General features: G+C 70.5%; 43 protein-coding genes and 1 pseudogene (1 of these 44 running past the window's edge). 26 read left to right on the top strand and 18 right to left on the bottom strand.

Features of this window, described 5'->3' with window-relative positions; translation table 11 throughout:
- The 3 genes from IE226_RS37200 to IE226_RS37190 all read left to right on the top strand — a co-directional run.
- On the top strand, positions 1-124 hold the final stretch of the coding sequence (locus IE226_RS37200; RefSeq protein WP_190085925.1) for a ScbR family autoregulator-binding transcription factor. It extends 467 nt beyond the left edge of the window; 124 of the gene's 591 nt are visible here — the last part of the coding sequence; its start codon lies beyond the left edge, outside the window; the stop codon is at positions 122-124.
- Positions 125-442: 318 nt separating this feature from the next.
- Positions 443-1,306 carry an AfsR/SARP family transcriptional regulator gene (locus IE226_RS37195; protein ID WP_190085940.1) on the top strand — a complete coding sequence of 288 codons (864 nt, stop codon included), beginning with the start codon at positions 443-445 and terminating at the stop codon, positions 1,304-1,306.
- 262 nt (positions 1,307-1,568) lie between these two features.
- Positions 1,569-3,110 (top strand): hypothetical protein, encoded by a 1,542-nt coding sequence (locus IE226_RS37190; protein ID WP_190085924.1) that lies wholly within the window; start codon positions 1,569-1,571, stop codon positions 3,108-3,110.
- 36 nt (positions 3,111-3,146) lie between these two features.
- On the opposite strand, the gene IE226_RS37185 is transcribed toward IE226_RS37190, so the two are convergent.
- Positions 3,147-4,073, bottom strand: a complete 927-nt coding sequence (locus IE226_RS37185; protein ID WP_190085923.1) for an AfsR/SARP family transcriptional regulator — start codon at positions 4,071-4,073, stop codon at positions 3,147-3,149.
- On the bottom strand, positions 4,070-4,855 hold the full coding sequence (locus IE226_RS37180; RefSeq protein WP_190085922.1) for a thioesterase II family protein: 786 nt from the start codon (positions 4,853-4,855) through the stop codon (positions 4,070-4,072). Before IE226_RS37180 ends, IE226_RS37185 begins: the two co-directional genes overlap by 4 nt.
- A gap of 319 nt (positions 4,856-5,174) precedes the next feature.
- Here IE226_RS37180 and IE226_RS37175 point away from each other — a divergent pair, with 319 nt between their 5' ends.
- Together IE226_RS37175 and IE226_RS37170 are read left to right on the top strand one after the other, a co-directional pair.
- Positions 5,175-5,996, top strand: coding sequence for an AfsR/SARP family transcriptional regulator (locus IE226_RS37175; RefSeq protein WP_190085921.1), 822 nt, complete (start codon positions 5,175-5,177; stop codon positions 5,994-5,996).
- Positions 5,997-6,113: 117 nt separating this feature from the next.
- Entirely contained in the window at positions 6,114-6,995 is an 882-nt protein-coding gene (locus IE226_RS37170; protein WP_190085920.1) for a TIGR03621 family F420-dependent LLM class oxidoreductase, read from the top strand.
- Between the two features lie 85 nt (positions 6,996-7,080).
- On the opposite strand, the gene IE226_RS37165 is transcribed toward IE226_RS37170, so the two are convergent.
- Positions 7,081-8,163 (bottom strand): aromatase/cyclase, encoded by a 1,083-nt coding sequence (locus IE226_RS37165; protein WP_308429585.1) that lies wholly within the window; start codon positions 8,161-8,163, stop codon positions 7,081-7,083.
- Positions 8,164-8,436: 273 nt separating this feature from the next.
- On the opposite strand from IE226_RS37165, the gene IE226_RS37160 reads away from it, so the two are divergent.
- The 3 genes from IE226_RS37160 (at position 8,437) to IE226_RS37150 (ending at position 11,469) form a co-directional block, all read left to right on the top strand.
- Entirely contained in the window at positions 8,437-10,497 is a 2,061-nt protein-coding gene (locus IE226_RS37160; RefSeq protein ID WP_190085919.1) for a condensation domain-containing protein, read from the top strand.
- Between the two features lie 84 nt (positions 10,498-10,581).
- Complete coding sequence (locus tag IE226_RS37155; RefSeq protein ID WP_190085918.1) at positions 10,582-10,929, top strand: hypothetical protein; 348 nt, start codon at positions 10,582-10,584, stop codon at positions 10,927-10,929.
- A 102-nt stretch (positions 10,930-11,031) separates the two neighbouring features.
- A complete protein-coding gene (locus tag IE226_RS37150; protein WP_190085917.1) occupies positions 11,032-11,469 on the top strand; it encodes a DUF6234 family protein in 438 nt (145 codons plus the stop codon).
- 96 nt (positions 11,470-11,565) lie between these two features.
- Here IE226_RS37150 and IE226_RS45475 read toward each other — a convergent pair whose 3' ends face one another.
- Both IE226_RS45475 and IE226_RS37140 read right to left on the bottom strand, forming a co-directional pair.
- Complete coding sequence (locus IE226_RS45475; protein ID WP_444546091.1) at positions 11,566-11,832, bottom strand: DUF7848 domain-containing protein; 267 nt, start codon at positions 11,830-11,832, stop codon at positions 11,566-11,568.
- Positions 11,829-12,161: a hypothetical protein gene (locus tag IE226_RS37140; RefSeq protein ID WP_190085915.1), complete on the bottom strand. Its 333-nt coding sequence runs from the start codon at positions 12,159-12,161 to the stop codon at positions 11,829-11,831. Before IE226_RS37140 ends, IE226_RS45475 begins: the two co-directional genes overlap by 4 nt.
- Positions 12,162-12,478: 317 nt before the next feature.
- Here IE226_RS37140 and IE226_RS37135 point away from each other — a divergent pair, with 317 nt between their 5' ends.
- On the top strand, positions 12,479-13,813 hold the full coding sequence (locus tag IE226_RS37135) for an NsdA family TPR-like regulatory protein (protein ID WP_190085914.1): 1,335 nt from the start codon (positions 12,479-12,481) through the stop codon (positions 13,811-13,813).
- Positions 13,814-13,816: 3 nt separating this feature from the next.
- Here the strand turns inward: IE226_RS37135 and cutA are convergent, their stop codons facing one another.
- A complete protein-coding gene (gene cutA, locus IE226_RS37130; protein ID WP_190085913.1) occupies positions 13,817-14,149 on the bottom strand; it encodes a divalent-cation tolerance protein CutA in 333 nt (110 codons plus the stop codon).
- A gap of 65 nt (positions 14,150-14,214) precedes the next feature.
- Positions 14,215-14,673, bottom strand: a complete 459-nt coding sequence (locus tag IE226_RS37125) for a carboxymuconolactone decarboxylase family protein (protein ID WP_190085912.1) — start codon at positions 14,671-14,673, stop codon at positions 14,215-14,217.
- An 86-nt stretch (positions 14,674-14,759) separates the two neighbouring features.
- On the opposite strand from IE226_RS37125, the gene IE226_RS37120 reads away from it, so the two are divergent.
- A complete protein-coding gene (locus IE226_RS37120; RefSeq protein ID WP_190085911.1) occupies positions 14,760-15,644 on the top strand; it encodes a sigma-70 family RNA polymerase sigma factor in 885 nt (294 codons plus the stop codon).
- Positions 15,645-15,665: 21 nt separating this feature from the next.
- Here the strand turns inward: IE226_RS37120 and IE226_RS37115 are convergent, their stop codons facing one another.
- On the bottom strand, positions 15,666-16,424 hold the full coding sequence (locus IE226_RS37115) for an SDR family oxidoreductase (protein WP_190085910.1): 759 nt from the start codon (positions 16,422-16,424) through the stop codon (positions 15,666-15,668).
- Between the two features lie 171 nt (positions 16,425-16,595).
- Here IE226_RS37115 and IE226_RS37110 point away from each other — a divergent pair, with 171 nt between their 5' ends.
- On the top strand, positions 16,596-17,168 hold the full coding sequence (locus IE226_RS37110; protein ID WP_190085909.1) for a TetR/AcrR family transcriptional regulator: 573 nt from the start codon (positions 16,596-16,598) through the stop codon (positions 17,166-17,168).
- Positions 17,169-17,544: 376 nt separating this feature from the next.
- Positions 17,545-18,423, top strand: a complete 879-nt coding sequence (locus tag IE226_RS37105) for an AfsR/SARP family transcriptional regulator (RefSeq protein ID WP_190085908.1) — start codon at positions 17,545-17,547, stop codon at positions 18,421-18,423.
- 56 nt (positions 18,424-18,479) lie between these two features.
- Here the strand turns inward: IE226_RS37105 and argB are convergent, their stop codons facing one another.
- Positions 18,480-19,394: an acetylglutamate kinase gene (argB, locus tag IE226_RS37100; protein ID WP_229871778.1), complete on the bottom strand. Its 915-nt coding sequence runs from the start codon at positions 19,392-19,394 to the stop codon at positions 18,480-18,482.
- Between the two features lie 174 nt (positions 19,395-19,568).
- On the opposite strand from argB, the gene IE226_RS37095 reads away from it, so the two are divergent.
- Positions 19,569-19,790, top strand: coding sequence for an MbtH family protein (locus IE226_RS37095; RefSeq protein ID WP_190085906.1), 222 nt, complete (start codon positions 19,569-19,571; stop codon positions 19,788-19,790).
- A gap of 10 nt (positions 19,791-19,800) precedes the next feature.
- Here IE226_RS37095 and IE226_RS37090 read toward each other — a convergent pair whose 3' ends face one another.
- Entirely contained in the window at positions 19,801-21,177 is a 1,377-nt protein-coding gene (locus IE226_RS37090) for a lysine N(6)-hydroxylase/L-ornithine N(5)-oxygenase family protein (protein WP_190085905.1), read from the bottom strand.
- Between the two features lie 203 nt (positions 21,178-21,380).
- Between IE226_RS37090 and IE226_RS37085 the strand changes: the two genes are divergently transcribed.
- Positions 21,381-22,025, top strand: coding sequence for an FMN-binding negative transcriptional regulator (locus IE226_RS37085; protein ID WP_190085904.1), 645 nt, complete (start codon positions 21,381-21,383; stop codon positions 22,023-22,025).
- A 60-nt stretch (positions 22,026-22,085) separates the two neighbouring features.
- Here the strand turns inward: IE226_RS37085 and IE226_RS37080 are convergent, their stop codons facing one another.
- The 5 genes from IE226_RS37080 to IE226_RS37060 all read right to left on the bottom strand — a co-directional run bounded on the left by IE226_RS37080 (position 22,086) and on the right by IE226_RS37060 (position 27,549).
- Positions 22,086-23,309, bottom strand: coding sequence for an acetylornithine transaminase (locus IE226_RS37080; protein ID WP_190085903.1), 1,224 nt, complete (start codon positions 23,307-23,309; stop codon positions 22,086-22,088).
- Positions 23,310-23,355: 46 nt separating this feature from the next.
- Positions 23,356-24,507: a bifunctional glutamate N-acetyltransferase/amino-acid acetyltransferase ArgJ gene (argJ, locus tag IE226_RS37075; protein WP_190085902.1), complete on the bottom strand. Its 1,152-nt coding sequence runs from the start codon at positions 24,505-24,507 to the stop codon at positions 23,356-23,358.
- A complete protein-coding gene (gene argC / locus IE226_RS37070; protein WP_190085901.1) occupies positions 24,504-25,532 on the bottom strand; it encodes an N-acetyl-gamma-glutamyl-phosphate reductase in 1,029 nt (342 codons plus the stop codon). The genes argJ and argC overlap by 4 nt, the downstream gene beginning before the upstream one ends.
- Positions 25,533-25,561: 29 nt before the next feature.
- Positions 25,562-26,740: a serine hydrolase domain-containing protein gene (locus IE226_RS37065; RefSeq protein WP_190085900.1), complete on the bottom strand. Its 1,179-nt coding sequence runs from the start codon at positions 26,738-26,740 to the stop codon at positions 25,562-25,564.
- A gap of 71 nt (positions 26,741-26,811) precedes the next feature.
- Positions 26,812-27,549, bottom strand: coding sequence for a thioesterase II family protein (locus IE226_RS37060; RefSeq protein WP_190085899.1), 738 nt, complete (start codon positions 27,547-27,549; stop codon positions 26,812-26,814).
- A gap of 542 nt (positions 27,550-28,091) precedes the next feature.
- Here IE226_RS37060 and IE226_RS37055 point away from each other — a divergent pair.
- The 11 genes from IE226_RS37055 to IE226_RS37005 all read left to right on the top strand — a co-directional run bounded on the left by IE226_RS37055 (position 28,092) and on the right by IE226_RS37005 (position 54,337).
- Positions 28,092-28,739 (top strand): GNAT family N-acetyltransferase, encoded by a 648-nt coding sequence (locus tag IE226_RS37055; RefSeq protein ID WP_190085898.1) that lies wholly within the window; start codon positions 28,092-28,094, stop codon positions 28,737-28,739.
- A gap of 229 nt (positions 28,740-28,968) precedes the next feature.
- Positions 28,969-29,184 carry an MbtH family protein gene (locus IE226_RS37050; protein WP_190085897.1) on the top strand — a complete coding sequence of 72 codons (216 nt, stop codon included), beginning with the start codon at positions 28,969-28,971 and terminating at the stop codon, positions 29,182-29,184.
- 83 nt (positions 29,185-29,267) lie between these two features.
- On the top strand, positions 29,268-29,978 hold the full coding sequence (locus tag IE226_RS37045; protein ID WP_229871777.1) for an LmbU family transcriptional regulator: 711 nt from the start codon (positions 29,268-29,270) through the stop codon (positions 29,976-29,978).
- 30 nt (positions 29,979-30,008) lie between these two features.
- Complete coding sequence (locus IE226_RS37040) at positions 30,009-31,595, top strand: amino acid adenylation domain-containing protein (protein ID WP_190085896.1); 1,587 nt, start codon at positions 30,009-30,011, stop codon at positions 31,593-31,595.
- Between the two features lie 34 nt (positions 31,596-31,629).
- Positions 31,630-31,863: an acyl carrier protein gene (locus tag IE226_RS37035; RefSeq protein WP_190085895.1), complete on the top strand. Its 234-nt coding sequence runs from the start codon at positions 31,630-31,632 to the stop codon at positions 31,861-31,863.
- A 150-nt stretch (positions 31,864-32,013) separates the two neighbouring features.
- Positions 32,014-33,195, top strand: a complete 1,182-nt coding sequence (locus tag IE226_RS37030) for an NAD(P)/FAD-dependent oxidoreductase (RefSeq protein ID WP_190085894.1) — start codon at positions 32,014-32,016, stop codon at positions 33,193-33,195.
- 46 nt (positions 33,196-33,241) lie between these two features.
- On the top strand, positions 33,242-41,023 hold the full coding sequence (locus IE226_RS37025; protein ID WP_190085893.1) for a non-ribosomal peptide synthetase: 7,782 nt from the start codon (positions 33,242-33,244) through the stop codon (positions 41,021-41,023).
- Between the two features lie 5 nt (positions 41,024-41,028).
- Positions 41,029-48,744 carry a non-ribosomal peptide synthetase gene (locus tag IE226_RS37020; protein ID WP_190085892.1) on the top strand — a complete coding sequence of 2,572 codons (7,716 nt, stop codon included), beginning with the start codon at positions 41,029-41,031 and terminating at the stop codon, positions 48,742-48,744.
- Between the two features lie 4 nt (positions 48,745-48,748).
- Entirely contained in the window at positions 48,749-52,561 is a 3,813-nt protein-coding gene (locus IE226_RS37015) for a non-ribosomal peptide synthetase (protein ID WP_190085891.1), read from the top strand.
- A gap of 64 nt (positions 52,562-52,625) precedes the next feature.
- A complete protein-coding gene (locus tag IE226_RS37010) occupies positions 52,626-53,381 on the top strand; it encodes a thioesterase II family protein (protein ID WP_190085890.1) in 756 nt (251 codons plus the stop codon).
- Positions 53,378-54,337, top strand: a complete 960-nt coding sequence (locus IE226_RS37005) for an ATP-binding cassette domain-containing protein (protein ID WP_190085889.1) — start codon at positions 53,378-53,380, stop codon at positions 54,335-54,337. Before IE226_RS37010 ends, IE226_RS37005 begins: the two co-directional genes overlap by 4 nt.
- Here IE226_RS37005 and IE226_RS37000 read toward each other — a convergent pair.
- On the bottom strand, positions 54,307-54,867 hold the full coding sequence (locus IE226_RS37000) for a GtrA family protein (protein WP_229871776.1): 561 nt from the start codon (positions 54,865-54,867) through the stop codon (positions 54,307-54,309). The genes IE226_RS37005 and IE226_RS37000 overlap by 31 nt on opposite strands.
- 390 nt (positions 54,868-55,257) lie before the next feature.
- Between IE226_RS37000 and IE226_RS36995 the strand changes: the two genes are divergently transcribed.
- A complete protein-coding gene (locus IE226_RS36995; protein WP_190085888.1) occupies positions 55,258-56,484 on the top strand; it encodes a cytochrome P450 in 1,227 nt (408 codons plus the stop codon).
- Positions 56,485-56,591: 107 nt separating this feature from the next.
- Here IE226_RS36995 and IE226_RS36990 read toward each other — a convergent pair whose 3' ends face one another.
- Both IE226_RS36990 and IE226_RS36985 read right to left on the bottom strand, forming a co-directional pair.
- Positions 56,592-57,368 carry an ABC transporter permease gene (locus IE226_RS36990; protein ID WP_190085887.1) on the bottom strand — a complete coding sequence of 259 codons (777 nt, stop codon included), beginning with the start codon at positions 57,366-57,368 and terminating at the stop codon, positions 56,592-56,594.
- Positions 57,365-57,671 (bottom strand): annotated as a pseudogene (locus IE226_RS36985) (ABC transporter); the annotation flags it as partial. The gene IE226_RS36990 and the pseudogene IE226_RS36985, both read right to left, overlap by 4 nt.

Raw genomic sequence — 57,671 nt, 5'->3', positions numbered from 1 at the left:
CATCGTCGCGGCCACCGTGGGCTTCGAGGTGCTCGGCGGCAGGGACCGCGGGTGGCTGTCGGGGCAGCGGATCGACGCGTTCTGGGAGCTGGTGCTGCCGCAGCTGACAGGGGAAGCGGTCTGAAACGCGGCTCATAAACAGACTCTGTCGGCTGTTTTTTATCGCCTTCCAGGGCTACTGAGCCCCTTGAAGGCTGTCGGACGGCGGCCGTCGGCCCGCTACACGCTCCCTCTCGTAACCCTCTCGTAAGCCTGTGACGAGGGGGTTTTCGTGATCCATGGCAAATCCCGCAGGGCTTTAGGCGCGCTCGAGGAACGGGTGGGAGGTTGTGGAAACAGCATGGGCGGTCTGGTATTGACAAACCGGACTGCTGGTTTTTTACTGATTGAGCACGGGATCAACACGGGATGCAGGCCACTCACGAACAGGGGATTTGGCGTGATGGATATTGATGTTCTGGGTCCGTTGGGTGTGCGGGTGGGCGGGGTTGCTGTGATGCCTACGGCGCCGAAGCCGCGGAAGGTGCTGGCGTTGCTGGCTCTGCATGTTGATCGTGTGGTGCCGGTGGGTTTGCTGGTGGAGGAGTTGTGGGGGGAGCGTCCGCCGCGGTCGGCGCGGACGACGTTGCAGACCTACATCCTGCAGTTGCGTGAGTTGATCGGTGCGGCGCTGGAGCAGGGCGCGGGCAGTGCGGGAGAGCAGGGCGCGGCCGGGGGTGTGTCGGCGAAGGATGTGCTGGTGACGGCGCCCGGCGGCTATGTCCTGAAGGGCGGTGGCGGCTTGAGTGATGTGGTGGAGTTCGAGCGGCTTGCGGGGATGGGTTATCGGGCGATGGACGGTGAGGACTTCGCGGGGGCGGCCCGGTTGTTGCGGGAGGCTCTTGCGTTGTGGAGTGGTTCGGCGCTGGCGGATGTGCGGGCGGGTGTGCAGTTGGAGATGGAGGTGCGCCGCCTGGAGGAGACGCGGTTGTGTGCGCTGTATCAGCGCATCGAGGCGGATCTGCGTCTTGGCCGGCACCGTGAGTTGCTGGGTGAGCTGACGGTGCTGGTGAGCCGGTATCGCACGCACGAGAATCTGCACGGGCAGTTCATGCTGGCCCTTTACCGTTCGGGCCGCCGGGGCGAAGCGCTGAGCGTGTACCAGCGGCTGCGCCAGGCCCTCGTACGCGACCTGGGCCTTGAGCCCTCACCCGAACTGCGTCGCCTCCAGCAGGCCATCCTCAAGACCTCCGAACCGACCCCCCACGGCGCACGGAACGAAGCCGTGAACGCCGGCGCACGGGATCGACTCGCCCGAGTCGGCTGATGGCCGCGTCCCGCGACCCCGGCACACCGACGATCGACGCCCCGTCCACCCCCGTAAGGCCTGAGGCCGCTGCGGGTGGGCGGGGCGTTTTGCGGCGCGGGGGGCCGCGGGGGCGTCCCTCACGCAAGGGACGTCACCTCACACCCCGGAGCTGAGTGGCCGTCAGCCCTGGGAGCAGTCCCGGGAGCAGCCCCGGCAGTCGCCGGTATCGATCCGTGCCGTGGTGTTCACCGTTCCGTCGCGCGGTGCCGGGGTGTGCGTCATGTCCGTGGCCGGAATATCGGGCGTGATCGAGAACCCCGTTCCGCTGCCGCGGGAGGCCGCGCCCGCAGAGGTGGCCGCCTGGAATTCCGCGGACGCCGGGCGATGGCTCAAGGCCCGGCCCGCCGTGTGGGCGCATCCGCTGCCCGCCGTCGCGGCCCTGGTCTGCGCGCTTGTGGTGGCGACGGATGCCCCGCGCCTGCAGTCGTATCTCTGCGGCACGTCCGATTCGTGCGAACCCCGGTGGTGGGTCACCGCGCACCTCGGGATCGCGGGTGTGCTCGTCTTCCGGTGGCTCTGGCGACTTCCGCTCCTGGCTGCCGCCGCTCTGCCGCTGGTCGCCCTCGGTGTCGCGGTGCAGTCGCAGATCCCCGTGGAGTCCCGCGCCGCCGTGGTCCTGGCGGCGGGGTACGCGTTGGCGGGTTGTCTGCACCGCCTGCGGGTCGCACGCGGGCAGCGGGCGCTTGCCTTAGCCGCGGCCGGTCCCGTACGGATGGCGTTGCCGGGGGACGTCGACACCTCCGGGCGCGGTGGGTCGAACCTCGGTTGTGGCGTGCCCGTCTTCGGGTTCGCGCTGGTCGCTCTCGCGCTGTCGGCCGTGAGCAGCGATTGGCTGATGGGCGCGGACGAGTGGCAGTACGTCGCGGTCCTCACCCTGGTGGTGGGGTTGAACTGGGGCGGATCAGGTCTGGCCGGGTGGCACGGCCTCGCGGCCCTGCGCCGGTCGCCGTCGCCCGTGCTGCGGGTACTCCTGCGTGCCGGGGGCGGATCGGACGACCGGCGCACGGATGTCTTCGCGGCGGATGACGCCGCGGGCGGGACGCCGGTCTTCAGCTGCCGCACCACTCTGCCCACGGACGGCACGTTGCGTGAGGCGCTGCTGTACGGAGCCCCCTGCGCCGGGGGCGAGCTGGTTCTCGTGACGGGCGGGGCGTCCGGGCACACCCTGAAGCCCGTACGGCCCCAGTACCGTGCGGAGCCGGCCGCCGAGACGCGGGAGGCCGGGGCGACGCCGCTTCGGTGGCGGGCCGGGGCCGGGGTGCGTGCCATGGTGCTGGGCTACCTGGCGGTGCTGCCGCTCCTGGCCATCGGCCTTCGGCTGTACGAGGCGGAATCGCGGTACGTCCATGGCCTCGCCCTGCTCGTGGCGGTGTCGATCATGCCCCTCGTCACCTTGCTGAACTGGGAGGTCGTGGCCGACCGTGACGGGCTCAGGGTCACCGGTACCTTCTCGGCGCACCAGGTGCCGTGGGACAGGTTCCGCGGTGTCAGCATCGAGACCCACGGCTTCCGGGTCCGCTACGCCACCGACCGTGTCGCGGACGTCTACGGTGTCCTGCCCGCGCGCTGGCTCGCCGAGCTGCTGCCCCGGCGGCCCCGGGCCCGTGCCGCGGTGGACGCCATCCGCGCGTTGGCGGCCGACCCGGCGCTCCGTCCCGCCGGGACGGCGGCCCGCGTCTCCGCGCCGCGCGCGCGGGCGGCCGGGACCGCGGCCGCCGTCTACTGTCTGGCGCTGATCGTCGTCCTGCTGCTCTCGGCCTGAACCCGGCGCCGGGGGACACGAGCGGCGAAGGCCGCTCTAACGGCCCCCGGCCTCCTCGTCCTGCACCCTGCGCAGTAAGTCCTCCTGGTCCCGCACCAGTTGCTCGATCCGGGTGCGCAGCTGCGAAACCTCCGCCGCCAGGTCCGGATGGCGCGGGCGCGGCTTCGCGAGGGCGGGCGACTGGTTGAGGACCGCCTCCATACGGGCGCGCAGCGCGGGACCCGGCTCCACGCCCAGGACCGTGATGAGGTTGCGGCGGGCACGTTCGTAGACGCCCAGGGCCTCCGCCTGCCGGCCGCCCCGGTACAGGGCCACCATCAGCAGATCGTAGAAGCGCTCGCGCAGCGGATGGTCGGCGGTGAGGCGCTCCAGGCCGGAGACCACCTCGGCATATCTGCCGCAGCTCAGGCTCGCCTCGTACAGCGCTTCCAGCGTGATCAGGCGCTGCTCGTCGAGGCGGTCCGCCTCGGCCGAGCAGATGGGGCCGCGACGGCAGTCCTGGAGGGCCGGGCCCTGCCACAACGACAGGGCGCGGCCCAGGAGTTCCGTCGCGTACTGCGGGTCCTCGGGCACCGCGGCCCTGCCCTGCCCGGACAGCAGCGCGAAGCGCGCCACGTCGGTCGAGGCGTGGCCCGGCGTCAGCAGATACCCGGAGGGCAGGGTGCTGATCCACTCGTGGCCCGGCGCGGGCAGCAGCCTGCGCAGGCGGGCGACGTGGGCCTGGAGCGCGTTCGGCGCGTTGGCCGGGGGCCGGTCGCCCCACAGCTCCTCCACCAGGCGGTCCACGGAGACGAGTTCGCCCGCGTGGATGATGAAAGTGGCAAGAAGCGCCCGCTGCTTGGGCCCCGGCGGCACGATGCCCGCCCCGGTCTCCCCGTCGTGCACGACCACCGGGCCGAGCAGCCGGAACTCGGTCGCCCCGCCGCGCACCCGCTCCGGCGCGGCGAGGTCGAGGACAGTCATAGCGTGACCGCGGAGGGCGCCCGGGCCAGGAGCAGGGCTTGTCGTATGTCGTCCTTGATCCGCCCGGCGACCGCGGGCAGCTGGTCCTGGAAGTAGAAGTGGCCGCCCTCGAACAGGTGCTGGCCCAGGAAGTGCTCGGAAACGGCGGACCAGCCGTCCATACGGTGCGGGGGCGCCACCTCGTCCCGGGTGCCGCCGAACACCGAGAGGGGCACCGGCAGCGGCGCGGCGAGGGGCGTCGTGCGCCAGGTCTCGCTGATGCGCAGGTCCGCGCGGACGGTCGGCGCGATGAGGTCCCACAGCTCCGGGTGGGCCAGGACCGAGGACGGCGTACCGCCCATCGCCGAGAGCTCCTCGCGCAGGTCGGCGTCGGACAGCAGGTGCCGGCGCATGCCGTCGCCCTCGGGACGCACCGTGCCGTGCGCGGACACGCCGAGCCAGACGGGCGGCGTGCGGCCCATGTCGAGGAGCCGGCGGGTGAGTTCGTACGCGATCAGTCCGCCCATGCTGTGCCCGAAGAACGCGAAGCTGCCCGTGAGACCGGCGTCCAGCTCCTCCAGGTAGTGGTCGAGCAGCGCGCCCGCGTCCGAGAGCGGGGGACGCTTGTCGCGTGGTCCGCGGCCCGGTGCGTCGGGTATCCGCACGTCCCAGGCGGCCGGGAAGCCGGCCGGCCAGTCGCGGTACGACAGCTGTGAACCACCGGAGTGGTGGAACACGAACAGGCGCAGCTCCAGCTCTTCCGCCTGCGGCTCTTTCGCCCTCAGCACTTCCGCCTTCAGCATGGCGACTCCATCGACGAGACACTCCGGCCTCCGGCCCGATGACCAGCGGTCCGGATCGGGGCAGGGAGTTCGCACGGTAGCCGCGTCCCGGCCCGTGCCGCCGCTCGCACGAGTGAGCTTTGAACCGCTCTGCACCCATTCTCAAGTCTTGTGGCCTACGCCCGGACTACCGCCCATAGAGACCTGCTTGAGAGCGGGTCCAGCAATGGGGGAGTCATGGGGGCAGCGGCCGGAAGCGGGTCTAACGTGCCAAGGACCAAGGCCGCCAATCGATGGGTCAACGGCACGGCCACCACTCGATGGGGTACGGGAGGAAACCGTGGAGATTCAGGTCCTGGGACCACTGAACGCGGCCGTCAACGGTGTCTCGATAGTGCCCACGGCGAGCAAGCCGCGTCAGCTCCTTGCCCTGTTCGCGTTCTATCCGGGCCGCATCGTGCCGGTGGCCACGCTCATGGAGGAGCTGTGGGGCACCGAGATGCCGCAGAGCGCCATGACGACACTGCAGACCTACGTGCTGCAGCTGCGCCGCCGCCTCGGCACCGCCATGGGGCCCGACGCACCCGGCAACGCCAAGGAGATACTCGCCACCCGGCACGGCGGCTATGTGCTGCAGATGTCGGCCGACTCGGTCGACCTGCACCGCTACGAGCAGCTCGTCACGGCCGGCCGGCGCGCCTTCGAGGAGGGCGAGGACGGCCAGGCGTCCACGCTCCTGCGCAACGCCCTCGACATGTGGAACGGGCCCGCCCTCGTCGACGTACGAGCCGGTTCGATCCTCTCCATCGAGATCATGCGGCTCAACGAGTCCCGCCTGGTCACCGTGGAGCGGCGCATCGACGCCGATCTGCGGCTCGGCCGGCACGGTGAACTCATCGCCGAGCTTACGGACCTGATAGCCCGTCACCCGCAGCACGAGGGGCTGCACTCGCAGGCGATGGTGGCCTTGTACCGTTCCGGGCGGCAGGCGACGGCCCTCGACGTGTACCGCAGACTGCGCGCGCGTCTCATCGACGAGCTCGGCGTGGAGCCCTCGCCGCAGCTTCAGCGCGTGCACCAGATGATGCTCACCGTCGACCCCGCGCTCGACGTGGTGGCCGGCGATCGGCGCACCTCGACCTTCGACCTCTACGCCGCCTGACATCCCCCAAAGCGGCGCCTCCAACGGCCCGTTGACGTGGGCCGCCCCCGGGATAAAGTCACCGCGGCGGCTTGGCCGTCGCATGTCATTGGGGCAGGCAGGCAAGGGGGGAAAGGCATGACCAGGCCGTTTCGATTCGGCGTGAACATGATGAAGCCGACGGGTGGAGCGGAGTGGCGGGACAAGTGCCGCCGCGCCGAGCAACTCGGTTACGACGTCATCCTGGTCCCCGACCACCTGGGCATGGTCGCCCCCTTCCCGGCGATGGTCGCCGCGGCCGCCGCCACCGAGCGGCCCCGCATCGGCACCTTCGTCCTCAACACGGGTTTCTGGAACCCGGCGCTCCTCGCGCGTGAGGTGGCCACCACCGACGCGCTCACCGGCGGCCGCCTCGAAGTCGGCCTCGGCACCGGTTACGCGGAGGCCGAACACCAGCGGGCGCAGCTGGAGTTCCTGTCACCCGGCGGGCGCATCCGGGCCCTGCGGCACACGGCGGAAGAACTGGACCGGCTGCTCACCGACCCGGCGCACACGCCGCAGGCCGAGCAGCGGCCGCGGCCGCCGCTGCTGATCGGCGGCAACGGCGACCGGCTGCTGCGCCTGATGGCCGAGCACGCCGACATCGCGGCCTTCACCGCGACCGCGGGATACGAGAACGGAATCCTGAAGGCCCTCACGCCCGGCCAGCTCGACGAGCGCGTGGCCGCCTACGAAGGCTTCGCCGCGCACCGGGACGTGCCCGCCGAGCGGAACCTCCTCGTGCACTTCGTGGAGGTCACCGACGACCGGCACGCGACGGCCCGCCGACTGCCCAAGATCGACCCCGGCATGTCGCAGGAAGACCGGCTGACCCTGCCGGTGATGCTCTTCGGCACCGTCAAGCAGATCGCCGAGCAGCTGCGCGAGCAGCGCGAGCGGTTCGGCATCTCCTACGTCGTGGTCCTGGACGGCGCGATGGACGTCTTCGGCCCGGTGGTCGAGGAGCTTTCCGGCACCTGAGTTCCGGGAGCCTTTACGGCATCACGGCATCACGGCATCACGGCATCACGGCATTACGGCGTCACGGCACTGCGGCATTACGGCATTACGGCAGGGGGCTCGTGGCCGCGGCCGGCCGCCGCGGCAGTGTCCGTACCGACGACTCCGCGTGCTGCCCGGCCAGTTCGAGGATCGCCAGCGACGTACGCCCGATGGCCTGGCGCACCCGGCGGCGGGCCAGCTCCAGGACGGACGGTGATGCCGGGCCCGAGGCGGGTTTCGCCGTGGCGGCGAGCTTCCCCCGGGCCCGGGCGGCGGCCTTCTCCGACGCCAGGAGAGCGGCCTGCACCGCGCCCTCGTCGAGCAGCACCGTGTGCTGGGCGATCACCCGCACCCCGTACTCGTCGGGCAGCACCGACCACTCCCCGGTGTGCGCGGCCACCGGCGCGGACGGCAGTGTCTGCTTGAAGACGATCCGCCCGGCGTGCGGGAAACACAGCCGGACCGAACCCTCCGTACGCACCGCCGCGTCGGGCCCGTCGGGCAGCCGCACGTCGTAGTCCAGGATCTGCACGCCGGGCGAGGACTCGGTCAGCCGGAGGCGCGGCATGTGCGGCAGGAGTGCGGGCCAGTCCGCGGCCCGGTACAGGAAGTCGTAGAGCAGCTCTCCGGGCCCGTTCACCCGCACCGACTCCTCGAAGGACAGCACCAGGTCGTCGAGACCGGCCCGGCTCTCGGCGATCCGGCGCAGGCTCTCCAGCTCCGCCCGGGCGTTGTCCCCGGTGACCAGCCCCTCCCCGGCCGCGTCGTCGTCCCGGCCGCCCGCCACGGTGAACTCGTGCCGCACCGTCACCACGCTGCGTCCGCCCGCGCCCTCCTCGACGGTCCACTCGCCGCTCATCGTCTCGACCGGCGTCCCGTGTCCGAGCCGCACGAACTCGATGCGCCGCTCGTGCGGGTGCTGCACCCGCACCAGGATCGAGGACCTGATCCGGCCGCCCGCGCTCTCCCATACGCGCAGGCGCTCGCGGACGCCGTCGAAGTCGAGTTGCTCGACGTGCAGGACGTGCGGGCTGTACAGCGGCCGGCGCGCGGTGTCCGCGAGCAGGGCGAAGACCGCTCCGGCCGGCGCGGCCACCTCGACCGAGTGTCGCAGGCGGTGCACACGCTCACCAGACATCCCAGACATCGCAGTCTCCTTGGGCATTCGAGGACGGATCGGCTGGCCTCCACCGTCGGCGGGACAGCTCGAAAAGTATTCGAGGACCGCTTGAGGAACGCCTCAGAGACGGTCCTGGCCGGATTCGGAACCCCTGGAGCGGCCGGTATTTTCACGGTCGGGCGGAGGGTCGAGCGTCGTGTCAGGACCGTGTCAGTGGTTTGTCACTGGCCCTCTGCATGCTGGGACAGCGCCTCTTGAGGAGGGGGGAGGGGGCTTTGTCGGCGCGTGCCCCGACTGCCGATGACCACTAGCCGCTTCGCACGTCTGCCGCAGGGTGAGCCGATCACCGTCGTCGTGGAGCTCGGCCCCAGCGCGCTTCCCGTACTCGAACTCCACGGGCCGGTCGAGAGCATCCACATCGAGGCCGCGCTCGACAGCATCGCCACCTGCCATCCGCATGCGCCCGCCTGGACGGCCGACCTCGAGAGCCGGGGACCCGGCCAGCACACGCTGCGCTTCACCGACGGCGCGCACGACGAGCAGTCCGAGTTCCCCCTGGGGGCCCTCGCCGACCTGCTCACCCACGCGGGGCGCGGCTCCTTCATGAGCCGCTGCCTGCCCGCGACGCCGCTGCAGCGCGACCTTCTCGCGGACGCCGACACCCACCCCGATCCGGGCCGCCAGGTCGAACAGGCGGCCTGGGACTGGCACGGGCCCCTGGACGCGGGGCGGTTCACGGCCGCCTGGCACTCGGTGTTCGCCCACGAATCCGTGCTGCGCACCACCTTCGACGACCAGCCGGAGCCCGGCCTCGTCGTGCACGACCACGCCGAACCGGAGGTCGTACGACTCCCGCACGGCACCGCCGAGTGGCACTCCCTCGTCGAGGCCGACCGGCGCCGCGGCATCGACCCGCGCCGCCCGGCCCCGCTGCGCGTCACGCTGCTCGGCGGCGGACCGGCGGGTTCCGCCACCGGGGCGCCCGCCCGTGTGCTGCTCACCTACCACCACGCGCTGCTCGACAGCTGGTCCGTACGGCTCCTGGTCCGCGAGTTCTACCGTGCCTATCTCGCCGGCGGCGAACTGCCCGGCGGGGAGCGGCGGCCCGACATGACCGACTACGTGACCTGGCTCGGCCAGCAGGACACCGCGGCCGCCGAGGACTTCTTCACCAGCACCGACACCGGCGACCTCCTGGCCGTGCCGCCGCTCTTCACCGACACCGGCAGCCGCGCCGAGGGCCGCTCCAGGCTCCGCCTGACCAAGGAGGAGACGGCGGCGCTCGCCAACTGGGCCGCCACCTGGGGCGGCGGCGAGTCCATCGCACTGCAGGCCGTGTGGGCGCTGCTGCTGTACCGCGCGGGGCGGGCCGAGGGGCCCTCGCAGGTGCGGTTCGCCACCACCGCCGCGGGCCGGAGCATCCTCTTCGAGGGGGTGGAGCGCACTCCCGGCGCCCTGGCCGGACCGCTGCCGCAGAGCGTGCTCGTCGACCCCGCGGCCACGGTGCCCCAGCTGATCACCGACCTGCGTGACCGCTGCCTCAACCAGGCCGCGTACGAATGGGTTTCGGCGAGCCAGATCCACTCCTGGACCGGCGGCCCGCGCCCGCCCGCCGACACCCTGCTCACGTTCGAGGCACCGCCGCGCGTGCTGCCCGAGCTCGAAGCCGGACTCGCCGCGGCCGGCATCCAGGTGGAGCCGCCGCAGACCCTCGGCGCCCGCACCGCGTACCCGGTCATGCTGACCGCCCACCACGACAGGAGCGGCAGCCTGGTCCTCACCGCCTCCTACGACCAGGTGCGGCTCTCGGAGATCACCGAACTGCTCGCCCACGCCGCGCTGTTGCTGCGCGAACTCCCGCGCGGCTCCGGGCAGCACACCACCCTCGGCGAGGTCCTCGGCCTGCTGACCCACATGGGCGGCGCCGCGGTCGGCCCGGTCGAGGCCGAACCCGAGGAGTCCGGCGGGCCGCTGCCGACCGTGCTGCGCCACCCGGCCCGCGCCGATGCGGGCGCCGTCGGCCTGTTGCAGGCGCCGGGCATCACCCGCGCCTTCTACGACCAGCTCGCCCACGCCTACCCGGGGCCCGAGGAGCTGCTGCTGCTCGCCCCCGTCCCGGCGGGCGGCAGCCGGGCCGATGTCGCCGCACGCGCCGTGTACGACGCGCTCGGCTCCCGTGTCCGGTCGCACGGTGGCCTCGCCTTCGCCGGCTTCTCCGGTGACGGCGCCGCCGCCTGCGCCATCGCCCGCCTCGCGGCGGCGGACGGCCACCGGCCGCTCGCCGTCGTCCTTGACGCGAGCGGGACGGGCCCGGACGACCTGGCCCGCAGGCTGGCGTCGGCCGTCGCGAGCCGGACCTGACCGGACGTACAAGCAAGGCACGAGCAGGAGCACGTATACACGTATCCAGGTCACGTTCGAGCGCGAGACGCCGAGGAGGCAGCCATGCCGAACTGCGAACCGAAGCCGGTACCGCCGCACGCGCACCAGGACGACCACGCGCACAAGGACGACATAGCCTCCCGTGCCTGGGCGGAGGCGCTCGCGATGGCCTGCGGGGACGCGGACCACGCCCACCGCCCGCCGGGCGAACTCCTCGCCGCGTCACTCAGAGCGCACCGCACACTGTCGCGGGGCCTCGGCCAGAGCGTGCCGCTCACGGCCCTCGGCCCGAACGGCGGTGTCCTGGGGCTCGCCGCCTTCGTCGCGGTGTACGCCGCCCAGTCGAACCCCGCTGCACCTGAACTCGAAGTTCCGTACGACGAACGGGACTTGGAGCGCCGCGCCGCCTAGCGTTGTCGGTGCACATCCACCTCCTGTCCGCGCCCGTCTGACGTCCTCCCCGACCAGGCGGGCGCGTCGACGTGGAGGGGAAGCCTCCGGCAGGGTAGGGCCATGACACAGGCGCTCCCGGAACCCCGCCCGCACCGAAGACGGCTTCGCTCGACCAGAACACCTACACGCAAGGACGTCGGTACGGCCCTTGTCCTCCTGGTGATCGAGTCGGTCGTCTACGTGGCGGGAAGCATCGGCCACGGCCTGCAGATATGGGCCGCGGCGGACGACCGCGCGACCATCGACGCCGCCCGGCTCGAGAGCATCGCGTGGACGCAGTACCTCCTCATCGCCGCACTCGTCCTCACCGCACTCGCACTCCTGGCCCGCGCACGCTGGACGGCTCTGCTGCAACTCCTGACCGCCGCAACCCTCGCGGCGCTGCTCGCACTCTCCCAACACGACTACGCCCAAACCCACCCCCGCCCCGCCCCCACCCCCAGCGAGGGTTACGTGCCCTGCTACAGCGGCGGCAGCAACGATTGTCCCGGCGGGTGAGCCGCGTGTCGGTCGACAGGCGACCCGGCCCTCCGCGGGCGGCGGGGCCGAACGGGCGGGACCGGCGGAGTGAGAGCACGCCGGTCCCGCCCTGCTCTACATCAGCAAGCCCGCCTCGCCCACCGAAGGATCAGTGATCGCGGCGTTGAAGAGCTGGAACGCCGACAGCTCATAACCGGTATGGCGCGTCAGGCCCGCGTGCTTGAGACACCACATCTGCGCCTCATCCGGATCGGCCGTGTCCACCGAGCGATCACTGCAGGTGAGGCATTTGCCGACATGGCGCGCATCTATGGCGGGTATGGCCGTAAGCGTCCACAGGATCTGCCTGTACCTCCCCGGCGGCGGGCCTCCCTCACTCATCCGTTCGCCTCCGCCGAAGACGAGCGGCCGTCCCCGTCCCCGTCGGGGTGATCGAGTGCGGACAGGCGGTCTCCCCTGCTCTCTGCGATCCTTCGCACATCGCGGAGGGACTCCGTCAACCGCATTGCCATGAAGCGGAGTTCCTCGTGCGTCGCCTTGGGATTCGTGAGCGTCTCCGCCGCATGCCCGAGCAGATCACCCGCCATACCCAGTTGGACGCTCTCGATGCTGTCGGCCGTCCGCGCCACGAAGCCTGCGCCTTCTCCGACGAGGAAACAGGGCTTGCCGTCCGGCGTCGACCACGGCAACAGCCGTGTCCGGTCCGTCATGCCGCCGCCCCGGTTGTGGGTCGGTAAACGCATTGGCCGACGGCCCGGGCCAGGACGGGCCGGGGAATAGGTTCCGCGGCAGGAAACAGGAGTCGTAGCAACGATTCGAAAGTACGGGCGGTACAGTCCGGCATGTCGACCTGCTTTCTCAGGTGGGCCTGCCCTCGGACCGGTCGCGCGGTCGCGGGGTCCGTGCGCCTCAACCTTTGTGCAGAGCAACGCTGTTGCCGTCCCGCCCGCGGGTACCCCCATGATGGGTAGGCTGCCTGCCCGGCCGTTACGACAGACTGTCACCAGCAGGCGCGACGAGGCACCTCATGACTGTTTACGAACCACCGACAGCGTTACCGCATGATCTCCTGAATCACGCGGGTATGAGCGCTGCGATCGCGGCCCACGATTTCGGTGAGGTGTTCCGTCTCGCTCGGAGCGAGGCCGGAATCAGCTATTCGAAGATCGCAGCCGAATGCGCCATCAAACCGGAGCGTGTCGGGGCCCTGGCGCGCGGTCTCGGCAGCGTCACCACCTTCGAGAAGATCGCGCACATCGCCGATGCTCTGCGCATTCCCGGAGCCTCTCTGGGCCTTGCTCCCCGGGAGTGGGAGAACCCCGATACCCCGCGTAGTGAACTACCCCTGCCCGCACATGCCACCGCCACCCACAAAGACGGAGAAAAAGTGCGGCGTAGGGAGTTCATCAAGGCAACGGCTACGACCAGCCTGGCGGTCGGTATACCCGACCTCACGCGGCCCGTCACAGGCCGCCGAGTCGGGGAGGAGTTCCCGCAGCGGCTACGCGAGCGCACGGCACGGCTTCGGCGCCTCGATGACGTATTGGGCGGCGGGGACACCTACCGTGTCTACCTCGGCGAGTACCAGGCCACGAAGGCCGTTCTACGTGACTGCACATACACGGAGAAGACCGGAAAGGCATTGCTTTCCGTACTCGCCGAGCAGGCGCAGCAGGCGGGGTGGGCAGCATTCGACGGGGGCAGGCACCACGACGCGACGAGCTTGTACGAGGACAGTCATACAGCCGCGGTCGATGCCGAGGACACTGCCCTTGCGGGCAACGCACTCGCCTTCCTCGCCTACCAAGCCATGAACGGAGACCAGGCAGCCGGGATACAGATCGCTGCCCGTTCATGTGCGACGGCCGGGCGTCATGCCGCCTCGGGAGTCCGCGCGCTGCTGCAAGAGCGCCTCGCATGGGCCTACGCCGTGGCAGGGCTCCCCGCCGAGACCGAACGCGCCCTCAGCGCTGCGGAATCAGCACTCGACGAGATCAACGGCGCCCCACAACCCGACTGGGTCACATGGGTCGACCGCAATGAGCTGCAGATCATGAGCGGCCGGTGCTGGACGGAGCTACGGCGCCCGTTGCGTGCCGTCCCCTTGCTGGAATCAGCGCTCGCGCGGTACGCGGACACTCACGCGCGGGACAAGAGCCTGTACCTGTCCTGGCTCGCCGACTCCTACCTGACCGCAGGAGAGGTCGAGCAGTCAGCCGGCGCCGTCAGCCGCGCCCTGGACCTGTCCACCGGGGTGGCATCCGTTCGCCCGCGGCAGCGTCTCGCTCCCGTTCTGGCACGCCTCAGCTTGCACAGACAACTACCCGAGGTCGCCGACGTGCTGGAGAAGGCGAGGGCCTGACGCTTATTCGGCAGGGTTCCGGCCCGTGGTCGAGGCTACCCACCGCAGGTAGGCATCCGATCCGGCGACAATCGGAACAGCCGAGACCTCCGGATTCTTCCAGGGGTGATGCGCCAACAAGTGCGCTTCCAACTCGGCATACCGGTCAGCATGCGTCTTCAGCAGAAGCTGCCACTCCTCTCCGGTCCCGAACTCCCCTGCATGCCAGAAGACCGAGACCACCGGACCCACGATCTGCGCCCCAGCGGCGAGCCGGTCCGTTACCACCGACCGCGCCAGTTCGACCGCCTGATCACGGGTCTCGGTTGCCGTCGACACCTGCACGAAGTCAGCCATGGGGCGGAGCCTAGCTTCCGGACAAAGCGTGGCCGACTTCGGCAAGCAGCAGATCAGCTCAGGCTTCAGCCCCAGGTGCGGCCCGCCGGCTCCTTCACCGTGCGGTTGAGGCGGTTGAAGAAGTTCGTCAGGGCTATTTCCAGGTTGAGCGCGCCGATTTCCTCCTCCGTGAAATGGGCGTTCGCCTCCTCCCAGATTTCGTCCGTCACGCCCTCCGCGCCGTCCTGGAGCCGGGTCGCGCCCTCGGCCAGGGCGAGAGCCGCGCGTTCCGCGTCGGTGTAGAACGGTGCCTCGCGCCACGCCGCCACGTTGTGCAGCCGCTCGTCGGTTTCGCCGGCCTTTCTGCCTCCGGCGACTGCGGCGTAGACGCACGCCGAGCAGCTGTTGATCTGGCTGGCGCGCAGGTGGACCAGTGTGAGCAGCTTCGGGTCCACGCCTCCGGCGGCGATCGCCTTGTGCAGGTGCTGGATCGCGGTCCACAGGTCGGGGTTGTTCGTGTTCTTGTTCTTGAGGCGGTTCTCCATGGGGAGTGCTCTCCTTGGTCGGGGTTACGTTCCGGGGCTGTTGCCCGTCACCCCTATGACGGAGCAGCTCGGAGAGAGGTAACAACATGCCCGAAGCCCACCCCACGGACCCGATCGCCGACGCCTTCCAGTCCCACCGCGACCGGCTCCGCGGTGTCGCCTACCGCGTGCTCGGGTCGCATGCCGACGCGGAAGACGTGGTGCAGGAGGCGTGGCTGCGGCTCTCCCGTCAGGACGCCGGCACCATCGACAATCTGGGCGGCTGGCTGACCACCGTGGTCGGCCGTATCAGCCTTGATGTCCTGCGGTCGGGCCGGACCCGTCCCGAAGTCGCCCTCGACGACCGGCTCCCCGAGTTCACCGTGACGCTCGACGACGCCCCCGCGCCCGAAGAGCTCGTGGCACTCGGGGACTCCGTCGGCCTCGCGCTCCTCACCGTCCTGGACTCGCTGCGCCCTGACGAACGACTCGCGTTCGTGCTGCACGACGTCTTCGCCGTACCCCACGGGGAGATAGGCACGATCCTCGGCAAGTCCGCCGACGCGACCAAGATGCTCACCAGCCGCGCGCGTAAGAAAGTCAGGCAGACGCAGGGTGATCAGCGGTCGGTGAGGGATGGGCGACAGCAGCGCGCGGTCGTCCGCGCTTTTCTGGCCGCCGCGGGCCAGGGGCAGTTCGAGCAGCTGCTTCAGGTGCTCCATCCGGAGGTGAAGTTCACCGTCCATGCCCCGGACGGGCCGTTCGTCACCATCGGGGCCACCGAGGTGGCCTCTCGCGCGCGGATCGCCGGGCAGGCCGCGCGAGGGCATGCCGTCTCCGTCAACGGTCGTCCCGGCGTCATCTCCTGGAACGAGGACGGCAGGCCGCTCTCCCTTCTTGTCTTCGGTGTCACGGACGGGCTCATCGTCGAGATGTCCGCCTTCGTCGATCCGGCCGCACTCGCGCTCATGGACCTGCCGGACCCGGTGTGACCGTGTGACCGGAGGCCGGCCTCAGTCCTGCATCGTGGGGCGTACGACGATTTCGCCGACGTCGACGCCCTCGGGCTGCTCGATGGCGTAACCGATCGCGGAGGCGACGGCGGCGGGCGGCATGGCGATCTCGTCGCGCCTGCGGGTCAGCGCCGCCGCGGCCTCCGGGCTGCCGCCCTTGCCGACGCCCTCGGTGTTGGTGAAGCCGGGGGAGATGAGCGTGACACGCAGGTCGGGGCCCGATTCCTGGCGCAGCCCCTCGGTGATCACCTTCACCGCGGTCTTGGTGGCCGCGTAGACCGCCTGGGGGGACTTGACGACGTACGCCGCGGTGGAGCCGACGTTGACGAACTGTCCGGAGCGCTGGCCGCGGAAGACCGGCAGTGCCGCCGCGATTCCGTTGAGCAGGCCGGTGATGTGGGTGGAGACCATGGCGTCCCAGTCGTCCTGGCGCAGGTCGTCGAACGGCGAGACGGCCATCGTGCCCGCGTTGGACACGAGGACGTCGAGCCGGCCGAAGCGGTCGATCGCCGTGTCCGTGAGGTGTTTGAGGTCCGCGCGGCGCGTGACGTCGACGACGACGCCTATGGCGGTGCCGCCGTCCGCCGTGATCCTGTCCACGACGCCGCTCAGCCGGTCCTTCCGCCGGGCCCCGAGCACGAGCCGGGCGCCCTTCGCCGCGAGATAGAGCGCCGTCGCCTCCCCGATGCCGCTGCTGGCGCCCGTGATCGCAATGACCTTGTTCTCGATGCCTGCCGCCGTGCCAGTCGTGCCAGTCATACCTGTCGTGCCTGCCGTGCCTGCCGTGCCTGTCATGTGTGCTGTCCTCTGCCTTTGCCGGCGTTTGCGCAGGCCACGTCGTGACCTACAGTGGAAGTGGGGGCGTCCCCACTTCAGTCAGCCTAAGTGGGGGCGCCCCCACTTAGCAACCGAGAGGAGCGTCGAGACCTGATGAGCGGCAGTGCACCGCGTCCGTTGCGAGCCGACGCGCGGCGTAATCGGGACAAGATCCTGGCGGCGGCCGTGCGCGTCTTCGCCGAAGAGGGCCTTGACGCCCATCTGGAGCGCATCGCGAAAGCGGCGGGCGTCGGCAGCGCGACGTTGTACCGCAACTTCCCCACCCGCGAGGCTCTGGTCGAAGCCGTCTACCGCAACGAGGTGGTCGAGCTCTGCGACGCCGTACCCGGCCTGCTCGAAGAGCGGCAACCCCTCGAAGCGCTGCGTGCGTGGACGCGTCTCTTCCTGGATTACGTCACCGCCAAGTACGGCATGATCGAGGCCCTGCGGGCCATCGCGGCATCCGGCGGCAATCCGTACGGACACAGCCGCGACATGATCCTGGCCGCCGTCACCGATCTCATGGACGCGTGCGTCGCCGCCGGGGAGGTGCGCGCCGACATCGGTGCGGCGGACGTGAGCGCCGCGCTCGAAGGCATCGCCCTCACCTCGGGCGGGCCCGACAAGCGGGAGCAGGCCGAGCGGTTGGTCGACCTGACTCTGGACGGCCTTCGGTGCAAACCGTGATGCCGGTTTCTGGCGGCGTTGGGGCGGGTCGATCTCGGGGTGGGGATCGCTCGTAGGGGAGGGTGGCGGGCGGTGAATCGTAAACGGGGTGGGTGGTCTGTCGAGTTCCTCGATAAAGTTCGCCTGATTTGTGGGGTTTTGAGGGCGCTTACACCCTCGTTGAAGGCTCCTGAATCTCTCTAGGAGCGCTTGAGGTCGGCATGGCAGTCTTTCAAAACAGGGAGTCTGGTTTGGTTCTCGCGGAACCTCGTGCACCTTGTGTGCCTCGGGTACCTCGGTAACTCGTGATCTTGCCGAACCTGCCTTCCCGTAACTCTCGGCACTCGGACCGACCGCCGTCGTCGTTCGAGCACTCACGAACAGGGGATTTGGCGTGATGGATATTGATGTTCTGGGTCCGTTGGGTGTGCGGGTGGGCGGGGTTGCTGTGATGCCTACGGCGCCGAAGCCGCGGAAGGTGCTGGCGTTGCTGGCTCTGCATGTTGATCGTGTGGTGCCGGTGGGTTTGCTGGTGGAGGAGTTGTGGGGGGAGCGTCCGCCGCGGTCGGCGCGGACGACGTTGCAGACCTACATCCTGCAGTTGCGTGAGTTGATCGGTGCGGCGCTGGAGCAGGGCGCGGGCAGTGCGGGAGAGCAGGGCGCGGCCGGGGGTGTGTCGGCGAAGGATGTGCTGGTGACGGCGCCCGGCGGCTATGTCCTGAAGGGCGGTGGCGGCTTGAGTGATGTGGTGGAGTTCGAGCGGCTTGCGGGGATGGGTTATCGGGCGATGGACGGTGAGGACTTCGCGGGGGCGGCCCGGTTGTTGCGGGAGGCTCTTGCGTTGTGGAGTGGTTCGGCGCTGGCGGATGTGCGGGCGGGTGTGCAGTTGGAGATGGAGGTGCGCCGCCTGGAGGAGACGCGGTTGTGTGCGCTGTATCAGCGCATCGAGGCGGATCTGCGTCTTGGCCGGCACCGTGAGTTGCTGGGTGAGCTGACGGTGCTGGTGAGCCGGTATCGCACGCACGAGAATCTGCACGGGCAGTTCATGCTGGCCCTTTACCGTTCGGGCCGCCGGGGCGAAGCGCTGAGCGTGTACCAGCGGCTGCGCCAGGCCCTCGTACGCGACCTGGGCCTTGAGCCCTCGTCCGAGATCCAGCGGTTGCAGCAGGCCATCCTCAAGACCTCCGGGCCCACCGTCCAGATCCCCACCCCTCAGGCCCCCGCGACCTACGTATCCACCGCGGCGAACGCCCGGCTGGTCTCCGCCGCCGCCTGATCCTTCCTCTCTCTTATCTCCTTTCTCTTCTCGCTCATCCGCGTCCCGCGTGACCCCTACGCGATAGGCATGACCTCGCTCTCATCCGGGTCCGGCACTATCACCGTGCCGACCCCGTCGTCGGTGAACATCTCCAGGAGGACCGAGTGCGGGACACGTCCGTCGATCACCCGGGCCGCGCCTACGCCGCCCCGCACGGCGTCCAGGCAGCCCGTCATCTTCGGCACCATGCCGTCGCTCAACTCCGGCAGCAGCTTCTCCAGTTCGCAGGCCGTGAGCCGGGGGATCACCTCCTGGCTGTGCGGCCAGCCCGCGCACAGGCCCGCGACGTCCGTCATCATGACGAGCGTCTCGGCACGCAGGGCCGTCGCGAGCGCCGCAGCCACGGTGTCGGCGTTGACGTTGTAGACCAGGCCGTCCTCGGCGCTGCGGGCCAGCGGCGAGACCACCGGGATACGGCCGTCCGCGAGCAGGCTGTGCAGCGCACCGGTGTCGACGCCGGTGATCTCACCGACCCTGCCGACGTCCACCGGCTCCCCGTCGATCCACGGCACGAACCGCTTTGCCGTAAGGGTGTTGGCGTCCTCGCCGGTCATGCCGACGGCGAGCGGGCTGTAGCGGTTGATGAGTCCGACCAGGTCGCGCTGCACCTGGCCGGCGAGGACCATGCGCACCACGTCCATCGACTCGGGCGAGGTGACGCGGAGGCCGCCCTTGAACTCGCGCTTCAGGCCGCGCCGTTCGAGCTCGGCGTTGATCTGCGGGCCGCCTCCGTGCACCACCACGGGCCGCAGCCCGGCCTGGCGCAGGAAGACGATGTCGCGGGCGAAGGCCGCCGTCAGGTCGTCGTTGACCATGGCGTGTCCGCCCAGTTTGATGACTACCGTCCGGCCTTGGTGGCGGGCCAACCAGGGCAGGGCGTCTGTGACGGCCTCGGCCTTGGCAAGAGCCGAACGCACGTTGTCGGGCACCGTACTACTCCTTTTGTGAAGGGAACTCCGGGAACTTCCGGAACTCCGGCCCCGGGCAAGGGCCCGATAGCCAGTGCACATGCGCTTGAGTTCCGGACGAGAACACTTTGCTGTGCTGCCGGATGCCGGGAAAATGAATACCAGTCGACCGACGGCTCGTATGGGAGTGGAATGATGAGCAGCAATCCGTTCGACGACGCTGACGGCCGTTTCTACGTCGTGGTGAACGAAGAGCAGCAGCATTCGCTGTGGCCCTCGTTCTCCGAGGTTCCCGCCGGCTGGCGCATCGTGTTCGGCGAGGAGAGCCGCGACAAGTGCCTTGCGTACGTGGACGAGCACTGGACCGATCTGAGGCCGCAGAGCCTTCGGGACGCGATGGGTGCCGAAGCCGCTTGAGGCGGCGCGGTCAGGGAGTGGCGCCCACGGACCCCACGGAGCCCATGGAGCCCACGGACCTCACGGAAGAGGCGCGTCCCAGCTCCCGCTCGGTGCGGCGCAGCACGATCGAGTCGGCGATCTCACCGCCGCGTATCGCGATGTTCGACAGCAGGGCCGAGGTCAGGCCGTGGCTGTGCTCGGTGCCGCCCTGGAGGTAGACACCGCAGTTCAATTCGGCCTCGGAGATCAGGCGGTAGTCGCGTTCCACCCGGTGCTTGCCCGCCGCGTCGCGCTGGAACAGCTGGTCGAAGTCGCCGAGCAGGCGGGCCGGGTCCACGCCGTCGTAGCCGGTGGCGAAGACCAGGGCGTCGACGGCCAGCTCCTCCGTTTTGTTGTCGAGCAGCGAGCGCAGGACGACCTGTGTTCCGCTCCCTTCCTGCTTGACCTCGTCGACCCGGGAGAGGTTGCGGAAGTGCAGCCGCTGGACGCCGCGCACCTGCTCGTCGTACGAGCGCTGGTGCAGGGCCCGGATGACGTCGGAGTCGACCACCCCGTAGTTGGTGTTGCGGTGGTAGCGCCAGAACGCGTCGCGTGCCCGGTCGGTGCCGAAGTAGTAGTCGTCGACCGAGTCGGGGTCGAAGACCTGGTTGGCGAAGGGCGTGTCGTCGGCGACGGAGTAGCCGTACGACGGGATGACCGCGGAGACCTGCGCGTTCGGCAGCGTGTCGTAGAAGAAGCGGGTGATCTCGGCCGCGCTCTGTCCCGCGCCGACCACCATCACATTCTTGAGGTCCTGCGGGTCCCGCGCGTTGAACTTGGCCAGGAACTCCGAGCTGTGCCAGACCCGTTCGTCGGATGTCACGCCCTCGGGCAGGCGCGCCACCAGGCCCGTCGAGATGACGACGTTGCGTGTCGTGACCACGCTGGTGGCGCCGTCGCTGCCGCGCACCTCGATCTCCAGGAGCTCGGGTGCCCCGGACCCGTTCTCGGCGACGGGCCTGATCGAGGTGACCTCGGTGCCGTAGCTGACCCGGTCGCTGAGGCCGGCGGCCGCCCACTCCAGGTACTGGTGGAACTCCTGCCGGGTCGGGAAGAAGTCCTGGTTGTTGACGAACTGCACGAGCCGGTTCGAGGCGTGCAGATACGAGATGAAGCTGAACCGGGACATCGGGTCCCGATAGGTCGCCAGGTCCTTGAGGAACGAGATCTGCATGGTCGTCGACGGCAGCAGCATGTTCCGGTGCCAGCCGAACGTGGGCTGCCGCTCGAAGAAGTGGGACTTGACCGGATTCTGCGGAGTGCTCGCCCCGTGCTCCTCCAAGGCGATCGCGAGCGACAGGTTGGACGGGCCGAACCCGATGCCGACCACGTCGTAGATCTCTGCGCTGCTACCCGTAATACCCATTGAAGTTTCTCCCGCTTGCGTCTGGAAAACTCGGCTGTTGGTCCGAGAGACCGTTCTGCAGTGTTGCTCCGGAGTCTGTCCAAGACCGCTCAAAGGCAACTCGAATACGGCATGAGGGCCGTTCGAGAGCTTCTCTAGGTTTCGTCCAGGGCGGCGGAAGTATGGTCGGCGCGGATTTTCCGACTGCCGAAAGGTGCTTCAGGATGTTCGTGCCGAGCTTCTACCGAGAATCGGACAGTTCGTGGATGGTGGACCTGATCCGCGGTAATCCACTGGCCCTTGCGGTGGCCAACGGCTGCCCCAAGAACGGCCCGTTCGCCACCCATCTGCCCGTCATCTTCGACCCCGAGACGTCCGCCGACTGGACCGGCGAACTGCCGGGCGCCACGCTCCTCGGACACATGAACCGGGCCAACCCGCACTGGGCGGCCCTGGAGACGGGCGGCGTGCTGCTGCTCACGTTCACCGGCCCGCATTCCTATGTGTCGCCCACGGTGTACGAGGTGACTCCGGCCGCCCCGACCTGGAACTTCACGGCGGTGCATGTGCGGGGCGTGGTGGAGAAGATCGACGAGATGGAGGAGACGCTGGAGGTCGTGCAGTCCACCGTGCGCGCCTTCGAGGGCGCGTTCGGCGACGGCTGGGACATGACCGAGTCCCTCGGCTACTTCCGCAAGATCGCCCCTGCCGTAGGTGCCTTCCGGTTCAAGGTGACCGGCGCCGAGGGCATGTTCAAGCTCAGCCAGGAGCAGCCGGGCGAGGTGCGCGACCGGGTACGGAAGTCCTTCGGGGAGAGCGCCTGCACGTACAAGCGCGAGACGGCCGGCCTGATGAGCCGGCTGCCGTGACGTGCCGGTGGCCTCCGCTCCGGAGGGAGGGACGAACCCGCAGGGAGGGGCGCACACGATTCAGACCGCGGTGAGGACCTCGTCGGACACTTCGGACAGAGCCGCTCCGAAGCCGTCGAGGAAGATGTCGACCTCCCGGTCCGACACGGTCAGCGGCGGGGCGAGCCGGATGACGTCCGGTGCCACCGCGTTCACCAGAAGGCCGTGGTCCTGGGCCGCCTGCTGCACACGCGCGGCGGCCTTCGCGCCGAGCACGACGCCCAACAGAAGCCCCGCGCCCCGGACTTCACGAACCAGCGGGTGCGCGAGGGCCTCCAGGCCGGCTCGCAGCCGCCCGCCCGCCCGGGTGACGTGTTCGAGGATGCCGGCCCGCTCGATGGTGTCCAGTACGGCGAGGGCGCCCGCGCACACCACCGGGTTTCCGCTGAAGGTGGAGCCGTGGGTGCCGGGCGTGAGCAGCTCGGCCGCCGCGCCGAACGCGAGTGTCGCGCCGATGGGCAGGCCGCCGCCGAGGCCCTTGGCCAGGGTGACGACGTCCGCCTCGACGTCTTCGGCCTGCGCGGCGAACCAGCGGCCGGTGCGCCCGATGCCGGTCTGGATCTCGTCGAGGACCAGGAGGGTGCCGGTCGCCGCGGTGATCTCGCGGGCGGCCCTGAGGTAGCCGGGCGGCGGCACGATCACGCCGTTCTCACCCTGCACCGGCTCAAGGATGAGCAGCGCGGTCTTCGGGGTGACGGCGGCGCGCAGGGCCGCCACGTCTCCGTACGGTACGTGGCTGACGTCGCCCGGCAGCGGGTGGAAGGGGCGCTGCTTGTCGGGCTGGCCGGTGAGGGCGAGCGCCCCCATGGTGCGGCCGTGGAAGCCGCCGGTGGTGGCCACCATGTGGGTGCGGCCGGTGAGTCTGCCGATCTTGAGGGCCGCCTCGTTGGCCTCGGCCCCCGAGTTGGAGAAGTAGACCCGGCCCGCGCGCCCGGCGATCCGCAGCAGGCGCTCGGCGAGGTGCACGGTCGGTTCGGCGATGAACAGGTTCGACACATGGCCGAGCGAGCCGATCTGCTCGGCGACGGCCCGTACGACCGCGGGGTGGGCGTGGCCGAGCGAGTTGACCGCGATGCCGCCGACGAAGTCGAGGTACTCGGTGCCCTCCGCGTCCCAGACCCGGGTGCCCCGGCCGCGGACGAGCGGCAGCCGCGGGGTGCCGAAGTTGTCCATCATGACGCCCTGCCAGCGGTGGGCCAGCGCCGTGTTGCCCGCCCCGATGATGTCCGCGCCGTCGTCGCTCATCCTGTCTCCTTCGTGGGGTGACCCCGCACGCCGGCGGGGGCAGTGATCAAGAGGCGTACGCGCTGTTTTCGTGGACGTACTCGGCGGTGAGGTCGTTGGCCCAGATGACGGCGGAGTCCGGGCCCGCGGCGAGGTCCGCGGTGATCCGGACCTCGCGCCCCGCCATGTCCACCAGCGAGCGGTCCTCGCCCACCGCGCCGTTCTTGCAGACCCACACGTCGTTGATGGCGACGTTGAGCTCGTCCGGGTGGAAGGCGGCGCGGGTGGTGCCGATGGCGGACAGGACGCGGCCCCAGTTGGGGTCCTCGCCGTGCAGGGCGCACTTGAGGAGGTTGTTGCGGGCGATGGAGCGGCCGACCTCGACGGCGTCGTCCTCGCTCGCGGCGCCCGTGACCTCGATGCGGATCTCCTTGCTGGCGCCCTCGGCGTCCGCGATGAGCTGCCGGGCCAGATCGGCGCAGACCTCGCGCACGACGTCCGCGAACTCGGCGTGTTCCGGGCTGACTTGAGAGGCACCGGAGGCCAGCAGGAGCACCGTGTCGTTGGTGGACATGCAGCCGTCGGAGTCGACGCGGTCGAAGGTCAGGCGGGTGGCGTCGCGCAGCGCCGTGTCGAGGACGCCGGAGTCGAGCGCGGCGTCCGTGGTGAGCACGACGAGCATCGTGGCGAGGCCCGGCGCGAGCATGCCGGCGCCCTTGGCCATGCCGCCTACGGTCCAGCCGTCCCGCGTGGCCACGGCCGTCTTGTGCACGGAGTCAGTGGTCTTGATGGCGACGGCGGCCCGCTCGCCGCCGTCCGCGGACAGCTGCGCCGCGGCCTCGGCGACGCCCGGAAGCAGCTGGTCCATCGGCAGGGTCACGCCGATCAGGCCGGTCGAGGCGACGGCGATCTCGTCGGAGGACAGGCCGAGGACTTCGGCGGCCTTCTCGGCGGTGGCGTGTGTGTCCTGGAAGCCGCGAGGGCCGGTGCAGGCGTTGGCGCCACCGGAGTTGAGGACCACCGCCGAGACCACGCCGCCCTTGACGACCTGCTCGGACCAGCGCACGGGCGCCGCCTTGACCCGGTTGGAGGTGAAGACGCCGGCCGCGTCCTGACGCGGCCCGGTGTTGACGACGAGCGCCAGGTCCGGGTTGCCGTTCTGCTTGATCCCGGCGGCGATGCCCGCCGCCGTGAAGCCTCGTGCTGCGGTGACGCTCACGGTGCGACTCCGATCGTGGAAAGCCCGAGCTCCTCGGGGAGGCCGAGGGCGATGTTCATGCTCTGGAGGGCGCCGCCCGCGGTGCCCTTGGTGAGGTTGTCGATGGCGCTGATGGCGATGATCCGGCCGACCGCCGGGTCGAGGACGACCTGGACCTGCGCGGCGTTCGACCCGTACACGGCGGCGGTGCTCGGCCACTGCCCCTCGGGCAGCAGTGTCACGAACGGTTCGTCGCCGAGCGCCTTCTCGTACGCGGCCCGTACGTCGTCGGCGCCGACCCCCGGTCGCGCCGCGGCGGAGCAGGTGGCGAGGATGCCGCGCGGCATGGGCGCCAGGGTCGGAGTGAAGGAGACGGCGACCGATCGGCCGGCCACGGCGCCGAGGTGCTGGCTCATCTCCGGGGTGTGCCGGTGGCCGCCGCCCACTCCGTAGGGCCGCATGGAGCCCATGACCTCGCTGCCGAGCAGGTTCGCCTTGGGTGCCTTGCCCGCGCCGGACGTGCCGGACGCCGCGACGACGACCGCCTCGGGTTCGGCGAGCCCCGCCGCGTACGCGGGGAAGAGGGCGAGCAGGACCGCGGTCGGGTAGCAGCCCGGCACCGCGACACGCCTGCTGCCCGCCAACGCGGCGCGGACTCCCGGCAGTTCGGGCAGGCCGTAGGGCCAGGTGCCCGCGTGCGGGGAGCCGTAGAACGACTCCCAGGCGGTCGCGTCCGAGAGCCGGAAGTCCGCGCCGCAGTCGACGACGAGCGTCTCGTCGCCCAGCTCCGCGGCGACGGCGGCCGACTGGCCGTGCGGCAGCGCGAGGAAGACGACGTCGTGCCCCCGCAGGGCGTCGGCGGTGGTGGGCCGCACCTCGCGTCCGGCCAGCGGAGCCAGGTGCGGTTGCAGCGCGCCCAGCCGCTGTCCCGCGCTGGAGTGCCCGGTCAGGGCACCGATCTCTACTTCGGGGTGGGCCAGAAGCAGGCGCAGTAGCTCGCCGCCCGCATACCCGCTCGCCCCCGCCACGGCTGCTAGCACTGTCATGAACCCTCCCGTTTGGCAGACATGTCGCCTCAGCGTGAGCCGGCGGACGCCTCGCAGAACTCGGCGTCCAGGATGGTCAGGAGGGTCTCCCCTCCCCAGCTGCTGTTGAAGTTGAACGTGAGCTGGTGACCGCCGTCGTCGGTGAAGGCGGACACGGTGATCGACCCCGTGGCGAGCCCGTCGTGGTACCAGATGGTGGTGCCGCAGCTCAGCGTGAGCTGCTCGATGCCCAGACCGTAGGTCGCGCCGGGATAGTCGGTGTTGACGGTCGTCTTCATCTCCTTCAGCTGCTGCGCCGGCAGCAGCTTGCCGCCCATCAGGGCCGCGTACAGCCGGTTCAGGTCGGCCGCGCTGGAGATGATGTCGCCGCTGCCCCAGGCCTGGGAGCCGTTCACCGCGGTGACGTCGTCGATGCGGTCGGGCTGCGCGGCGAAGAGCTTGGCGTAGGCGCGACCGCTCGGCTGGGGCACGGTGGTGCCGGTGCCGGGGTTGGACGTCGACTTCAGGCCCAGGGGCGTGATGATGCGCGCCCGCACCTCGTCCTCGTACTTCTTGCCGCCGACCTTCTCGACGATCAGCGCGGCCAGGACGTCGTTGGTGTGCGAGAACCAGTGCTTGGCGCCGGGCGCGAACGACGGCGCGTGGGAGAGGGCCGTCTTCAGACGCTGCTGGGGCGTCAGGGTGTCGTACCGGTGCTTGAGGAAGCCGTCGCCCACGGTGTACGTCTCGGCGAACTGCGGGTCGACGGTGTAGTCGTACAGGCCGCTGGTGTGGTTGAGGAGTTGGCGCACGGTGATCGCGCTGCCGTCGTTGCCGTTGCCCGTGACCAGGCCGGGCAGGTGCTTGTCCACGGTGTCGTCGAGGCTGAGCTTCCCCTCGGCCTCCATCTGCAGGAGGACCGTCGCCACGAAGGTGTTGGTGAGGTTGCCGGCACGGAACCGGTCGCTCAGGCCGCGTGCCGCACCCGTCTTCAGGTTGCCCTTGCCCGCTGCCGCCTTCCAGATTCCGGCGGAGTCGCGTGCCTCGGCGGTGATGCCGGGGACACCGGCCTTGACCGCCGCCTCGATCGCGCCGCGCGTCGCCTGGTGGTCGCCCGCGGCGGCGGCCGTGTCCTGTGCCGCCCCGGCGGGGCCCGTGAACAGGGTGCTCGTGAGAGCGACCGCCGCCAGCACGACCGCGCCGGCCGCCGGCCTCTTCCGTATCGTCATCGTCATCCTCATTGCCGTTCCTGGGTGTCGTCCGTACGTGATGCGAGAGGCGTCGGGGGAGATGCGCCTCGTCAGGGGGAGTGCGCCGCGCCTGCCGCGTCGAGCGCCGTGGCCGCGTCCCGTTCGATGTGCCGCAGCAGCGGACCGGGATCGTCCTGGAAGTAGAAGTGACCGCCGTCAAAGGCCCGCAGGCCCAGGTAGTGCTCGCAGTGCTCCTGCCAGCCGGCCATCAGCGCCGGTGCGGCGGAGTGGTCCTCGCGGCCCGCGAAGGCGGAGAGCGCCACGGGCAGGGGAGCGGCGTCCGCGGCCGGGCGCCAGTTCGCCACCAGGCGGAGGTCGCCCCGGATGACCGGATAGAACCGGTCCCACAGGCCCGAGTCGTCGATGACCCCTTCGGGCATGCCGCCGAGGCGCCGCAGCCGGGCCCGCAGCTCGTCGTCGGACAGCTCGCGGGGCGGGTCCGCCGATTGCGGTGCGGGCCGTGCGGAGAGGCCCACCCATACCGGCAGCGGCAGGCCGCGCTCGACGGCGAGGCGGGTCATCTCGTACGCCAGAAGGGCGCCCATGCTGTGCCCGAACAGGGCGTAGGGGACGTTAAGTTCGTGCTCGACGCGGCGCAGCAGGAAGTCGGCGAGCCGGCCGGCGTCCGTGATCTGCGGTTCGTCGAGGAGGAAGCCGTGGCCCGGCGCGTCGAGCAGCCGCACGTCCCATGTGCCGGGCAGCCGGGCCGGCCAGTGACGGTAGAGCAGGTGCGAGCCCCCGGCGTGGTGCAGCACGAACAAGCGCAGGGCAGGTCGTGTGCTGTCCATCGCTCCCCCTCGGATCGGACCACGCGTCCCCGGACCATAGAACGGCGGCCGGCTCGCGGAGCGCGGGCCCGAGAAGGGCTCCGGCGCGGGTATGGCGTCTCTCGAGCGTTCCTCAGGCGGCCGGGGGCCGGGCGCAGGTGAGGGCGTCGGACGCCCGTCGGCTCCAGCAAGGCTCGACGAGGGCTCGATCGATCCTGGATACCTTCGGCGCAGAGTTGGTTACCGGCAACACGAGGAGCCAAGCCCGTACGCGGACCGCGGCCCGCCCATAAGGCCAGGGCCCCGCACCACCGCTCGAACCCGAGCGGACAGCTGACGGGCCGATCGGCTGCCGTGCGTTCCCATCCGGAACGCGGGGCGGCCGATCTCCTTTTCGTACGGCGGGACATCGCCCGCCCGATTCCGTACGTCGAGAGAACAGCGGTCCGGCATCAGGCCGGACCGCTCTGTAGCGAGCCTTGAGCCCCTTGCGACACCGTGTCCCCACCGGCAGATCTGCGCCCAGCCCCCAGCACAGCGAAGCCCGGCGAAGGGACGAACCGGTGAACGACCACACGCAAGAGCGCGCCCGTGCGCACCCCCACAGCCGCATCGGCCTCATGGAGCGCGCCGGCACCCCGCCGGAGCCCCGCGCGCTGACCGCCGGCGACTATCTGCTGCGTCCCCCGAGCGTGGACGAGTACCGCGAGGTCCTCGCGCTCGGGGTCGACCCGGACGTCCGGCTGTGGAACCCCCGCTGCCAGATCACCGACGAGGCCTCGGCCCTCAGGGACTGCATCGCCGGGGCCGACTGGTCCGACGGCAGCCACACCACCTTCTCGATCATCCACCGGGACAGCGGACGCTACGCGGGCAACATCGCCCTGCACAGCATCGACCGCGCCAACTCGCAGGCCAACGTGGGCTATCGCATCGCTCCCTGGACACGCGGACAGGGTGTGGCCACCACCGCCGTGCGCAGCCTCGTCGGCTGGGCCTTCGGCGATCTGGGGCTCACCCGCCTCGTCCTGACCCACGGCCTGGAGAACATCGCCTCCTGCCGAGTGGCCCAGAAGGCGGGCTTCGCCCTCGAAGGCACCAGGACCATGGCCAAGCGGTTCGGAGACGCACAGCTGCACGACGAGCACCTGCACGCTCTCGGGGCCCGCCCCGGCGATCTCGCGCTCCTGCCCGGCGATCTCGCGCTCTAGCCAAGCGATACAGAACCGCTCGAACTCCGCTCTGCGGCGCTTGTTGCGCCGACGGCCGGTTCCTTACGGTGACGTGGCAATGCCGCGGTCGCCATCGACGCCGGGCTCTCCCCCCGACGGGACTCCCGGGTGTTCTGCCGACCGGCCGACGCTGATCAGCATCCGGCCCGGCGATCTTCATTCCCGAGTCAATCCATGACGTTCCCATGACGCTTAAGGACGGTGCCCGTTGAGCACGAACCCTTTCGATGACGAGGACGGCCGCTTCTACGTCGTGATCAACGACGAGGAGCAGCACTCCCTGTGGCCGGTGTTCTCCGAGGTTCCCGCCGGCTGGCGCACGGTCTTCGGCGAGGCCTCCAGGGCCGAGTGCCTGGAGTACGTCGAGCAGAACTGGACCGACCTGCGCCCCAAGAGCCTGCGCGAGGCCATGGCCGCGGACTGACCGCGGCCCGGACGCAGTCGAGTGATCGGTAATACGCCCAGGAAGACACGCTGAGTGGGGAGTTGAAGGTTGTGACGGGCGCTGTGAGAACCGCGAACAGGTACAAGACGAAGCCGGCGGACACCAGCGATGACCTGGCGCAGCGCGACGTGGTCCTGTCCTTCCTGGGCGGGCAGGCCAAGGTGGCGAAGACGGGCATGACCTTCCCGCAGAACCTGTCCGAGCAGTCCTGGGAGCGCATCGGGACCAACCTGCGCGAGCTGGTGAACTCCTCCGCCTGGTGGCTCGGCGACTGGCTGCTCTACGGGGAGGCCACCTACGGGTGGCGGCGGTACAAGGAGGCCATAGAGCGCACGGGGCTCGACTACCAGACCCTGCGCAACTACGCGTGGGTGGCCCGGCGGTTCGAGCAGCAGCGCAGGCGCGACAGCCTCAGCTTCGCCCACCACGCCGAAGTCACCCGTCTCTCGCCGCCGGAGCAGGACTACTGGCTGCGCAAGGCCGAGCAGCAGAAGTGGTCGCGCAACGAACTGCGCAGGGCGGTCCGCGCCAGCCTCGCCGTGCAGAGCGACACGGCGGAGGTCTCCGCGGACAGCGGCGACGAGGAGCGGGAAGTGCCGCGCATCGACACATCGGCGGCCGCCGAACGGCGCCAGCAGAAGGCCACCACGCTCACCATCGAGCTGTCCGCGGGACAACTGGACTACTACTCGAAGGCCGCCGCCGCGCACGGTCTTTCCGTCGACCAGTGGGTGACCCGGGTGCTCGAGACCGCCGATCGGCAGACCGCGTAGACACCTTCCACATCGCATCGGAGTCAGTTGATGATCCTTCAGGGAAAGCGCGTCGCCCTGCCGCCGGCGCCCGTTGTCCACAAGCGGTTCGAGGCGAACGTGGCGGCCGCTCCCGACGCCGTCGCGGTCGTCTGGGCGGGCAGCCAGGTCACGTACGCGGAGCTGGACGTCAGGGCCAACCGGTTCGCGCGGTTCCTCGCCGCGCGCGGACACGGCCGGGGTGCCAAGGTCGGCGTCTGCCTCGACTACTCGATCGACCTGCTCGTCGCCATCCTCGGCACGCTCAAGGCAGGCGCGGCCTACGTACCCTTCGACCCCGCATACCCGGCGGAGCGGCTCCAGCTGCTGCTCGGCCAGGTCCCCGACCTCGCGCTGATCGTTGCATCGCCCGCGACCGCCGGGATGGTCGAGACGGCGAGCGTCGACGTCATCGACCTGGAGCAGCTCTCCGACCAGCTGGCGGCGCTCCCGGCGACCGCCCCCGAGGTCTCCGTCACCGGGGACGACGTGTGCTACGCGGTCTTCACGTCCGGTTCGACCGGCACGCCGAAGCTGACCGCGGTGCGGCACGAGGGCTGGTTCAACCTGATGAACTGGCTCACGCTCGAATACGGCCTGCACAGCGGGTCGAACAACCTCGTGGTCAGCGCGTTCGGCTTCGACCTCTCCCAGCGCGCCCTGATGACACCGCTGTTCTGCGGCGCCACGCAGCACCTGATGGCGAGCCGCAACTTCGACGCCATGCTGGCCTACCGCATGCTCAAGGAGCACGACATCCGCGTCGTGCACTGCGCCTCCAGCACGCTCTATCTCCTGGTGGACTGGGAGACGGCGCGCGGCGGCGACGCCCTCACCAAGCTCGACTACGTGCTGTTCGGCGGCGAGGCGCTCAAGGTGGAGCGGCTGACCAACTGGGCTCGCCGCGCGGGCAATACGTGCACCCTCCTGCACCAGTACGGCGTCGCCGAGTGCACCGACGTGGCGACCTCCTACGACCTGGCCGGTTACCGTCCCGGCGAGCACGACGTCGCACCGGTCGGCAGGCCCGCCTACAACACCGACATCCACCTCCTCGACGAGGAGCTGCGCGAGGTCGGCGCGGGGGAGTACGGCGAGATCTGCATCTCCGGGGCCAGCGTCGGCGCCGGCTACCTCAACGGCAGCGGACCCGAGAACGCGAAGTTCACCACGATCGACGTCGACGGCGAGCCGCGCAGGCTGTACCGCACGGGCGATCGCGGCCACGTCAGCGAGGCCGGCGAACTCGTCGTCGCCGGACGGATGGACGCGCAGGTGAAGGTGCGCGGCATGCGCATCGACCCCACCGACATCGAGCGCGCGCTCGGCAGGCTGGCCGGCGTCCGGGAGGCCGCCGTGGTGGTCACCTACACCGATGCCGGCGAGGCCGAGCTGGCCGCGTTCGTCGTCCCCTCGGGCGACGACCTCACCGAGGACGACCTGCGCACCCGGCTCCTGCGGACCCTGCCGCGGAACATGGTGCCCGCCAGGTTCATGAATATCCTGCGAATTCCGCTCAGCCCGCACGGGAAAGTGGACCGCGCAGCCCTCGTCGAAACATGCCGGAAGCAGTATGCCGAAAGCGGCGCGGCGGCATAGCCGTCGGGCCTTGCTGACAATCGAGAGGACTGTGATGATTGCCGACAGCGTGCGCGCTATTTGGTGCCGGGAATTGCAGCGCGACGACATATCGGTCGACGATGATTTCTTCACCCTCGGCGGCCAGTCCCTGATCATGGTCAAGATCCAGGGTGCCTTCATCGAGGAGCTGGACGTCGAGGTCCCGATGGACCAGATGTTCCTCAACCCGACCGTGGCCTCGATCTCCGAGTACATCGAATCGCTGGGTGCGGTGACCGCTCCGTAGCAGCAAATCTGTCGGGTGCTGTGGGTGTCCCGCCGGCGGGACACCCACAGGTCCCATGTGTATTTATCCCGCGAGTTCGCACGGCTAGCATTTTCTTTATGCCCGGCTGCGGCCGTTGGAATCCAAAAACCACTCGGTTGGAGAGGTGCCATGTACGACGTAATTGTCATAGGTGCCCGTTGTGCGGGTTCGCCGACGGCCATGCTCTTCGCGCAGCAGGGATATCGCGTCCTGCTCCTGGAGAAAGCGCGCTTTCCGCAGGACACGCTGTCGTCGCACTACATCCACATGCAGGGCGTGGCACTGCTCAACCGGTGGGGGCTGCTCGACAAGGTCCGCGACTCGGGCGCCACACCGATCACCGTCGAGAGCTACGAGGGCCCCGGCGTCCGCATCGAGGGCTTCTCCCTGCCGATGGACGGCCTGACGACCACGTACGCGCCGCGGCGCTTCGTGCTCGACCCGATCCTCGCGGAAGGTGCCGTGGCGGCCGGCGTCGAGTTCCAGGAGGGCTGCGCGGTCAACGACCTGATCGTTGAGGACGACCGGGTCGTCGGGGTGCGCTACACGACCCCCGGCGGCGCCGAGGCGACCGAGCGGGCCCGACTGATCGTCGGCGCGGACGGCATGCGCTCGCTTGTGGCCCGCAAGGTCGGTGCGCCGAAGGTCATCGAGCACGCGCGCTCGACCTGCGTCTACTACAGCTACTGGTCCGGCGTCCCCTCGATCTTCGAGCTGTACGAGCGGCCGGGCAGCTGGGTCGCCGCCGTACCGACCAACGACGACCTCAAGCTGATCATGACCTACTTCCCGCAGGACGACTACAACGAGGTCCGCAAGGGCGTGGAGCCCGCCTACCTCGACGCCGTCCGCACCACCGCCCCCGACCTGTGGGAGCGGATGCAGGGCGGCAAGCGCGAGGAGCAGATGTACGGCACGGGCCACCAGGAGAACTTCTTCCGCAAGGCGTACGGGCCCGGCTGGGTCCTGGTCGGCGACGCGGTCAACCACAAGGACTCCATCACCGCCCGCGGCATCACCGAGGCCTTCGTCCAGGCGCAGTCCCTCACCGACCGCATCGGGGAGCGGCTGCACGACGATGCCGCGCTCAAGACGGCCCTGCGGCGCTACGAGAACGACCTCGGCGACGAGGCCCTCAGCCAGTACCAGGGCGCCCTCAACGTGGCCGAGCTCAAGCCCGAGGGGCGCACCGACATGCTGCGCAAACTGGTCGGCCACCAGGAGCACATCGACCGGTACTTCTCGACGCTGTCCGGGGCGTGCTCCATCGACGACTTCTACAACGAAGAACTCCTGACCCTGCTCGATTAGAGCCGAGTGACGACTTGCTCCCTGGTAACGCCGATTTGGAGACACAATGATCCCGTTGTCGTTCGCGCAGCGTCGGCTGTGGTTCGTGGACCGGTTCGAAGGCCCTTCGCCGACCTACAACGGCGCCTTCGCCATGCGACTGACCGGTGAGTTGGGCGTGGACGCGCTGGAGTCGGCGTTCCGCGACGTCATCGACAGGCACGAGGTCCTGCGTACGGTGATCGTCGAGGGCGACGACGGCATCCCGCACCAGCAGGTCCTTTCGCCGGGGGACAAGCCGTTCCATCTCTCGGTCGTCGAGGTCGCGCAGGACAAGCGGGCGACGGCGATCGACGAGGCGGCCAAGGAGACCTTCGACCTGGCCGCCGACGCGCCGATCCGCGCCACCCTGGTGCGGACCGGACCGCTCGAGCACACCCTGGTCCTCGTCGTGCACCACATCGCCCTGGACGGCGAGTCCCTCGGGCCGCTGCTCCGCGACCTCACCACCGCCTACGCCGCCCGCGTCCAGGACCGGGCCCCGGCGTGGGAGCCGCTGCCGGTGCAGTACGCGGACTACACGCTGTGGCAGCAGGACGTACTCGGCGACGAGACCGACCCCGAGAGCCTGGCGGCCCGCCAACTGGCTTACTGGCGCGAGGCGTTGGCCGACATGGCGCAGCCGCTCGCGCTGCCGACGGACCGCGCGCGCCCGCGCACGATGAGCTCCGCCGGCGATCTGGTCGAGTTCCCGATCGCCGCCGATCTCCTGACGGCCGTCGAGAAGCTGGCCGCCGAGCAGGACATCACGGTGTCGATGGTCATGCACTCGGCGCTCGCGGTGCTCCTGCACCACCTCGGCTGCGGCGACGACGTGCCGATCGGCGCGCCCATCGCGGGCCGCACCGACGAGGAGCTGCGCGACCTCGTCGGCTTCTTCGTCAACACCTGGGTGCTGCGCGTCGACCTCTCCGGCAACCCGACCTTCCACCAGCTGCTCCAGCGGGTGCGGGACCGGGCCCTTGCCGCGTACGACAACCAGGACATGCCCTTCGAGCGGCTTGTGGAGCTGCTCAACCCGGACCGCTCCACCGCCTACCACCCCTTCTTCCAGGTGATGCTCGCCTGGCAGGAGCCCCTGGGAGAACTGGAGTTCGCCGGACTCGGCGTCGAGTCCGAGCCCCTGGAGACCGGGACGGCCAAGTTCGACCTGTTCTTCAACATGGTCCCGGACGGCGCGGGCGGGGCCGGCGTCCGCCTGGAGTACTCCACCGCCCTGTTCGACCGGGACACGGTCGAGGCCCTCGCGGAGCGTTTCGTACGCGTACTGAGCCGGCTCGTCGCCGACTCGCAGCGCACCATCGGCGCCGTCGACGTGCTCGACGACGCCGAGCGTGACCGGCTGCTCGTCCAGTTCAACGACAGCGCCGCCGAACTCTCCGAGCTGACGGTTCCGGAGCTGTTCGAGAGCCAGGCCGCCAGGACGCCGGACGCCCCGGCGATCGAGTGCGACGGCCGCACACTGACCTACCGCGAGCTCGACGAGCGGGCGGACGACGTCGCCCGCGAGCTGATCCGGCGCGGAGCCTCGCCCGAAGACCTCGTGGTCCTCGCCCTGCCGCGCACCGAAGACCTCGTCGTCGGCCTGCTCGGCATCCTCAAGTCCGGCGCCGCCTACCTGCCGATGGACCCGCAGTACCTCGCCGGCCGGGCCGAAGGCGTCCTCGCCGAGGCACGCCCGCGCTTCGTCGTCACCGACACCGCGACGTGGCAGCAGCTGCCGCAGAACGACATGGCGAGCATCAACCTCGACCACCGCGCCGAATGGGGCGGTCCCGGCGAGCAGCAGGGCGGCACGCGCCGCATACCGGGTCTCGGACCCGACAACCTCGCGTACGTGATGTACACCTCCGGCTCCACGGGCAAGCCCAAGGGCGCGGCGATCACCCACCGCAACGTCGTCAACGGCGTGCGGGAACTGGTACGCGTCCTGGACGCACCCCCCGGCTGGCGCATGCTGGCCGGCACCTCGGTCAACTTCGACGTCTCGGTCTTCGAGCTCCTGACCACCCTGACCACCGGCGGTACCGCCGAGGTCGTGCCCAACGCCCTCGCGCTCGCCGAGCGCGACAGCTGGGACGGCCAGGTCATCAGCGCGGTCCCCTCGGTGCTCGGCGAACTGGTCGGCCACCTGGACAAGACCAGCGACGTGCGCACGGTCGTCTTCGCCGGCGACGTGCTCCCGGCCCGCCTGGTGCGCCAGGTCCGCGAGGCCCTGCCCGGCGTGCAGATCGTCAACTCCTACGGACAGAGCGAGAGCTTCTACGCCACCACCTTCTCCCTCGCTCCCTCCGTGGAGTGGACGGACAACGAGGTCGCGCCCATCGGCACCCCGCTGGGCAACATGCGCGCCTACGTCCTTGGCCCCGGCCTCGCCCCGGTCCCGCAGGGCGTGATCGGTGAGCTCTACGTGGTCGGCACCTGCCTGGGCCGCGGCTACCACGACCGCCCCGTCCTGACCGCCGAGCGCTACGTGGCCAACCCCTTCGGCCCGGCCGGCGAGCGGATGTACCGCACCGGAGACCTGGCCCGCTGGAACGCCGACGGCCAACTGGAGTGCATCGGCCGCGGCGACGGCCAGGTCAAGGTGCGCGGCTTCCGCATCGAGACGGCCGAGGTCGAGGCGGCGATCACCCAGCACCCCGGCATCAGCGAAGCCGTGGTCATCAGCCGCGAAGTGCCCACCGGCGGGCGGCGGCTCGTCGCGTACGTCGTGCACACCGGCGAAGGAGCCGTCGGTGACGACGGCGCCGGCGGCATCGGCGACGTCGACGTGCAGTCCGGCGCCTCCTCCGCCGAACTGCGCAAGTTCGTCGCGGCCCGGCTGCCCGACTACATGGTGCCCTCCGCCTTCGTGGCCCTCGGCCGGCTGCCGCTCGGCCCGACCGGCAAGCTGGACCGCTCGGCGCTGCCCGAGCCGGAGTTCCTCGGCGAGGCCTACCGCGAGCCGCGCACCGAGGCGGAGAAGATCATCACCGCGGCCTACGCGGACGTGCTCGGCGTGGACCGCGTCGGCATCGACGACGACTTCTTCGCGGTCGGCGGCGACAGCCTGCGCTCGATCCAGGTCGTGGCCCGCACCCGCGCCAAGAACCTCGACCTGACCACGCGCGAGATCTTCGAGTGCCGCACGGCGGCCCGCCTCGCCGAGGTGGCGTCCGCCCGTGGCGAGCGGGCTCCCGTGCTCGCCGAGCTCGCGGGCGGCGGCGTCGGACCGATGCCGCTCCAGCCGGTGGCCCGGCACGTGTTCGAGCACGGCGGCGGCACGGACCGCTTCGCCATGTCGATCGTCCTCGAACTGCCCGAGGGCATCGACGCCGACGGCCTCGCCGCCACCCTGGACGCGGTGCTCGACCGGCACGACCTGCTGCGCGCGCAGCTGCTGCGCGGCGCCGAACTCTCCCTCGACGTACGCCCGCAAGGCGCCGTACGGGCCGCGGACCTGATCCGCGAGGTGCCCTGCGACGGCCGGTGGGACGATCCCGCCGCGCTCGAGGCGGCCAAGGCGGAACTGGACGCCTCGGTCGGACGGCTCGACCCGGCGGCCGGCACCATGGCCGACTTCGTCTGGTTCGCCCCGGAGTCGGGCGCGGGCAGGCTGCTCGTGGTCCTGCACCACCTCGTGGTGGACGGCGTCACCTGGCGCATTCTCATGTCGGACTTCGCCGAGGCCTGGCAGCAGATCCGCTCCGGCAAGACCCCCGAGCTGCCCGCCGTCGGCACATCGGCCCGCCGCTGGGCATCGGCCCTGGAGGACGAGGCGCTCTCCCCGGAGCGCGAGGCGGAACTGACGTTCTGGCGCGACATGCTCGAAGCGGCCAACCCGCCGCTGGGCACGCGCGCGTTCGACCCGGCCGTCGACGTGATGTCCACCCTGGACACCGTGCGGGTACAGCTGCCCGCCGACGTCACCGAAGCGGTCCTGACCAAGCTGCCCGCCGCGTTCAAGGCCACCGGCACCGACGTGCTGCTCGCCGCGCTCGCCCTCGCGGTCAACCGCTGGCGCGGCGCGGACCGCTCGACCCTGGTCCGCCTGGAGGGCCACGGCCGCGAGGAGGAGGTCGTGCCCGGCGCCGACCTCTCCCGTACCGTCGGCTGGTTCACCAGCATGTATCCGGCGCGGATCGACGTGCGCGAAGCGGGCGGCCTGGCCGACGTGCTCTCCGGCGGCCCCGCGGCCGGCCGGGCGGTCAAGCTGGTCAAGGAGCAGCTGCGCGCCGTCCCCGACAAGGGCCTCGGCTTCGGGCTGCTGCGCTACCTCAACCCGGAGACCGCCGAGCAGCTCGCCGAACTCCCCGTGCCGCAGATCGGGTTCAACTACCTCGGCCGGATCTCCGGCACCGACGTGCCCGAGCACCTGCGCGCCCACGGCTGGGGCCCCGCGGCGGACTGGTCCACCGAACTCATCCCGGCGCCCGACCCCGACCTGCCCGCGCTCTCCGCGCTGGAGGTCAACTCCGTCGCCACGGACACCGCCGACGGCACCCGGTTGCAGACCGTCTTCATGTTCCCCACCGGCGTGCTCTCCCGCGAGGAGACCTCCGAACTGGCCGAGCTGTGGGTCGAGGTGCTGCACGGCATGGCCGCGTACGCCGCGCGCCCCGGGATCGGCGGGCTCACCCCGTCGGACGCCCCGCTCGTCACGGTCCGCCAGGACGAGATCGAGACCTGGGAGGAGCGCTACGGCCGCCTCGTCGAGGTGTGGCCGCAGGCACCGGGCCAGTCCGGCATCCAGTTCCAGGCGGCACTGGCCGACGGCGCCTTCGACGTCTACCACATGCAGTTCGTGCTGCACCTGTCCGGACACGTCGACCCGGCACGCATGCGGGCGGCAGGACAGGCGCTCCTGGACCGGTATCCCAACCTGCGCTCCGCCTTCCTCACCGCCGCCGGCGGCGATCCCGTACAGGTCGTGGCGGAACACGTCGCCATCCCCTGGCGGCACATCGACCTGACCGGGCAGGACGAGGCCGGTCACGAGGCGGCGCTCGACAAGGCCCTCGCCGAGGACCGCGCCGACCAGCTCGACCCCGCCCGGCCGCCGCTGATCCGCCTCGCGCTGCTCACCTGCGGTCCCGAGCAGGCCAAGCTCATCATCACGGCGCACCACACCCTGTTCGACGGCTGGTCGTCACCGGTCGTCATCAAGGACTTGATCCAGCTGTACGCCGAGGCCGACGAACTGCCGCCGGTCCGCAGCTACGGCGACTACCTCTCGTGGCTCGCCGCGCAGGACCGCAAGGCGACGGCCGCCCGCTGGGCCGCCGAGCTCGACGGCTTCGACCAGCCCACCCTGATCGCCCCGGACTCGCCCGCCGTCGAGGAGGAGGAAGCCACCTCCCTCGGGCGCGTCGAGGTACCGCTGTCGATCGACAAGGGCCGCGAACTGGCCCGCCGCGCCGCGGAGCTCGGCGTCACCCTCAACACGCTGCTCCAGGGCGCGTGGGCGATCCTCCTCTCCAAGCTGACCGGACAGCAGGACGTGGTCTTCGGCGCCGCCGTCAACGGCCGCCCGGCGGACCTGCCCGGCTCGGACGAAATGGTCGGCCTGTTCATCAACACCCTGCCGACCAGGGCGTACTGCCGGCCGGAGCAGACCGCCGGCGATGTCATCACCGATCTCCAGACCCGGCAGATATCCCTGCTCGACCACCACTACTACGGCCTCGCCGACATCCAGCGCGGCGTCGGCCTGCCCGCCCTCTTCGACTCGATCGTCGTCTTCGAGAACTACCCCATCGACCGCGAGGGCATCGTCGAGGCGAACACCTCGGCGGGCTTCACGATCGACGCCATCCGCCCGTTCGCGGGCTCGCACTACCCCCTCACCCTCAACTCCTCCGACCCCTACCTGCGGCTCTCGCTCGACTACCAGCGCAACCTCTACAGCCGCGAGTCGGCCGAGGCGATCGCCGCACGTCTGGTACGGGTCCTCGAGCAGGTGCTCGCCGACCCGAAGACGCAGGTCGGCGCCATGGAGGTGCTCGCCGATGACGAACGCGACCGGCTGGTGCGGCAGATCAACGACACCGCGCACCCGGTCGCCCCGGACACGCTGCCCGGCGCCTTCGAGGCGCAGGCCGAGCGCGACCCCGACCGCATCGCCCTGATCGGCGACCAGGAGAGGCTGACGTACGGCGAGTTCAACCGGCGCGCCAATCAGCTGGCGCACTGGCTGGTCGAGCAGGGCGCCGGTCCCGAGCAGCTGGTCGCGGTGCGCGTCCCGCGCTCCGTGGACCTCCTCGTGGCGATCTACGCGGTGGGCAAGGCCGGCGCGGCCTACCTGCCGGTGGACACCGAACTGCCCGAGGACCGCGTACGGCACGTCCTGGACAGCGCCGCGCCGCTGCTCGTGCTCGACGGCAAGCTCCCGGACGTCTCCGCCTACCCGCAGACCAACCCCGAGCGCACCCTGACGCCGGACAACGCCGCCTACGCCATCTACACCTCGGGCTCCACCGGCGGCCCCAAGGGCGTCCAGGTGGCCCACCGCTCGATCATGAACCGCCTGAAGTGGGGTCTGTCGCACTTCGACGTGGGCGCCGACGACCGGGTCCTTCTGAGCACGTCGGCGAGCTTCGACGTGTCGGTGCCCGAGCTGTTCGCGCCGCTCCAGGTCGGCGCGGCCATCGTGATCGCCCGCCCGGACGGGCGCCGCGATCCGGCCTACCTCGCCGAACTGATCAGGCGCGAGGGCGTCACCGGCGCGGACTTCGTGCCCTCCCTCCTGGAGGTGTTCGTCGCCGAACCCACGGCCAAGGAGTGCACGAGCCTGCGCTGGATCGAGGTCGCGGGCGAGGCGTTCCCGCCCGCCCTCGCCAACAAGGTCAGCGAACTCCTGCCGGGCTGCGGCGTCCACAACCTCTACGGGCCCACCGAGGCATCCGTCGAGGTCACGGCCTGGCAGCACGTGCCCGGCGCGGACCGGGTGCCGATCGGCACGCCGGTCTGGAACACCGAGGTGTACGTGCTCGACGCGGCCCTGCGTCCCGTCGCACCCGGAGTCGCCGGCGAGCTCTACCTCGCCGGCGCCGGGCTCGCCCGGGGCTACCTCGGACAGACCGGCCTGACCGCGAACCGCTTCGTCGCCTGCCCGTTCGGCGCACCGGGAACCCGCATGTACCGCACCGGCGACCTGGTGCGCTGGACCACGGACGGCCAGGTCGAATACCTCGGCCGCACCGACTTCCAGGTCAAGGTCCGCGGCTTCCGCATCGAGCTCGGCGAGATCGAGTCGGCGCTGACCGCGCACCCCGACGTCGAGAGCGCGGTGGTCGTGGTCCGCGAGGAGCGCGCCGGTGACCAGCGCCTGGTCGGCTACGTGGTGGCGGGCAACGGCAAGGAACCGGCCGCCCTTGACCTCACGGCCCTGACGGACCTGGCCAAGGAGCGGCTGCCGGAGTACATGGTCCCCTCGGCACTCGTGCCGCTGGCCGAGCTGCCCCTGTCACCGAGCGGAAAGCTCGACCGCAGGGCCCTTCCGGCGCCCGACCACACCGAGGCCGCGGCCGGACGCGGGCCGCGCAACCACACCGAGGAAGTCCTGTGCCGGCTCTTCGCCGAGCTGCTCGGCGTGGAGGAGATCGGCATCGACGTCGACTTCTTCGACCACGGTGGCCATTCGCTGCTCGCCACCCGGCTCACCGGCCGGATACGCAGCGAGCTCAACGTCGACGTGAAAGTCACGACGGTGTTCCGCAGCCCGACCGTCGCCGATCTGGCGGCCCGGATCAAGAAGTCGGGTACGTCCAAGCGCCCCCAGCTGCGACAGATGAACGTGCAGGAGTAGCGACGATGATTCCGTTGTCCTTTGCCCAGCGCCGGTTGTGGTTCCTCCATCGCCTGGAAGGCCCGTCCGCGACCTACAACATCCCGTTCGTGCTGCGCCTGGAGGGGCCGCTCGACACGGCGGCCCTCTCCGCGGCGGTGACGGATGTCGTCACCCGGCACGAGAGTCTGCGTACCTTGATCGTGGAGGACGCTGACGGCACGCCGGCGCAGCAGATCCTGCCCGCGCAGGAGGCGGCGCTTCCGCTGCGGGTGGTCGACATGGCCGCGGACGCGCTGGACGCCGCGATGAACGAGGCCGCGCGCCAGGGCTTCCACCTGGACACGGATCTTCCCCTGCGGGCGACCGTCTTCCGCCTCGCCCCGCAGGAGCACGTGCTGATGTTCGTGTTCCACCACATCGCCGCGGACGGCGCGTCGATGGGCCCCTTCCTGCGGGACCTGTCGTCCGCGTACGCGGCCCGCCACCAGGGGGGCGCGCCGGAGTGGGCCCCCCTGCCGGTGCAGTACAAGGACTACACGCTGTGGCAGCAGCAGCTGCTCGGCGACGAGGACGACCCGGACAGCATCGCCGCCGGGCAACTGGACTACTGGCGCGAGGAACTGGCCGGGGTGCCGCAGCCGGTGCAGCTGCCGCTCGACCGCCCGCGGCCGACGGTGGCGAGCCACCGCGGCGGCCACGTCTCCTTCGAGCTGGAACCCGAACTGATCGCCGGCCTCGGCAAGCTGGCCGCGAACTGCGGCGCCACGGCGCCGATGGTCGCCCAGGCTGCCCTCGCCGTACTGCTGCAGAAGCTGGGCGTCGGCGACGACGTGACGATCGGCAGCCCCATCGAGGGCCGCATGGACGAGGCGCTCGCCGAGCTGATCGGCACCTTCATCAACACCTGGGTGCTGCGCACCGACCTGTCGCACGACCCGACCTTCGGTGAACTCCTGGAGCAGGTGCGGGACAAGTCCCTCGCCGCGTACGACAACCAGGAAGTGCCCTTCGAGCGACTGGTGGAACTGCTCGACCTGGAGCGCTCCACCGCCTACCAGCCGCTGTTCCAGGTGATGCTGGCCTGGCAGTTCGTGTGGCCGCAGATCGAGATGCCGGGCCTCAAGGCGTCCCTGGTCTCGGCGGGCACCGACACCGCCAAGTTCGACCTGTACTTCAACATCGTCCCGGACGCCTCCGGGCGCGCCTACGGACGCCTCGAGTACGCCACGGAACTCTTCGACCACGACACGGCCGCCGACATCGTCGACCGGTTCGTGCGCATCCTGGAGCAGGCGGTCGCCGATCCCGCCAAGCGTCTCGCACGCCTCGACGTACTCGGCGACGACGAGCAGCAGTGGCTGCTCCACACGGCCAACGACACCGTCGAGCCCACGCTCGATCCGGGCCTGGTCGAGCTGGTGACGCGGCAGGCGCGGACGACACCGGACGCGCCCGCCGTCATCGGCGAGGAGACGTCGTACACCTACGGAGAGCTGGAGGCGCGGGCCAACCGCCTCGCGCACTGGCTGATCGACCGAGGGGTGCGGCCCGAGTCCCTGGTGGCCGTCCGGCTGCCCCGGTCCTCGGACCTGGTGGTCGCGCTCCTCGCGGTCCTCAAGGCCGGCGCGGCGTACATACCCATCGACCCGGACCACCCCGGCTCCCGCATCGACTACATCCTCGACGACTCCCGCCCCGCGCTCGTCCTCGACGCCGGGACACTGGCCGGCGCGGACCTGGCCGGATACGCGGACACGGCGCCCGCCCCGCGCGTCGCGCCGGACAACACCGCGTACGTCATCTACACCTCGGGCTCCACGGGCAACCCGAAGGGCGTGGCGATCTCCCGCGGCGCCCTCGCCAACTTCCTCGCCACGATGAGCCGCCGGGTCCCGCTGACGCCCGCCGACCGGTGGCTCGCGGTGACCACCGTCTCCTTCGACATCGCGGCACTCGAGCTGTACCTGCCGCTGATCACCGGAGCGGCGGTGGTGCTCGCGGGCAAGGACACCGTCTTGGACCCCTCGGCCGTCATGGCGACGGTACGCGGCCACGAAGTCAGCGTCGTACAGGCCACCCCCGCCTTCTGGCAGATGCTGGTCATGCACGAGCCGAACGCCGCACGGGGCCTGCGCGTCCTGGTCGGCGGCGAGGCCCTGCCCGCACGCCTCGCCGGGACACTGGCCGGCGAGGCCGCCGAAGTCCTCAACGTCTACGGCCCGACCGAGACGACCATCTGGTCGACCATGGCGCCCGTCCAGACCGGGACGGGCGTGGCGATCGGCGCGCCGATCGGCAACACACAGGTGTACGTGCTCGACGCCGCGCTCCGCCCGGCCCCGCGCGGGGTCCAGGGCGAGCTGTACATCGCGGGCGACGGCCTGGCCCGCGGCTACTTCGGCCGCCCCGGACTGACCTCGGAACGGTTCGTGGCCTGCCCGTTCGGCCCTGCCGGAGCGCGCATGTACCGCACCGGCGACCTCGTGCGGTGGAGCAAGGACGGCCGCCTCGAATACGTCGGACGCACCGACTTCCAGGTCAAGGTCCGCGGCTTCCGCATCGAACTGGGCGAGATCGAGCACGTCCTCGCCGGACACCCCGATGTGGCGCAGGCCGTGGTCATCGTCCGCGAGGACAAGGAGGGCGACAAGCGCCTCGTCGGCTACGTGGTGCTCGAATCGGACGCCGCGCGGGCCGACGCCGACGCGGACGGAGACAACCCTCTGCTCGCGGAGCTGCCCGAGTACGTGCGCGGACGCCTCCCCGACTACATGGTGCCCTCCGCCCTGGTGCCGCTCGCGGAGATCCCGCTGACCCCGAACGGCAAACTGAACCGGCGGGTCCTGCCCGTACCGGACTACACGCAGGCCTCGACCGGCAGGGCGCCGCGCAACGAGCGCGAGGAGATCCTCTGCGCGCTGTTCGCCGAGGTGCTCGGCCTGGAACAGGTCGGCATCGACGACGACTTCTTCGCCAGCGGCGGCGACAGCATCCGCTCCATCCAGGTCTCCGCACGCGCCAAGGCCCGCGGCACGGCGGTCAGCGTCCGGGAGATCTTCGAGCACCGTACGGTCGCCCGGCTCGCGGAACTGATCGAAGGCAAGACGGAAGAGCCGGGCGTGACCCTGGCCGAGCTGCCCGGCGGCGGCGTCGGGTGGGCCCCGCTGCCCCCGATGGCGGCGCACGTCCTCGGGCTCGGCGGCTCCATCGCGCGGTTCTCCATGTCCCAGCTCCTCACCCTTCCCGAGGGCATCGACCGCGCGGGACTGCTCGCCACGCTGCAAGCCGTCATCGACCGGCACGACGTGCTGCGCTCCCGGCTCGCCCGGACGCAGCCGGGCCTGCAGATCGACCCGCCCGGCAGCGTCGAAGCGGGCACGCTGCTGCGGGACGCCGCCCACGACGCCGATGTGCACGCCGAGCTGGACGCAGCCGCGGGACGCCTCGACCCGGATGCCGGTGTCATGGCGCAGTTCGTGCACTTCACCTCCGACGCGGACACGGGCGCCGACCGGCTTCTTGTCGTACTGCACCACCTGGTCGTCGACGGAGTGTCGTGGCGCATCCTGGTGCCGGACCTCGCGGCCGCCTGGCAGCGGATCAAGGCCGGGCGCGCCCCGGAACCGGCGGGCACGGGAACCTCGCTGCGTCGCTGGACGCACGCCCTGGCCGACGAGGCGGTCACCGCGGAGCGCGCGGCCGAACTGCCCGCCTGGCAGGAGATCCTGAGCGGCGACGAACCCGTCCTCGGCGCGCGGGAGCTGGACCGGACGCGCGATGTCGCGGCCACCGTGGACACGGTGAAGGTCAAGGTTCCGGCGGACGTGACGCGGACCCTGCTCGACACGGTGCCCGCCGTGTTCCGCGGCGGAGCCGACGACGGCCTTCTCGCCGCCCTCGCCCTCGCCCTCGCCCACTGGCGCGAGACGCGGGGCGTGAGCGTGTCCCCGACGCTGGTACGCCGGGAAGGACACGGCCGCGAAGAGCACGTGGCACCCGGCGCGGACCTGTCGGGCACCATCGGCTGGTTCACCTCGACGTTCCCGGTCCGCATCGACCTGGCCGGCATCGACGTGGCCGACGCGCTCACCGGCGGCCCCGCCGCGGGCCGGGCGCTCAAGGCCGTCAAGGAGCAACTGCGGTCGGTGCCCGGCACCGGCATCGGCTACGGCCTGCTCCGCCACTTCAACCCCGACACCGCCGCCGCCCTCGCCGCGGAGCGCGAACCGCAGATCGGCTTCAACTACCTCGGCCGGACCTCGGACGCGGACCTGCCCGAGGATCTGCGCGGCCAGGGCTGGACGCCGGACACCGCGCACCGGGACCTGATCGCGGCACCGGACGCCGACATGCCGGTCCTCTCCGCCCTGGAGATCAACGCGGTGGCCGCCGCCACACCCGCCGGCGACGAACTGACCGCCTACTTCGGCTTCCCCACCGGCGTCCTCACCCGCGACGAGGTGACCGAACTCGCCGGCCTCTGGGTCAAGGCACTCACCGCCCTGGCCCGGCACGCGCAGACCCCCGAAGCCGGCGGCCTGACCCCGAGCGACGCACCCCTGGTCGACGTCGGCCAGGACGAGATCGACGCCTGGGAGACCCGCTTCGGCAAGCTCGCCGAGATCTGGCCGACGACACCGGTGCAGTCCGGGATGCTCTTCCACACGAAGCTCGCCCAGACGCCGTTCGATCCGTACCACATGCAGCTGGTGTTCCACCTCTCCGGCAAGGTCGACCCCGACCGGATGCGGCGGGCCGGGCAGGCACTTCTGGTGCGCCACCCCAACCTCCGCGCCGCGTTCGTCGACCGGGCCGACGGCGACGACGTACAAGTGGTCACGGCCGAGGGGCTCACCCTGCCCTGGCAGCACCTGGACCTGACCGCGGCCGGCGCGGCGGAGCGCACCGAGACGTTCGAGCGGTTCCTCACCGAGGACCAGAACGCCCACTTCGACCTGAGCGCCCCGCCGCTGATGCGCCTCGCGCTCGTCGACACCGAGCCCGGCCTGGCCGAACTCGTGATGACCCTCCACCACGTGCTGCTCGACGGCTGGTCCATCCCCCTGCTCATGCAGGACCTGCTCCTTCTCTACGCGTCCCACGGCGACCCGGCCGCCCTGCCCGGCACCCGCGGCTACGGCGACTTCCTGTCCTGGCGCGCGGAGCAGGACACGGAGGAATCCGCACGCGTGTGGGCCACCGAGCTCGAAGGGGTCGGGGAGCCGACGCTGCTCGCCCCCGCCACCGAGCGCGCGGACGAAGAGGGCGTCGACCAGGTCGACATCGCGCTTCCGGTCGACGAGGCCGTCGAACTCGTGCGGCGGGCCGCCGAGATGGGCGTCACCGTCAACACCCTCGTCCAGGGCGCCTGGGGGCTGCTCCTGAGCCAGCTCACCGGCCGCCGGGACGTCGTGTTCGGCGCCACCGTCTCCGGGCGCCCGCCCGCGGTGACGGACGTGGACACGATGGTCGGCCTGTTCATCAACACCCTTCCCGTACGCGTCGAGCACGCGCCCGGCGACACCCTCGGCGAAGTCCTGGGCAGGCTCCAGGACCGGCAGGCCACCCTGCTCGACCACCACTACTACGGACTCACGGAGATCCAGCAGACCGTCGGCCTGCAGGCACTGTTCGACACACTGGTCGTCTTCGAGTCCTACCCGATCGACCGGGACGGCCTCGACGCCGCCACCGACGCCGCGGACGGCATCGCCATCACCGGCCTGCGCCCGTCCACGGCCACCAACTACCCGCTGGCCCTGATGGCCGCGGTCGACCCGCACCTCCAGCTCACCTTCCAGTACGCGCCCGGCATCTTCGACCGGGACACGGTGGAGGTGTTCGCGGCCCGCTTCCTGCGCGTCCTGCGGCAGCTGGCGACCGCCCCCGAGGCCGTGGCCGCCCGCGTCGACATCCTGGAGCCGGCCGAACACCACCGGCTGCTCACGGAGTTCAACGACACGGCCGCCCCCACGCCGGACATCACCGTCAACGGCCTCGTCGAGGCACAAGCGGCGCGCACCCCGGACGCGGTCGCCGTCATCGCCGACGGCACCACGCTCACCTACCGCGAGGTGAACGCCCGGGCCGACCGCCTGGCGCGCGAACTCGCCGGGCGCGGGGTGGGCCGCGAGTCGGTGGTGGCGCTTTCGCTGCCGCGCTCCGCGGACCTGGTGGTCGCCCTGCTCGCGGTCCTGAAGGCGGGCGGCGCGTATCTGCCGGTCGACCCCAAGTACCCCAGCCACCGTCTCGAAGCGATCTTCGGGGAGGCGCGCCCGCACCTGGTCCTGACGGACTCCGGGACGGTCGCGGTGCTGCCGGAGCACGACGCGCCGGACGTCTTCCTCGACACGCTCGACCTGTCCGGCGACGACGACACACCAGGACCCGAACTCCCGGTGCTGCACGAGCAGTTGGCGTACGTGATGTACACCTCCGGCTCCACGGGCAAGCCCAAGGGCGTCGCCATCACCCACGCGAACGTCGTCAACGGCGTGCTGCGGCTCGCCTCCCGCGTGGGCATGGAACCGGGCAAGCGGCTCCTCGCCGGCACCTCGATCAACTTCGACGTCTCCGTGTTCGAGATCTTCACGGCCCTCGCCACCGGCGGCGTCGTCGAACTCGTCCGCGACGTCCTGGTCCTCGGCGAGCGGGAGAGCTGGAGCGGCAGCGTCATCTCCACCGTCCCCTCCGCCTTCGCTGAGATCGCCGACGACATCTCGGGGCGCACCAGCGTCGAGACGGTCGTCTTCGCGGGCGAGGCCCTGCACTCGTCGCTCGTCGAGAAGGTGCAGAAGGCCTTCCCCGGCGTACGCGTCGTCAACGCCTACGGGCAGAGCGAGTCGTTCTACGCCACCACCCACACCGTCACCGGCGACGCGCGGGGCCAGGCGGGCAACGCGCCCGTCGGCACCCCGCTCGGCAACATGCGCACCTACGTCCTCGGCCCCGGCCTCGCGCCGGTGCCGCAGGGCACGATCGGCGAGCTGTACGTGGGCGGGAACGTGGGCCGCGGCTACCAGGGACGGCCCGAACTGACCGCCGAGCGCTTCGTCGCCGACCCGTTCGGTCCGGCCGGCGCGCGCATGTACCGCTCCGGTGACCTGGCCCGCTGGAACGCCGACGGCAGCCTCGAATACGTGGGACGCGGGGACGCGCAGGTCAAGGTGCGCGGCTTCCGCATCGAACCCGGCGAGGTCGAGGCCGCGATCACCGCGCACCCCGACGTCGCCCAGGCAGTCGTCATGGCACGGCAGGGCGCGGGCGCGGGCAAGCACCTCATCGCGTACGTGGTGCCCTCGGGCGAGACCACATCCGAGGAGGTCCGCAAGCACACCGGCGAGCGGCTGCCCGAGTTCATGCTGCCCTCCGCCTTCGTGCTCCTGGACCGGCTGCCGCTGATGCCCAACGGAAAGCTGGACCGGGCCGCCCTGCCCGAGCCGGAGTTCCAGGGCGCCCCCTACCGTGCGCCGCGCACCGCCCGCGAAGAGGCCCTGGTCAAGCTGTTCGCCGAAGTACTCGGCCTGGACCGGGTCGGCATCGACGACAGCTTCTTCGAGCTCGGCGGACACTCCCTGCTCGCCACCCGGCTCATCAGCCGGGTCCGTGCCGAGATGGCGGTAGAGATCCCCATCCGCAAGATCTTCGACCTGCCGACGGTGGCCGAACTCGCACCCTGGTCGCAGGAACCGGCTGCTCCAAGTCGCCCCCGTTTGCGCAAGATGTTCGTAGAGGAGTGAAGCAATGATTCCGCTGTCATTCGCACAACGCCGTTACTGGTTTCTGCACCAACTGGAGGGTGGGGAGACCTGGAACATGTCGGCGGCGTTGCGGCTGACCGGTCCGCTGGACCAGCCGGCGCTCGCCGCGGCGATCCGCGACGTGATCGAGCGGCACGAGATCCTGCGCACCACGTACGTGACGAACGACGAGGGTGTGCCCCACCAGCGGATTCTGCCGGTGGAGCAGGCGCGGACCGAGCTGCCGGTGGTCGAGGTGGCGCCCGACGGTGTGTCCGCGGCGATCGACGAGGCCGTCGCGCACGGCTTCGACCTCGCGGCCGAGAACCCCTTCCGGGCGACCCTGATCCGCACCTCGCCGCAGGAGCACGTCCTGGTCGTGGTCGTCCACCACATCGCCACGGACGGCAGCTCCAGCGCACCCCTGGCCCGGGACCTGGCCGCGGCCTACTCCGCCCGCCGGGACGGCAAGGCGCCGCAGTGGGAGCCGCTGCCCGTGCAGTACAAGGACTTCACGCTCTGGCAGCGCGAAGTGCTCGGCGACGTCGCCGACCCGGACAGCCTCGCCGCGGCGCAGCTGAAGTACTGGCGCGAGGAACTGGCCGGGGTGCCCCAGCCGCTGAGCCTGCCGCTGGACCGCCCGCGGTCCGCCGAGGTGACCACGTCCGGCGACAACGTCGGCTTCGTCGTGAAGCCCGAGGTCGGGGCCGGCCTGGAGAAGCTGGCCGCCGAGCGCGGGATGTCCATGGCGATGGTCGTCCAGGCCGCGCTCGCGGTGCTCCTGTCCAAGCTCGGCGGCGGGGACGACGTGCCGGTCGGCAGCCCGATCGCCGGGCGCACCGACGAGGCCCTGAACGACCTCATCGGCTGCTTCGTCAACAACCTGGTCCTGCGCGTCGACCTCTCCGGCGACCCGTCGTTCACCGACGTGCTCACGCAGGTCCGCAACAAGGCCCTCGCGTCCTACGAGCACCAGGAAGTGCCGTTCGACGTACTGGTCGAGGAGCTCAACCCCGACCGCTCCGCCGCGTACCGCCCGCTGTTCCAGGTGATGTGCGGCTGGCAGAACTTCGAGAAGCCGGTCCTCGAATTCCCCGGCCTCGACGTCGAGTTCCAGCAGGCCCTGACGACCAAGACGATGGTCGACCTGTTCTTCAGCATGACCATCGACGACTCCGGGTCCCTGTACGGAGACATCCAGTACGGCACCCAGCTCTTCGACCGGGACACGGTCGAGGCCATGGCCGACCGTTTCGCGCGCGTCCTGGAGCAGCTGGCCGCCGATCCGGCCGTGTGCGTCGGGGACGTCGACGTGCTGAGCGCGGAAGAGCGCGAGCGGCTCCTGGTGGAGGTGAACGACACCGCCGCGCCGACCCTCGAAGACGGCCTCGTCGAGGCGGTGACCAAGCAGGTTCAGACCACCCCGGACGCACCGGCCATCATCAGCGACGAGGAGTCGCTCACCTACCGGGAACTGGACGTCCGCTCCAACAAGCTGGCGCACTGGCTGGTCGACAATGGCGTACGGGCCGAGTCCCTGGTCGCCGTCTGCCTGCCCCGGACCGTGAACCTGATGGTGGCGCTCCTGGCGGTCCTCAAGTCCGGCGGCGCCTACGTGCCCGTCGACCCGTCCCACCCGCGGTCCCGCATCGACTACGTCCTCAAGCAGGCCAAGCCGGCGCTGGTGCTCGACGCCGAGACGCTGGCCGGCGCCGACTGCTCCGCGTACCCGGACACGGCTCCGCAGGTGACCGTCCGCCCCGACAACACCCAGTACGTCATCTACACGTCGGGTTCCACGGGCATCCCGAAGGGCGTGACGATCCCGCGTGGCGCGGTGGCGAACTTCCTGGCGAGCACGCAGCGGCGGTTCCCGCTGGCGCCGGGGGAGCGGATGCTGTTCAGCACGACGGTGTCGTTCGACATGGCCAACACCGAGCTGTACCTCCCCTTCGTCTCCGGCGCGACCATGGTCATGGCGACCAAGGACACCGTCACCGACCCGTCCGCCGCCCTGGAGTTCATCCACCGCCACGAGATCAGCGCGGTGCAGGCCACGCCCGCGTTCTGGCAGATGCTCCTGACGCACGAGCCGGACGCCGCCAAGGACCTGCGCATCATGACCGGCGCCGAGCCCGTCCCCGCCCGCCTGGCCGAGACTCTCGCCGAGCAGGCCGTCGAGGTGGGCAACTGGTACGGCCCGACCGAGACCACGACCTGGTCCACCATGGCGCCGATCAAGGCCGGGGGCGGCGTGGCGATCGGCACGCCGGTCGGCAACACGCAGGTGTACGTCCTCGACGCGCGGCTGCGGCCGGTTCCGCGCGGCGTGGTGGGCGAGCTGTACATCGGCGGCGCCGGAATGGCCCGCGGCTACCAGGGCCAGCCGGAGCTGACCGCGGAGCGCTTCGTGGCCAGCCCGTTCGGGACCGGCGGAGCACGGATGTACCGCACCGGCGACCTCGTGCGCTGGAACAGGAACGGCCAGCTCGAATACGTCGCGCGCACCGACTTCCAGGTCAAGATCCGCGGCTTCCGCATCGAGCTCGGCGAGATCGAGCACGTACTCGCCGGCCACCCCGGCGTGGCGCAGGCGACGGTCCTGGTCCGCGAGAACAAGGACGGCGACAAGCGCATCGTGGGCTATGTGGTGCCCGCGGCAGACGCCGGGTCCGACGCCGCTCAGGAGACCGCGCCGCTGCTCGACGAACTGACGGAGCACCTGCGCGGACGCCTCCCGGAGTACATGGTCCCCTCCGAGCTGATACCGCTCACGGAGATCCCGCTGACCCCGAACGGCAAGCTCGACCGGGCGGCGCTGCCGTCCGAGGACACCAACGTCGTGGTCGGCCAGGCGCCGCGCGACTCCCACGAAGAGAAGCTGTGCGCCCTCTTCAGCGAGCTGCTCGGCCGGGAGAACGTCGGCATCCACGACGACTTCTTCGCGCTCGGCGGGCACTCGCTCCTCGCCACCCGGCTCAGCGTCCGTATCCGCAAAGAGCTCGAGATCAACCTGCCGCTGCGCACCATCATCAAGTTCCCCACGGTGGCCGAGCTGGCCTCGCTGATGAAGATCGGCGCCATCCCCGTCGACAGCCCCGACCCCCTCGGCGTCGTGCTGCCGCTGAACAACGACCCCGGCACCGGCAAGGAGCCCGTGTGGTTCTTCCACGGCGGCGGCGGCCTCGGCTGGGCGTACTTCAGCTTCGTGCCGTTCGTGCAGGACCGTAAGGCCTACGCCCTGCAGTCCCGCGGCTCCGACGGCTCGGACAACCTGGTGGGGTCCGTCGAGGAGATGGTCGACGACTACATCGAGGAGATGCTGAAGATCCAGCCGGAGGGGCCCTTCTACCTCATCGGCTGGTCCTACGGCGGCACCGTCGTGCAGGCCGTCGCGGAAGGACTCGACCGGCGCGGGCACGAGATCAAGCTCGTGGCCATCCTGGACTCCCAGCCGGGCGGCATGGGGTGGACGGAGCTCCACGCCAACAAGACCCTCGCGGACTACCGCGAGGAGCTCGAGGTCTTCTTCGGCCAGTACATCGGCACCGACAACCAGCAGGACTTCATCGACGACATGTCGAAGGTCCTGGCCAACAACTCGAACCTCATGATGAATTTCGAGTCGCCGGTCTACCGCGGCGACGTGGTCTTCTTCAGCGCGACGCTCAAGGACGAGCTGTACGACCACCTGTGGCGGCCCTACGTCCTCGGTGAGATCGAGGTGCACGACGTGCGCGCCACGCACCACGAGATGAACATGCCGGGACCCGTGGCCGAGGCCTTCGAGGTCATCAACCGCAAGCTGGCGGAATGACCGGGCGTCGGTCTCCCGCAGCCGGTACAGCGAACCATCGACTGGATGATTGGGGTGGGTCGGGATGACAGAGCCCGGCAAGTCCGCGGAGCACGGCGATCAGACCACGCTGCTGTGCGTGCCGTTCGCGGGAGCAGGTCCTTCGTTCTTCCACCCGTGGCGGGATCTGGCCGCGGGCCGGTGGCGGGTGACCTCGGTCGAACTGCCGGGCAGGGAGCGGCGGATCCTGGAGGAGCCGTACCGAAACGTCGTCGAAGCGGCCAAGGGCTCGATCGACGACATCGTGGCGGACCTCGGCCCGGACGCGCGGACCGTGCTGTTCGGGCACAGCCTGGGCGCGGTCCTCGCCTACGAGCTCGTCCACCTGCTGAGCGCGCGCGGCGTACAGGTCGAACGGCTTGTCGTCAGTGGTTCGCCGGGGCCGTGGACCCAGCGCGAGCGCCGGGCGACGGGGCTCCCGGACGAGGAATTCCTCGCCAGGGTCGAGGAGTTCGCGGGCTTCCGGCACGAGGCGCTCGACCACCCGGAGATGCGTGAGCTGATCCTGCCCACATTGCAGGCCGACTGCGAGATGCACGAGAACTACGTGCCGAGCACCGACGTACCGGTGTCGGTGCCGATCACCTCGCTGCGCGGCGACTCCGACGGCCTCGTCACCGCGGAGGAGGGCCGGCAGTGGCAGGCGGCGACCACGGCTGGGTTCAGCTACGTCGAGTTCCCCGGCGACCACATGTACCTGGTCGATCTCGGCCGCGAGGTGCTCGACGTGATCGAGGGGGAGTCCGCGCGCGCTCACGCACCCGCGGGGGAGGCGGCGTGAGGACGTCGGCGATCTCGGTCTCCGGGCTGCGCAAGGCGTACGGGAGCAAGACCGTGCTCGACGGCATCGACTTCGATGTCGCCGCGGGCTCGGTCTTCTCCCTGCTCGGCCCGGACGGGGCGGGCAAGACAACCACGATCGACGTCCTGACGACGCTGCTGAGGGCCGACGCCGGCACGGTGCGTGTCGCCGGGCACGACGTGGCGACCGAGCCCGGGCAGGTGCGCGCCGCCATCGGCGCGATGGGTCGGTCCGCGGCGGTGGACGAGCTGCTCTCGGGCCGCGGGAACCTGCGGCGGATGGCGGACCTGAAAGGCGTGCGCTCCGACAGCCGGGTGGTGGGGCGGCTCCTGGAGCGGTTCGACCTGGTGGAGTCGGCGGACAGTCTGGCGGCGACCTACTCGGCCGGTATGCGCCGCAAGCTCGACCTGGCGATGACGCTGGTCGGCGACCCGCAGGTCATCTTCCTGGACGAGCCGACCACGGGCCTGGACCCGCGCGGCAGGCGCACGGTGTGGGGGATCGTCCGCGAGCTGGTGGCCGAGGGCACCACCATCTTCCTGACCACCCGGTACCTGGAGGAAGCCGACCAGCTCGCCGACCAGGTCGCCGTCCTCGACCGGGGCCGCCTCGCGGCCCGGGGCACCCCCGAGGAACTCAAGCGCCGGATTCCCGGCACGCATGTCCGGTTCCGCTTCGCCGACCTCTTCGAACTCGACGCGGCGGCGCGGGTCCTGGCCGGATCCGTCCGGCAGGACGAGGAGCTGACCCTGCGGGTGCCGAGCGACGGCGAGTCGAAGTCGCTGCTCGCTCTCCTGGGCCGGCTGGACGCGCACGCGATCAACGCGCGGGAGTTCTCCGTGCACACGCCGGATCTCGACGACGTGTTCCGCGCCGACGCGACGGCGTTCACCGATCGCCGCGCTCAAGAAGCGAGCGTGACACTGACCGGCTGACCGACCGGCTCGAACCGACCGGTCAAACCTCCCTGAGCCGCCCCGGCGACCGCGTGTCGCCGGGGCGGCTTCTGCGCGTGGTGGGCGGGCTGTGCCTGCTGCGTGTGGCGGTTGCGTGCGAAGACGACCAGGCGCAGGACGGCGAAGCGGGCGATGCCGGCGAGTGCGGACGCGCCGAGGTAGACGGTCTGCTCCAGGAGGGCGCCGGGGGTGGCCACCAGGTGGTGCAGGAGGAGCATCGCCAGGCAGGTCACGAGGTATGCGGCGGCGGCTGATCCGGCGGACTGCGTGTGCTGGCGCCGGGTGGCGCGGCTGCCGGCGCCGAAGGTGAAGCGGGCGTGCAGTTCGGTCGCGAGCAGGGTGGAAAGCACGGTGACCGCCGCGTTGGCCAGGCTCCAGGGCATCCAGGATGCAAGGGCCGTCACGGCGAAGCTGGAGGCGATCCCCACGCCGCCGCCGCAGAGCGTGAAACGGGCGAAGGCGAGGAAGGTGCCGGGCGCCGCCTGCTGCCGGCTCTCCGCTGTCTCCATTGCTCCCACCCCTTTTGCTGTTTCCCTCGCACTGACCGATTCGGCAGTGGTGCCATCATGGCACACACGTGGCGCCATGGCGACCCTTTATTGGCTCCGTGCGCGTCATCGGTGGCGTATCGACATCAAAGAGGCCATGGAGGCGCAGGTCGACGACTTAAGCCGGGAGTTGGGGCACACCGGAACGCGACGCGGAACACGGCACTGAAAGCCTGGCTCAATTTCTACGGCTCCCGGCTTACGCCTTCCTTAACCGCAGCCTGACCTGCGGCCCCAACGCGGCACACCGTGGGTGCCACAGTGGCTCGCTATGGCGCAGGTTGTGTGCCATGGTGGATCGGTCGGTCCACTGAACGAAGCAACTGCGGATCCCCCCACGAGAGGACACCGATGAGCCGAACCGTTCCCGTACCGCACGGCCTGCCCGTAGAACGCGACGCGGGACCCTTCGACCCGCCCCGCCGGATCACCGAGCTGCGCGAGTCACGCCCCGTCAGCCCCCTGATCTTTCCCGACGGCCACGAGGGCTGGTTGGTCACCGGTTACGACGAGGTCCGCCGGCTCATGGCGGACACCCGGTTCAGCTCCCGCCAGGACATCGGCCCGCTCCACATGCCGTACGAGATGCCCGGCATGCCCCCCGTCACCGAGCCGTCCCCGCAGGAGCCCGGCCTCTTCATCGGCATGGACCCGCCGGACCACACGCGGCTGCGGCGCATGCTCACCGGCGCCTTCACCGTCAAGCGCATGAAGATGCTCGAAGAGCACATCAACGACATCGCCGAGCGGCAACTGGACGAGATGGCGCGCCTGACCCCGCCGGTCGACCTGATGAAGGAGTTCGCGCTGCCGGTGCCCTCGCTGGTGATCTGCGAACTGCTCGGCGTTCCCTACGCGGATCGGAAGACCTTCCAGGCCAACTCCACCAAGTTCCTGGAGAAGGACATCTCGCTCGACGAGAAGATCGCCGCGTTCACCGGCCTGACCACGTATCTCTCGGAACTGGTCACGAGCAAACGCGCCGCCCCGGAAGAGGACATCCTGTCCGACCTGGCCCGCAACGACGACCTCAGCATCGAGGAACTGACCGGCATCGGTTTCCTGCTCCTCATCGCGGGCCACGAGACCACCGCCAACATGCTGGGCCTTGGCACCTTCGCGCTCCTGGAGCACCCCGGGCGACTGGCCGAACTGCGCGCGGACCCGGAGCTGCTGCCCGAAGCGGTCGAGGAGTTACTGCGCCACCTGTCCGTCGTCGACATCCTCTACCGCTACGCCACGGAGGACATCGAGCTCGGCGGCGAGACCATCGGCAAGGGGTCGACCGTCCTCGTCTCCCTTCTGGCCGCCAACCGCGACCCCCGGCGCTTCGACGACCCCGACACCCTGGACGTCCACCGCGCGGCCCGCGGTCAACTGGCCTTCGGCCACGGCGTCCACCAGTGCCTCGGCCAGCAACTGGCCCGCATCGAGATGCGCGCCGGGTTCGCCGGCCTGCTGCGCCGCTTCCCGACCCTGGAACTGGCGATCCCCGCGCGGGAAGTGAAGCTCAAGACCAACATGAACATCTACGGCGTCCACGCACTCCCGGTCACCTGGACGGGATCGGCCTCCTGAGACGGGGGACAGCCTCGTAGAACGCGGCCGGGGCGGCGTACACCGACGGTATGTCGGAGTGCGCCGCCCTTCGGCGTTGCGGTTGCCGCTCCGCGGATGCGTTGCCGCTACTTCGCGTCGCGGTTGTAGACCGCCTTCGACCAGCGGTAGCCGAGCGCCGTCAGGCCGACGCACCAGGCCAGGGCGATCCAGCCGTTGTTGCCGATCTCGGTGCCGAGGAGCAGTCCGCGCAGGGTTTCGATGGCCGGGGTGAAGGGCTGGTACTCGGCGATCGGCTGGAACCAGCCCGGCATGCTCTCCAGCGGGACGAAGGTGCTGGAGATGAGCGGCAGGAAGATCAGCGGCAGGGCGTTGTTGCTGGCGGCCTCGGCGTTCGGGCTGACCATGCCCATGCCGACCGCGATCCAGGTGAGGGCAAGGGCGAACAGCGTGAGCAGCCCGAATGCCGCGAGCCACTCAAGAGCCGTGGCGTCCGCGGAGCGGAAACCGATGGCCACACCGACCGCGCCCACGAGGACCACGCTGGCGATCGACTGCAGCACACTGCCGACGACACGGCCGATCAGCACGGACCCGCGGTGGATGGCCATCGTGCGGAAGCGGGCGGTGATGCCCTCGCTCATGTCCATGGAGACGGAGACCGCCGTGCCGGTGGTGGTGGCGCCGATGGTCATCAGGAGGATGCCGGGGACGATGTAGGCGATGTAGGCGTCGCGGCCCGCGCCGCCGCTCATGGTGTCGCCGAAGATGTAGACGAAGAGCAGCAGCAGCATGACCGGCGTGAGCAGCAGTTGCAGGGTCAGCGAGGGGTAGCGCCGGGCGTGCAGGAGGTTGCGGCGCAGCATCGTGGACGAGTCGCGCACGGCGAGGGACAGGGAACTCATCGGGCGGTCTCCTTGGACTGGGCGGGGACGGCGGCCGGGCCGGTCAGGGCGAAGAACACGTCGTCGAGGTCGGGGGTGTGCACGGTCAGCTCGTCGGCTTCGATGCCGGTGGAGTCCAGCCAGTCGAGGATGGCGCGCAGCTCGCGCTGGGTGCCGTCGCTGGGGATCTGCAAGGAGAGGGACTCGTCGTCGCGCGTGACTTCGCCGAGGGCCAGCGCGGCGGCCTCGTACGTCGCGGGATCGGAGAAGCGCAGTCGTACGTGTCCGCCGGGGATGAGGCGCTTGAGTTCTTCTGCCGTGCCT

It is taken from the genome of Streptomyces longisporoflavus (assembly GCF_014649775.1).
In the GTDB taxonomy this organism is placed as follows: Bacteria; Actinomycetota; Actinomycetes; order Streptomycetales; family Streptomycetaceae; genus Streptomyces; species Streptomyces longisporoflavus.
This window is presented reverse-complemented; position numbering and strand designations above follow the sequence as displayed.

Bases quoted from the DNA above. Each gene is read 5' to 3' on its own strand.
- IE226_RS37195 (WP_190085940.1), top strand. From the start codon at position 443: ATGGATATTGATGTTCTGGGTCCGTTGGGTGTGCGGGTGGGCGGGGTT.
- IE226_RS37190 (WP_190085924.1), top strand. From the start codon at position 1,569: ATGTCCGTGGCCGGAATATCGGGCGTGATCGAGAACCCCGTTCCGCTG.
- IE226_RS37185 (WP_190085923.1), bottom strand. From the start codon at position 4,073: ATGACTGTCCTCGACCTCGCCGCGCCGGAGCGGGTGCGCGGCGGGGCG.
- IE226_RS37180 (WP_190085922.1), bottom strand. From the start codon at position 4,855: ATGCTGAAGGCGGAAGTGCTGAGGGCGAAAGAGCCGCAGGCGGAAGAG.
- IE226_RS37170 (WP_190085920.1), top strand. From the start codon at position 6,114: ATGACCAGGCCGTTTCGATTCGGCGTGAACATGATGAAGCCGACGGGT.
- IE226_RS37165 (WP_308429585.1), bottom strand. From the start codon at position 8,163: ATGTCTGGGATGTCTGGTGAGCGTGTGCACCGCCTGCGACACTCGGTC.
- IE226_RS37160 (WP_190085919.1), top strand. From the start codon at position 8,437: ATGACCACTAGCCGCTTCGCACGTCTGCCGCAGGGTGAGCCGATCACC.
- IE226_RS37155 (WP_190085918.1), top strand. From the start codon at position 10,582: ATGCCGAACTGCGAACCGAAGCCGGTACCGCCGCACGCGCACCAGGAC.
- IE226_RS37150 (WP_190085917.1), top strand. From the start codon at position 11,032: ATGACACAGGCGCTCCCGGAACCCCGCCCGCACCGAAGACGGCTTCGC.
- IE226_RS45475 (WP_444546091.1), bottom strand. From the start codon at position 11,832: ATGAGTGAGGGAGGCCCGCCGCCGGGGAGGTACAGGCAGATCCTGTGG.
- IE226_RS37140 (WP_190085915.1), bottom strand. From the start codon at position 12,161: ATGACGGACCGGACACGGCTGTTGCCGTGGTCGACGCCGGACGGCAAG.
- IE226_RS37135 (WP_190085914.1), top strand. From the start codon at position 12,479: ATGACTGTTTACGAACCACCGACAGCGTTACCGCATGATCTCCTGAAT.
- cutA (WP_190085913.1), bottom strand. From the start codon at position 14,149: ATGGCTGACTTCGTGCAGGTGTCGACGGCAACCGAGACCCGTGATCAG.
- IE226_RS37125 (WP_190085912.1), bottom strand. From the start codon at position 14,673: ATGGAGAACCGCCTCAAGAACAAGAACACGAACAACCCCGACCTGTGG.
- IE226_RS37120 (WP_190085911.1), top strand. From the start codon at position 14,760: ATGCCCGAAGCCCACCCCACGGACCCGATCGCCGACGCCTTCCAGTCC.
- IE226_RS37115 (WP_190085910.1), bottom strand. From the start codon at position 16,424: ATGACTGGCACGACTGGCACGGCGGCAGGCATCGAGAACAAGGTCATT.
- IE226_RS37110 (WP_190085909.1), top strand. From the start codon at position 16,596: ATGAGCGGCAGTGCACCGCGTCCGTTGCGAGCCGACGCGCGGCGTAAT.
- IE226_RS37105 (WP_190085908.1), top strand. From the start codon at position 17,545: ATGGATATTGATGTTCTGGGTCCGTTGGGTGTGCGGGTGGGCGGGGTT.
- IE226_RS37095 (WP_190085906.1), top strand. From the start codon at position 19,569: ATGAGCAGCAATCCGTTCGACGACGCTGACGGCCGTTTCTACGTCGTG.
- IE226_RS37090 (WP_190085905.1), bottom strand. From the start codon at position 21,177: ATGGGTATTACGGGTAGCAGCGCAGAGATCTACGACGTGGTCGGCATC.
- IE226_RS37085 (WP_190085904.1), top strand. From the start codon at position 21,381: ATGTTCGTGCCGAGCTTCTACCGAGAATCGGACAGTTCGTGGATGGTG.
- IE226_RS37080 (WP_190085903.1), bottom strand. From the start codon at position 23,309: ATGAGCGACGACGGCGCGGACATCATCGGGGCGGGCAACACGGCGCTG.
- argC (WP_190085901.1), bottom strand. From the start codon at position 25,532: ATGACAGTGCTAGCAGCCGTGGCGGGGGCGAGCGGGTATGCGGGCGGC.
- IE226_RS37065 (WP_190085900.1), bottom strand. From the start codon at position 26,740: ATGACGATACGGAAGAGGCCGGCGGCCGGCGCGGTCGTGCTGGCGGCG.
- IE226_RS37060 (WP_190085899.1), bottom strand. From the start codon at position 27,549: ATGGACAGCACACGACCTGCCCTGCGCTTGTTCGTGCTGCACCACGCC.
- IE226_RS37040 (WP_190085896.1), top strand. From the start codon at position 30,009: ATGATCCTTCAGGGAAAGCGCGTCGCCCTGCCGCCGGCGCCCGTTGTC.
- IE226_RS37035 (WP_190085895.1), top strand. From the start codon at position 31,630: ATGATTGCCGACAGCGTGCGCGCTATTTGGTGCCGGGAATTGCAGCGC.
- IE226_RS37030 (WP_190085894.1), top strand. From the start codon at position 32,014: ATGTACGACGTAATTGTCATAGGTGCCCGTTGTGCGGGTTCGCCGACG.
- IE226_RS37025 (WP_190085893.1), top strand. From the start codon at position 33,242: ATGATCCCGTTGTCGTTCGCGCAGCGTCGGCTGTGGTTCGTGGACCGG.
- IE226_RS37020 (WP_190085892.1), top strand. From the start codon at position 41,029: ATGATTCCGTTGTCCTTTGCCCAGCGCCGGTTGTGGTTCCTCCATCGC.
- IE226_RS37015 (WP_190085891.1), top strand. From the start codon at position 48,749: ATGATTCCGCTGTCATTCGCACAACGCCGTTACTGGTTTCTGCACCAA.
- IE226_RS37010 (WP_190085890.1), top strand. From the start codon at position 52,626: ATGACAGAGCCCGGCAAGTCCGCGGAGCACGGCGATCAGACCACGCTG.
- IE226_RS37000 (WP_229871776.1), bottom strand. From the start codon at position 54,867: ATGGAGACAGCGGAGAGCCGGCAGCAGGCGGCGCCCGGCACCTTCCTC.
- IE226_RS36995 (WP_190085888.1), top strand. From the start codon at position 55,258: ATGAGCCGAACCGTTCCCGTACCGCACGGCCTGCCCGTAGAACGCGAC.
- IE226_RS36990 (WP_190085887.1), bottom strand. From the start codon at position 57,368: ATGAGTTCCCTGTCCCTCGCCGTGCGCGACTCGTCCACGATGCTGCGC.